The sequence below is a fragment of the Rhizobium sp. WSM409 genome (genome assembly GCF_057653825.1).
Window position 1 is genome coordinate 168763 of record NZ_JBYGKP010000002.1, and the last position, 57671, is coordinate 226433.

General features: G+C 61.0%; 50 protein-coding genes and 1 pseudogene (2 of these 51 only partly in view). 25 read left to right on the top strand and 26 right to left on the bottom strand.

Translation table 11 applies throughout. The annotated features are described in order from the left end of the window. On the bottom strand, nucleotides 1–108 hold the start of the coding sequence (melA, locus tag AC25BC_RS24360; RefSeq protein WP_128438820.1) for an alpha-glucosidase/alpha-galactosidase. The gene continues 1209 nt to the left of window position 1, outside the view; the window shows 108 of its 1317 coding nt (coding positions 1–108); it begins with the start codon at nucleotides 106–108; its stop codon lies off the left edge, out of view. A 99-nt stretch (nucleotides 109–207) separates the two neighbouring features. On the opposite strand from melA, the gene AC25BC_RS24365 reads away from it, so the two are divergent. Beyond that, entirely contained in the window at nucleotides 208–1074 is an 867-nt protein-coding gene (locus AC25BC_RS24365) for a helix-turn-helix domain-containing protein (protein ID WP_128406688.1), read from the top strand. Nucleotides 1075–1195: 121 nt separating this feature from the next. Here AC25BC_RS24365 and AC25BC_RS24370 read toward each other — a convergent pair whose 3' ends face one another. From AC25BC_RS24370 to AC25BC_RS24395, 6 genes are read right to left on the bottom strand one after another with little or no spacing between them, the layout of a single operon-like run. Next, nucleotides 1196–1867, bottom strand: coding sequence for a flavin reductase family protein (locus AC25BC_RS24370; RefSeq protein WP_113545595.1), 672 nt, complete (start codon nucleotides 1865–1867; stop codon nucleotides 1196–1198). A 1-nt stretch (nucleotide 1868) separates the two neighbouring features. Continuing rightward, nucleotides 1869–3293, bottom strand: coding sequence for a M24 family metallopeptidase (locus AC25BC_RS24375; RefSeq protein WP_113545594.1), 1425 nt, complete (start codon nucleotides 3291–3293; stop codon nucleotides 1869–1871). 45 nt (nucleotides 3294–3338) lie between these two features. Continuing rightward, nucleotides 3339–4160, bottom strand: a complete 822-nt coding sequence (locus AC25BC_RS24380; RefSeq protein WP_128438819.1) for an ABC transporter permease — start codon at nucleotides 4158–4160, stop codon at nucleotides 3339–3341. Next, on the bottom strand, nucleotides 4153–4980 hold the full coding sequence (locus AC25BC_RS24385) for an ABC transporter permease (RefSeq protein ID WP_113545592.1): 828 nt from the start codon (nucleotides 4978–4980) through the stop codon (nucleotides 4153–4155). Before AC25BC_RS24385 ends, AC25BC_RS24380 begins: the two co-directional genes overlap by 8 nt. Nucleotides 4981–4989: 9 nt before the next feature. Next, nucleotides 4990–6030 (bottom strand): ABC transporter substrate-binding protein, encoded by a 1041-nt coding sequence (locus AC25BC_RS24390; RefSeq protein ID WP_113545730.1) that lies wholly within the window; start codon nucleotides 6028–6030, stop codon nucleotides 4990–4992. Between the two features lie 5 nt (nucleotides 6031–6035). Then, nucleotides 6036–7271, bottom strand: coding sequence for an ABC transporter ATP-binding protein (locus AC25BC_RS24395; RefSeq protein WP_113545591.1), 1236 nt, complete (start codon nucleotides 7269–7271; stop codon nucleotides 6036–6038). 505 nt (nucleotides 7272–7776) lie between these two features. Here AC25BC_RS24395 and AC25BC_RS24400 point away from each other — a divergent pair. The 4 genes from AC25BC_RS24400 to AC25BC_RS24415 all read left to right on the top strand — a co-directional run bounded on the left by AC25BC_RS24400 (nucleotide 7777) and on the right by AC25BC_RS24415 (nucleotide 11722). Next, on the top strand, nucleotides 7777–8709 hold the full coding sequence (locus AC25BC_RS24400) for an ABC transporter substrate-binding protein (RefSeq protein WP_128438818.1): 933 nt from the start codon (nucleotides 7777–7779) through the stop codon (nucleotides 8707–8709). 5 nt (nucleotides 8710–8714) lie between these two features. Next, the gene (locus AC25BC_RS24405) at nucleotides 8715–9605 is read left to right on the top strand and encodes an amino acid ABC transporter permease (protein WP_128438817.1); all 891 of its coding nucleotides are present in this window, start codon (nucleotides 8715–8717) and stop codon (nucleotides 9603–9605) included. Between the two features lie 68 nt (nucleotides 9606–9673). Beyond that, nucleotides 9674–10804, top strand: coding sequence for a sugar phosphate isomerase/epimerase family protein (locus AC25BC_RS24410; protein ID WP_128438816.1), 1131 nt, complete (start codon nucleotides 9674–9676; stop codon nucleotides 10802–10804). Nucleotides 10805–10975: 171 nt separating this feature from the next. Then, entirely contained in the window at nucleotides 10976–11722 is a 747-nt protein-coding gene (locus tag AC25BC_RS24415) for a GntR family transcriptional regulator (protein ID WP_026157581.1), read from the top strand. A 155-nt stretch (nucleotides 11723–11877) separates the two neighbouring features. On the opposite strand, the gene AC25BC_RS24420 is transcribed toward AC25BC_RS24415, so the two are convergent. Continuing rightward, entirely contained in the window at nucleotides 11878–12837 is a 960-nt protein-coding gene (locus tag AC25BC_RS24420; RefSeq protein ID WP_206642375.1) for an HD-GYP domain-containing protein, read from the bottom strand. An 84-nt stretch (nucleotides 12838–12921) separates the two neighbouring features. Next, a complete protein-coding gene (locus AC25BC_RS24425; protein ID WP_128406682.1) occupies nucleotides 12922–14736 on the bottom strand; it encodes a putative bifunctional diguanylate cyclase/phosphodiesterase in 1815 nt (604 codons plus the stop codon). A 360-nt stretch (nucleotides 14737–15096) separates the two neighbouring features. On the opposite strand from AC25BC_RS24425, the gene AC25BC_RS24430 reads away from it, so the two are divergent. The 9 genes from AC25BC_RS24430 to AC25BC_RS24470 all read left to right on the top strand — a co-directional run bounded on the left by AC25BC_RS24430 (nucleotide 15097) and on the right by AC25BC_RS24470 (nucleotide 24133). Continuing rightward, the gene (locus AC25BC_RS24430) at nucleotides 15097–16632 is read left to right on the top strand and encodes a sensor histidine kinase (protein ID WP_003562423.1); all 1536 of its coding nucleotides are present in this window, start codon (nucleotides 15097–15099) and stop codon (nucleotides 16630–16632) included. Nucleotides 16633–16798: 166 nt separating this feature from the next. Beyond that, the gene (locus AC25BC_RS24435) at nucleotides 16799–17122 is read left to right on the top strand and encodes an antibiotic biosynthesis monooxygenase family protein (protein WP_003562421.1); all 324 of its coding nucleotides are present in this window, start codon (nucleotides 16799–16801) and stop codon (nucleotides 17120–17122) included. A gap of 146 nt (nucleotides 17123–17268) precedes the next feature. Further along, nucleotides 17269–18279 carry a LacI family DNA-binding transcriptional regulator gene (locus AC25BC_RS24440; RefSeq protein WP_012755682.1) on the top strand — a complete coding sequence of 337 codons (1011 nt, stop codon included), beginning with the start codon at nucleotides 17269–17271 and terminating at the stop codon, nucleotides 18277–18279. A gap of 42 nt (nucleotides 18280–18321) precedes the next feature. Continuing rightward, on the top strand, nucleotides 18322–19596 hold the full coding sequence (locus tag AC25BC_RS24445; RefSeq protein WP_032996977.1) for an ABC transporter substrate-binding protein: 1275 nt from the start codon (nucleotides 18322–18324) through the stop codon (nucleotides 19594–19596). Nucleotides 19597–19668: 72 nt separating this feature from the next. Continuing rightward, a complete protein-coding gene (locus AC25BC_RS24450; protein WP_012755684.1) occupies nucleotides 19669–20520 on the top strand; it encodes a carbohydrate ABC transporter permease in 852 nt (283 codons plus the stop codon). After that, nucleotides 20517–21374 (top strand): carbohydrate ABC transporter permease, encoded by an 858-nt coding sequence (locus tag AC25BC_RS24455; RefSeq protein ID WP_012755685.1) that lies wholly within the window; start codon nucleotides 20517–20519, stop codon nucleotides 21372–21374. The genes AC25BC_RS24450 and AC25BC_RS24455 overlap by 4 nt, the downstream gene beginning before the upstream one ends. Before the next feature lie 13 nt (nucleotides 21375–21387). Beyond that, nucleotides 21388–22446: an ABC transporter ATP-binding protein gene (locus AC25BC_RS24460; RefSeq protein WP_003562416.1), complete on the top strand. Its 1059-nt coding sequence runs from the start codon at nucleotides 21388–21390 to the stop codon at nucleotides 22444–22446. 19 nt (nucleotides 22447–22465) lie between these two features. Next, nucleotides 22466–23734 (top strand): MGH1-like glycoside hydrolase domain-containing protein, encoded by a 1269-nt coding sequence (locus AC25BC_RS24465; protein ID WP_128438814.1) that lies wholly within the window; start codon nucleotides 22466–22468, stop codon nucleotides 23732–23734. Between the two features lie 123 nt (nucleotides 23735–23857). Then, entirely contained in the window at nucleotides 23858–24133 is a 276-nt protein-coding gene (locus AC25BC_RS24470) for a ribbon-helix-helix domain-containing protein (RefSeq protein ID WP_017996155.1), read from the top strand. Nucleotides 24134–24247: 114 nt separating this feature from the next. Here the strand turns inward: AC25BC_RS24470 and AC25BC_RS24475 are convergent, their stop codons facing one another. The 7 genes from AC25BC_RS24475 to AC25BC_RS24505 form a co-directional block, all read right to left on the bottom strand. Further along, nucleotides 24248–26875: an AAA family ATPase gene (locus AC25BC_RS24475; RefSeq protein WP_128438813.1), complete on the bottom strand. Its 2628-nt coding sequence runs from the start codon at nucleotides 26873–26875 to the stop codon at nucleotides 24248–24250. Further along, on the bottom strand, nucleotides 26872–27996 hold the full coding sequence (locus AC25BC_RS24480; RefSeq protein WP_017996153.1) for a metallophosphoesterase family protein: 1125 nt from the start codon (nucleotides 27994–27996) through the stop codon (nucleotides 26872–26874). Before AC25BC_RS24480 ends, AC25BC_RS24475 begins: the two co-directional genes overlap by 4 nt. A gap of 307 nt (nucleotides 27997–28303) precedes the next feature. Further along, nucleotides 28304–29695 (bottom strand): aldehyde dehydrogenase family protein, encoded by a 1392-nt coding sequence (locus tag AC25BC_RS24485; RefSeq protein ID WP_128438812.1) that lies wholly within the window; start codon nucleotides 29693–29695, stop codon nucleotides 28304–28306. A gap of 1 nt (nucleotide 29696) precedes the next feature. After that, nucleotides 29697–31343 (bottom strand): acetolactate synthase large subunit, encoded by a 1647-nt coding sequence (locus tag AC25BC_RS24490; protein ID WP_003562409.1) that lies wholly within the window; start codon nucleotides 31341–31343, stop codon nucleotides 29697–29699. Nucleotides 31344–31438: 95 nt separating this feature from the next. Further along, on the bottom strand, nucleotides 31439–32317 hold the full coding sequence (locus AC25BC_RS24495) for a DUF6030 family protein (protein ID WP_003562408.1): 879 nt from the start codon (nucleotides 32315–32317) through the stop codon (nucleotides 31439–31441). A 426-nt stretch (nucleotides 32318–32743) separates the two neighbouring features. Then, a complete protein-coding gene (locus AC25BC_RS24500) occupies nucleotides 32744–33466 on the bottom strand; it encodes a ribonuclease activity regulator RraA (RefSeq protein WP_128438811.1) in 723 nt (240 codons plus the stop codon). A 70-nt stretch (nucleotides 33467–33536) separates the two neighbouring features. Further along, nucleotides 33537–34322: an IclR family transcriptional regulator gene (locus AC25BC_RS24505; RefSeq protein ID WP_003562406.1), complete on the bottom strand. Its 786-nt coding sequence runs from the start codon at nucleotides 34320–34322 to the stop codon at nucleotides 33537–33539. A gap of 213 nt (nucleotides 34323–34535) precedes the next feature. On the opposite strand from AC25BC_RS24505, the gene AC25BC_RS24510 reads away from it, so the two are divergent. From AC25BC_RS24510 to AC25BC_RS24530, 5 genes are read left to right on the top strand one after another with little or no spacing between them, the layout of a single operon-like run. After that, complete coding sequence (locus tag AC25BC_RS24510) at nucleotides 34536–36056, top strand: ABC transporter substrate-binding protein (protein WP_003562405.1); 1521 nt, start codon at nucleotides 34536–34538, stop codon at nucleotides 36054–36056. A 40-nt stretch (nucleotides 36057–36096) separates the two neighbouring features. Next, nucleotides 36097–37017, top strand: a complete 921-nt coding sequence (locus tag AC25BC_RS24515; RefSeq protein ID WP_003562404.1) for an ABC transporter permease — start codon at nucleotides 36097–36099, stop codon at nucleotides 37015–37017. Further along, nucleotides 37014–37931 (top strand): ABC transporter permease, encoded by a 918-nt coding sequence (locus AC25BC_RS24520; protein WP_128438810.1) that lies wholly within the window; start codon nucleotides 37014–37016, stop codon nucleotides 37929–37931. The genes AC25BC_RS24515 and AC25BC_RS24520 overlap by 4 nt, the downstream gene beginning before the upstream one ends. Then, nucleotides 37931–38902 (top strand): ABC transporter ATP-binding protein, encoded by a 972-nt coding sequence (locus tag AC25BC_RS24525; protein ID WP_003562402.1) that lies wholly within the window; start codon nucleotides 37931–37933, stop codon nucleotides 38900–38902. Before AC25BC_RS24520 ends, AC25BC_RS24525 begins: the two co-directional genes overlap by 1 nt. Continuing rightward, nucleotides 38899–39924 (top strand): ABC transporter ATP-binding protein, encoded by a 1026-nt coding sequence (locus AC25BC_RS24530; RefSeq protein ID WP_128438809.1) that lies wholly within the window; start codon nucleotides 38899–38901, stop codon nucleotides 39922–39924. The genes AC25BC_RS24525 and AC25BC_RS24530 overlap by 4 nt, the downstream gene beginning before the upstream one ends. 63 nt (nucleotides 39925–39987) lie before the next feature. Here the strand turns inward: AC25BC_RS24530 and AC25BC_RS24535 are convergent, their stop codons facing one another. From AC25BC_RS24535 to AC25BC_RS24565, 7 genes are all read right to left on the bottom strand, one after another. Continuing rightward, nucleotides 39988–42105 (bottom strand): carboxy terminal-processing peptidase, encoded by a 2118-nt coding sequence (locus AC25BC_RS24535; RefSeq protein WP_128438808.1) that lies wholly within the window; start codon nucleotides 42103–42105, stop codon nucleotides 39988–39990. A 148-nt stretch (nucleotides 42106–42253) separates the two neighbouring features. Next, nucleotides 42254–42733, bottom strand: coding sequence for an MEKHLA domain-containing protein (locus tag AC25BC_RS24540; protein ID WP_128438862.1), 480 nt, complete (start codon nucleotides 42731–42733; stop codon nucleotides 42254–42256). 118 nt (nucleotides 42734–42851) lie between these two features. Further along, nucleotides 42852–44042, bottom strand: coding sequence for a M20 aminoacylase family protein (locus AC25BC_RS24545; protein ID WP_128438807.1), 1191 nt, complete (start codon nucleotides 44040–44042; stop codon nucleotides 42852–42854). A 71-nt stretch (nucleotides 44043–44113) separates the two neighbouring features. Further along, a complete protein-coding gene (locus AC25BC_RS24550; RefSeq protein ID WP_017996144.1) occupies nucleotides 44114–44893 on the bottom strand; it encodes an amino acid ABC transporter ATP-binding protein in 780 nt (259 codons plus the stop codon). After that, a complete protein-coding gene (locus AC25BC_RS24555) occupies nucleotides 44890–45819 on the bottom strand; it encodes an amino acid ABC transporter permease (protein WP_017996143.1) in 930 nt (309 codons plus the stop codon). The genes AC25BC_RS24550 and AC25BC_RS24555 overlap by 4 nt, the downstream gene beginning before the upstream one ends. Further along, entirely contained in the window at nucleotides 45816–46706 is an 891-nt protein-coding gene (locus AC25BC_RS24560) for an ABC transporter substrate-binding protein (protein ID WP_017996142.1), read from the bottom strand. The genes AC25BC_RS24555 and AC25BC_RS24560 overlap by 4 nt, the downstream gene beginning before the upstream one ends. Before the next feature lie 74 nt (nucleotides 46707–46780). Further along, nucleotides 46781–47743, bottom strand: a complete 963-nt coding sequence (locus AC25BC_RS24565; protein WP_128438806.1) for a substrate-binding domain-containing protein — start codon at nucleotides 47741–47743, stop codon at nucleotides 46781–46783. A gap of 99 nt (nucleotides 47744–47842) precedes the next feature. Between AC25BC_RS24565 and AC25BC_RS24570 the strand changes: the two genes are divergently transcribed. Next, complete coding sequence (locus tag AC25BC_RS24570) at nucleotides 47843–49168, top strand: aminotransferase-like domain-containing protein (RefSeq protein WP_128438805.1); 1326 nt, start codon at nucleotides 47843–47845, stop codon at nucleotides 49166–49168. A gap of 54 nt (nucleotides 49169–49222) precedes the next feature. On the opposite strand, the gene AC25BC_RS24575 is transcribed toward AC25BC_RS24570, so the two are convergent. Then, entirely contained in the window at nucleotides 49223–49945 is a 723-nt protein-coding gene (locus AC25BC_RS24575; RefSeq protein WP_003562390.1) for a response regulator transcription factor, read from the bottom strand. Between the two features lie 13 nt (nucleotides 49946–49958). Beyond that, complete coding sequence (locus AC25BC_RS24580) at nucleotides 49959–51197, bottom strand: GAF domain-containing sensor histidine kinase (protein WP_003562389.1); 1239 nt, start codon at nucleotides 51195–51197, stop codon at nucleotides 49959–49961. Between the two features lie 280 nt (nucleotides 51198–51477). Between AC25BC_RS24580 and AC25BC_RS24585 the strand changes: the two genes are divergently transcribed. The 5 genes from AC25BC_RS24585 (at nucleotide 51478) to AC25BC_RS24605 (ending at nucleotide 56835) form a co-directional block, all read left to right on the top strand. Then, complete coding sequence (locus AC25BC_RS24585; RefSeq protein WP_003562388.1) at nucleotides 51478–52494, top strand: ABC transporter substrate-binding protein; 1017 nt, start codon at nucleotides 51478–51480, stop codon at nucleotides 52492–52494. A gap of 72 nt (nucleotides 52495–52566) precedes the next feature. After that, the gene (locus AC25BC_RS24590) at nucleotides 52567–54015 is read left to right on the top strand and encodes a sugar ABC transporter ATP-binding protein (RefSeq protein WP_128438804.1); all 1449 of its coding nucleotides are present in this window, start codon (nucleotides 52567–52569) and stop codon (nucleotides 54013–54015) included. Then, nucleotides 54012–54959: an ABC transporter permease gene (locus AC25BC_RS24595; protein WP_003550647.1), complete on the top strand. Its 948-nt coding sequence runs from the start codon at nucleotides 54012–54014 to the stop codon at nucleotides 54957–54959. The genes AC25BC_RS24590 and AC25BC_RS24595 overlap by 4 nt, the downstream gene beginning before the upstream one ends. Continuing rightward, on the top strand, nucleotides 54956–55906 hold the full coding sequence (locus tag AC25BC_RS24600; RefSeq protein ID WP_003562385.1) for an ABC transporter permease: 951 nt from the start codon (nucleotides 54956–54958) through the stop codon (nucleotides 55904–55906). The genes AC25BC_RS24595 and AC25BC_RS24600 overlap by 4 nt, the downstream gene beginning before the upstream one ends. 14 nt (nucleotides 55907–55920) lie before the next feature. Beyond that, on the top strand, nucleotides 55921–56835 hold the full coding sequence (locus AC25BC_RS24605) for an SMP-30/gluconolactonase/LRE family protein (protein WP_003562384.1): 915 nt from the start codon (nucleotides 55921–55923) through the stop codon (nucleotides 56833–56835). An 81-nt stretch (nucleotides 56836–56916) separates the two neighbouring features. Here the strand turns inward: AC25BC_RS24605 and AC25BC_RS24610 are convergent. Next, a pseudogene (locus tag AC25BC_RS24610) lies at nucleotides 56917–57671 on the bottom strand (GMC family oxidoreductase) (its annotated part continues 254 nt past the right edge of the window); the annotation flags it as partial.

The window sequence follows — 57671 nt, forward strand, 5'->3', positions numbered from 1 at the left end:
GAAGAGGCCGATGACGTAGTCGCCGCCTCTCTGCGAGGACAGGACGTCTCCCAGAATGTTCTGTGCAAAAACGGTGCTACCAGCGCCTACCAGGCAAATCTTCGGCATTGCAATCTCCCCAAGGGTTGTGATTGCTTATTGCTCCTTCTAGATCGAAATTTCTTCCTGACATAGGCCTATTAATTCCGGGATTCGAGTCTCAGACACATGAAACATACCCAAAGCCGCGGCGAATGGATTGGATCCCGAGGGCAGTTCCTGATCGAGCGTCACATCGCTGATGCGATGGCCGCACCGCACTGGCACGACCACGTTGAATTAAACCTGCTGATGGCGGGCCGGATGACCTACCTTTTTAATGGAAGGCAGGAACAGGTTGAGGCCGGCCGCCTGGTTTTATTCTGGGGCGCAATTCCGCATCAGACGATCGCTGTTGCCGAAAACGCACCGCTGGTGTGTCTCTATCTTCCCCTTATCGATTTCCTGGGTCTGCCGGTGGACAGAAAGGCCAGGCAGTCGATCATGCAGGGGAGGTTTCTGGCGCAGGCAAATCAGGAAACGATGGATGCGTTGACACTCCCGCGATGGGAAAAGGAATGGCAATTCGGCAGTGCGGCAAGACGGAAATTGATCGTCGAGGAAGTACGACTGCGAATACGGCGTCTGATCCTGGACAATGCCGAAATCGACAATTCGCCAACCAATGTCTCTCCGACATCGTTGGCCGGCCAGGCAGTGCGACACGTCGAGCTACTGATCGACCTCATCAATATCCGATATGCAGATCCGATTAGCGTACCCGATCTCGCCAAGCTTGCGGAAATGCATCCAAGCACCGCCAACAGCGCTTTCCGAAAGGTTTTGGGAATATCAGTCAACGAATACCTGACCCGACACCGGATTGCCCGGGCGATGCAGCTGCTGACGGACACGGAGGATCCCGTCCTCCAGATCGGCTTTGACTGCGGGTTTGGTTCCAGCAGTCGCTTTTACGAGATTTTCAAGGAGCGAACGGGTACGACACCCCGTCATTTCCGGGAAGCGGTGAACTCCAGGACCACTCCGGCGCCTTGATGCGATATGAACTGTCGACCTCCAAATTGCTCGCGGGATCGACAAGAACGAGTTGATGCTGGATATTCCGGCGTTAGGATCGGAGGCGGTCCGTGAAGAAAATCTCGGATTGGTGGCAAGCTCAAGCGGTGGCCGCATTCGAAAGCTGTTGGCGCAAAGCCCACTCCTCCTTCGTCAGAGTCTTGATGTCGAACTGGTCGCGCGTCCTGGCATAGGTGTGGCCGCCCATTCTGCCGACGGCATCCATTCGCTGCTGGTCGATGTGCAGGTTCGCCGGATTGACCGCATCGCTTCTGACATGGACACCGAGCACTTCGCCGAGGATGATTTCGCGGGCGGGGCCGACCTGCAGGGTCGTGTGGCGGCGGCATTCGAGTGCTGCGGGCGCTGCCAGGATGCGAGGGCTTCTGACCATCTGTCCCGGTACCGTTACCAGTCCGGCTTCGGAGAGTTCGTCGACCTCGGGCCCGAACTTGATGGCGCAGACCTCCATCTGGTCGACAAGGGCGTCATCGCAGATATGGACCGTAAACTCGCCGGTTTCGCGGATGTTGCGGGCCGTATCCTTGAAGCGCATGTCGGAATAGTTTTCGACGCCGATGGCGACAATCGCGGGATCATGGGTCAGAACGTTGAAGAAGCTGAACGGGCCGGCATTCGGCTTGCCATCCTTGCTCACCGTCGTCACCAGCGCGATCGGGCGGGGAATGACCGTGCCGATGAGGATCTTGTAACGCTCGCGCTCGGTCAGTTTGGCGAAATCGAAATGCGTGTGTTGTTTATGATGGGTCATCTCAGGCCTCGGCAGCGACGCGGTGGGTTTCAAGCGGGGTATGGCGGCTGAGGTTCTCAAAGCCGTCCTTGGTCACGACATACATGTCGCCGATATTGCAGCCGGCCGACAGCGGTTCCAGCCACTGCGTGTGCAGCACGAAGACCATGCCCTCCTCCATCCTGTCGTAGTTATGTGAGGAGATGTTGAAGCTGTTCTGGCCGCCTGCCATGCCGACCGAATGGCCGAGGTTCGGATTGTGCGGTCCGTGCGTTGCCGGATAGACGTGCATGAGTTTGCGGCCCTGCGCCTCCCAGTCTATGTCCTTCACATACTGATTGGGGATCAGGCGGGCCCCGCCGTCTTCCATCGGCGACCAGTTATAGGGCATGGTGCGCGCCTCGGGTGAGGTCAGCATGCCGCGCTCGATCATCGGTTCGAAGGCAGCATTGTTGACGTCGCGCATCAATGCGCCGGGCTTGATGAGCTTTTCGGCCCGCTTGACGCCCTCGGTGCAGGCGGCAAGCACCTCCTCCTGACGGCTGGTGATGTCACCAATCGCGATCATGCGGGCGGTCTGGGCGGTATAGCCGCGATAGGTGACGTTGGAGATGTAGAGGTTGATGAGGTCGCCTGAGCGGACGATGTGGCCATAGGGCTTGCCGCAATGGGTGCCGAATTCGTTGATGCCGATCTGGTAGCCGTCGCCGGTTTCGCCGCCGAGTGCCATCTGCGCATAGGTGAAGGCGGCGAGGATTTCATGGTCGGTCACGCCTGATTTTGCCACATGATAGGCAGCCTGCGTGCCGATGCTGATCAGCTGGGCGGCGGCGCGGAAGATCTCGATCTCGCGCGTCGAGCGGACCTTCTGCATGCGGTCGAGGATGGCGTTGTCGGCGACGAACTTGCTCTTCGGCATCAATTCCTCGAGTGCAGACCAGAAGGTCAGCGACGTGCGGTCGCCGATCCTGCCGATCTGGGCCTTGGTGAGACCGAGACTGGAGAGAACCTCGGCGCATTTTTCGGCAGTCTTGATGACGGAATCGCCGGGGCGGTCGGCATATTCGCGGCCGATCGGACCGATCTGCCAGATTTCGTCGACAAGAACGGGCTCGCCGCCCGGCGGGAGCAGGACGGACTGCGTGAAGAAGGAGAGAAGCACCATCGCCTTGTCGGCGTCGGTCGGGATGATCAGCACGCCTTCGCGCATCCAGTCGCAGATGTAACGCAGATAGGCGTTCGAAGCGTGGAACCAGCCGACGCTGCCGGCATGGACGATCAGCGCGTCATGACCGGCTTCGATCGCCTGACGGCGAATTCGGCGAAGGCGGTCCTCGAACTCTTCGACAGCAAGCGGCAGCGGCGCGGAGAAATCGAAATCCGGCTGGAAATCGGCCAGCAGCGATCCCATCCGATAGCCGCCTGCGTTTGTTGCGCGCATGTTCATCAGTGTGTTCCTTCCAAGTTCAGGCATAGGTCAATGGCGGATCGTTCAGGCCGGCCGCGGCGGCGCGAGAACGCGCCGGGCAACCAGCAGTCCGACCAGCGTCACGGCGATCAGAATTCCGGAGATTGCCGCGACGCGCACATCGAGGGACTCCTCGATCAAAGCGAACATGCGCAGCGGCAAGACGGTCGTTCGGGCATCGGCGAGGAAAAGCGATACCGACACATTGTCGAGCGACTGGATGAAGACGAGGAATGCCCCGGCCAGAATGCCGGGCATCAGCAGCGGCAGGGTGACGCGCCGCAGTGTCCTGAACCAGCTCGCGCCCATCGTCGTCGATGCCTCGGCAAGCGAGGGATTGAGACCCTGGGCGACGACTGAGGCGGCGCGGTACATCAGCGGCCCGAAGACCACGACATGGCCTGCTACGGTCAGCCAGAGCGACGGCTTGAAGCCGATGAAATTGGCGACGATTAAGGCGGCGAGGCCGTAGACCAGGCTCGGCAGGACGAGCGGGGCGAGCAGCAGCGGCTCGATGGTGCCGGCGGTGCTGCGCTTCATGCGCGTCATGCCGATGGTGGCCGGAACCGCAAAGATCAGCGATCCGAGGACGGCAAGGCCGGCAATCTTCAGCGAGTTCCAGGCGGCGATATGTTCGGTTGCCGAGCGAACGGGATCGAGCAGCGCCGCGTACCACCTGAGCGAAAAGCCCTGCGGCGGATATTTCAACGTCTGCCCCGAGGTAAACGACATCGTCAGCGCGATCACGATCGGTGCGACGAGATAGATGACGCAGAGCCCGCCAAATCCGTAGACGAATGCCTTGTAGAGCATGACGGGAATGGGATTTTCGCGACGATCAGCCATGACCGACCAACCTCCTGTGACGGGACATCGTGGTAAGGGCGACCAGCAGGCAGCCGGTGGACAGCAGCAGGACGACGGCGATGGCCGAGGCCAGCGGCCAGTCGAACAGCGTACCGACTTCGCGGTAGATCAACTGCGGAACATAGACGTTGCGCGCGCCGCCGATGACGGCCTGAGTAACGAAGGAGCTGCTGGTGCTGGCAAAGACGAGGATCCAGCCCGCCAGCAGGCCCGGCAGCATCAGCGGCAGAAGCACGGTCACAAGGATGCGCCAGGGACCGGCGCCGGAAACCTGGGCGGCTTCCGTCAGCTGGACGGGCGTGCGTGACAGGATGGCGATCAGCGGCAGGATGATCAGCGGGAGGTCGATCTGGCACATGGCCATGACCAGGCCGAGTTCGGTAAACAGCAGGCTGGTCGGCATTCCCGTCAGGCCGAGCGCAGCGAGCGCTTCGCTGATCGGCCCCTGGCGTCCGAGGATGACGATCCAGGCGAAGGTGCGCACAACGTTGCTGGTCAGCATCGGAATAAGCGTCAGGAAGATCAGCACCTGCCGCAGGTTTCGGCCGCCGTGCCAGTAGAGGAGTGCGATCGGCACGCCGAGCAAGGTCGTGCCGATGACGGTTTCGAGCCCGAGCCTTGCGGTATTGACGAGGACACGGAAATTGAACGCGTCGCCGAAGAAGCGGGCATAATGGTCGAGAGTCGCTCCGCCGGGACCGGCGAAGCTGAAACCGACGAGGACGGCGAGCGGCGTTGCGAAGAACGCCACGGAAAGCAACAGCATCGGTAGGACGTATGGGAAGCCGCTCGCCTTCATCACATCACCTCAACCGGCAACGAGGGCGTCGAACTGGCGAATCCAGTCGTCGCGGTTCTTGTTGATCGCGACCCAGTCCGGATAGACCATGGTCTTGATCTGGTCGCGGGTGACATAGGCTTCGATGCCCGGCGTCAGCGCCACGTCCTTGTTGGTCGGGAACATCTCGGTCGGCGGCTCCTTGAGCAGGTCCTGGGCGGCCTTGGAGATCGCGGCATCCATATAGGCATAGGCCGCGTCGAGATTGGCCGAGCCCTTGGTCAGGTGGATGTTGACGGGGGCCGCCGGCGAGCCGGTTTCGGGATGGACGAATTCGGCGTTGAGGCCGAGGCTCTTCAGACGGGCGACGTTGCCGGTCGAGCACATGAAGACGGCGATTTCACCCTGCTGGAACAGCGTCATCTGGTGGTTGGTGCTGTCGACCACGCCCTTCAGGTGCTCCGGATGATCCTTGAACAGCTTGAAGACGGCGTCCATGTCGTTCGGGCCGGAGCCGAAGATCTTGGCGATCTCGGTATAGGCCATGACGGCGGTGTTCGAGGCAAAGCCGGTCCAGGAAACCTTGCCGCTATAGGCCGGGTTTTCGAAGAGATCGCGATAGCCCTTCGGCTTCGGAACGAGATCGGGATTGTAGGCGATGCCGTTGACTTCGATGGTCACGGTCGGGCCGTATTCGCCCTGGAAGGACGGATCGAGCATGCCCCAGTTCTTGAGCTTGCTCGGATCGATCTTCTGGATGAGATCCTTCTCGATGGCGACGGCCATCTGGCCAGGCGACATCAGCAGCGTGTCATAGGGCGGGTTGCCGGGGCTCGCCATGATCTTGGCAAGCTGGTCCTGCGCCATCGCCGGCGCAATCGTCAGGTCGTAGCCTGCATCCTTGACCATCGGCGTCAGCACTGTGCGGTAGGCATCCTCCCAACTGCCTGGGAAAGTGGCGGCAACGGCTCCTCCGCCGGCAGCGCGGGCGGAAAGCGGAAGCATGGCCGATGCGGCGACACCGGCCGCCAGGAAACCGAACCCACGACGGGTAATCTGAAAGTCCTTCATCACGTTCACCTCTGTTGAATTGTTTCTTCACTCATGATTTCCGGTTCGGCCGGAAAGGCGTGACACCGTGCGGTGTCGATCTCGGCAAATAGCTGCGTTCCCGGTTCGGGAATGAATGTGGTGGGGCCTCTGACCTCGGAGGCGCGCAGGCCCGTACCGTCTTCGAGGGCAAGGTCATGGACGAGGGAAGGGCCGAGGGGCACGGAAACCGTCATGCGAACCGGCAGGGTGCTCTCGCTCGGCTGCGTCGACAGGCGAACCTCTTCCGGCCGGAAGGTGATCGTGACCTTCGAGCCGAGGGTGAAGTTCAGCCGGCGCGGCAGGAGCAGGGTCCGGTCATTCGCAAGGCCGATCAGCGTGCTCTCGGCATCGAGCCGCAGCACCGTTCCGTTGAGCAGGTTTGCCTGGCCGATGAAGGTGTTGACGAAGAGCGTCTTCGGGCGGTCATAGACGGTCATCGGCGTGTCGATCTGCTCGACATTGCCCTTGTTCATCAGCACCAGGCGGTTTGCGAGGCTCTGGGCTTCCTCCTGGTCGTGCGTGACGATCAGTGTCGTGATGCCGAGCGTCTTCTGCAGGTGCAGCAGCTCCACCTGCAGATCGAAACGCAAGGCCCGGTCGAGCGCGCCGAAGGGTTCGTCGAGCAGCAGAAGGGACGGGCGCCCGGCGATGGCACGCGCAACGGCGACGCGCTGCTGCTGCCCGCCGGAGAGTTCGCGCGGCAGGCGGTTGCCATAATCCTTGAGCCTGACGAGAGACAGCATCTCCTCGACGCGCGCCTTGCGCTGAGCGCGAGGAAGCTTCTGGCAGGCCAGCGGATAGGCGATGTTTTCTGCGACCGTCAAATGCGGAAACAAAGCATAGTTCTGAAAGACCATGCCGACGCCGCGTGAGCGGGCCGAGACATCGGCCAAATCTCTCTCTCCGAGCACAATCTTGCCCGCCTTCGGCTGGATCAGCCCGGCAATGGCGCGCAGCACGGTCGACTTGCCGCAGCCGCTCGGCCCGAGCAGGGCAACGATCTCGCCGGCCTCGATATCGAAGGCCACGTCGCTGATGGCATTCTGGCCACCATAGCTGTGTGTGAGGCCCTGAACGCTGAGCCGTTTGCGTTCAGCCATATTCGGTATGCCTGGCATAGGGCCTCCCTGGTTCTGGGTCGAGGTCACGGATTGCTGCGCTGTCTCCGGGACAAGACGGAGATGCGGTCCGGCGAGAAATTTTGCGTCGAGCTTGTTCATGAGAAGCGAATTGCAAGCGGCGTGCCAGTTTTGTCTTTCGCCGCTGACGGCGATACCAAGTCTATGAAAGTAAATAGATATTTGTGACTTACAAACTTTCGAAAGTTTGTAATAATAATTATTCCATTTAAAATTCGCATTTACTTTTTGTATAAATTTTCGCCAGCGTCGTATATTAAATGGGCATCAGATAGAAACAGCCACGGCCCCTGAACGGGCGATCAAGCGCCGAAAAGCGCGGGGTTTGGCATCTGAAGAGGTGTTTTTGGGTCTTGTGAGCGAATGCGGCGGTCAAAAGTGATGCGGCAGGGCCGGCAAGCGTAAAAATTGTGCATCATATGTTCGAAACTTCATGCGAAATATATTGCGAAACTCTATCAGAAAATGTCGTCATCAACAAAAATCCTATTGATATCAGATAATTATTGACGCGCCACTGCAGGTGGCACGGCGATTGCATGGATGATCCCGAGAATTCACCGGTACAAAAATGAAAGGGGATCACATGATGCGCATTCATAAAATCTTGAAGGCCGGGGTTGCCGGAGCGATGGTCTCTTTGATCGCGGCCTCTGCTTATGCCGCCGGAGGTGCCGCTGAGAAGATGACGCCTGATGCCGATGTCGCCAAGCTCCCCGGCGTCGTCCTGACGCAGAAACTGGCCGACGGGCTGCCGCCCTCCATCAAGTCATCGGGCGTGCTGAAGGTCGCGACCGACCTGACGCCGCCGATCAGCTTTCATGGCGAAGACGGCAAGCTGATCGGCATCGATGCCGATATTGCTGCCGCACTCGGCGTCATCCTGGGCCTCGATGTTGAGATGACCGATGTCGGCGCAGGTGCCGTAATCGTGCCCTCCATATTGGCGAAGCGCTTCGACCTCTCGATCTCGGGCATCAACGACGATCCGGAGCTGGAAAAGCAGGTCGACGTCATCGACTATATGTATGACGCTACGACGATCATGACGATCAAGGACAATCCTCTCGCCATCAAGGGCATGGAGGATCTGTGCGGCAAGAAGGTCGCCGTTCCCGTCGGTACCTTCCAGGCGAAAATGGTCGAGGCGGCATCCGCCATATGCGCGACCCCGGTCAACATCATGTCGATCCCGAAAATGCCGGATGTGCTGCAGGCCGTCCGCACGGGGAGAGCTGACGCAACGGTCAACGGCTACGCCACCAGCGTCTACACGACCGAGCACCAGACCGGAAACGGCAAGGGCCTGCAGGCGCTGCCGGATATCCGCCTTGCCGTCGGTTATCTCGGCATGCTGACGGCCAAGGACAATCCGCAGCTGCGCGACAGCGTCGTTGCCGCCTTGCAGCAGATGGTGGATTCCGGCGCCTACGAGACCATCATGAAGAAGTGGAGCCTCGGACCGCTGGCCGTGAAGACCGTCAAGGTCAACGACGCTGCCAACATGCCTGCGGATTGACGCTGATGGCCCTGTTTCAAGCGTCACCCATATCGCTCTCCCTTGCGCCATCGGTCGGAAGACCGATGCGTTGGGGGCAGATCGCAACCGGTGCCATCGCGATTTCAGCGCTGGCCTTCTTTGCGCTCGTCGTCGGGCAGAGCCAGAGCATCCAGTGGTCCGAGATCCCCCGCTATCTGGTGGATCCTTCGATCCTGCGCGGCGTGCTGCTGACGCTTGAACTGACGGCTGGCGCCATGGTGTTCGGCATCGTGCTCGGATGCCTGCTGGCGCTGATGGCGACGAGCCAGAGCCCGGTTCTCAAGGTGATCGCCGCCGGCTTCGTCTGGTGGTTTCGCGGCGTGCCGCTGATTGTCCAGATCTTCTTCTGGTTCAATATCGCCCTCTTCATCCCGCAGGTCGGGATGGGAAGCTTCACCATTTCGATCAACGATCTGGTGACACCGGCCCTGGCCGGCTTCCTCGCACTCGGACTGCACGAAGCCGCGAACATGTCGGAGATCATCCGCGGTGGCCTGGTCGCGGTCGATCGCGGCCAGCGCGAAGCGGCCACGGCGCTCGGGCTGAAAAAGACACAGACTTTTCTCACCGTCATCATGCCCCAGGCCACGCGTATCATCGTGCCGCCGACCGGGAACCAGGCCATCGGCATGCTGAAGGCCAGTGCCATCGTCTCGGTCATCGGCATGCAGGATCTGCTGACGCAGGCCCAGGCGATCTACGCCCGGAACTTCCTGGTCATCGAACTGCTGTTCGTCGCCTCGATCTGGTACCTCGCCATCACGAGCGTGGCATCCATAGGCCAGCACTATCTCGAAAAGCGTCTCGTTCCGACAGGCCGGACAGCAGAGAAGCCTCGCTCCCGGAGGGGCGTGATCGCGGATCGATCGTCGTGAATTGAGATCAACAACGAAGGGGTCGCCAGTGCAGCGCGCCCCGTCAGGAAACAGCAGAGGAGCATGACATGAAATTGGGAATCGACAGCATAAAGCTGCCTGAGGCGAAGAAGCGGGGGCCGCTGGCAAGCCTTGATCACGTCAAGGAACTTGGGCTCGCAGGCATCTTCTTCAGTACGGCGCTGGACATGAGCCCCGACCTCGACAGCGGCCTGCTGCGCGACATCAGGGCGAAGGCCGACGACCTTGGCCTCTATCTCGAAAGCGGCATCGGCAAGATCAATCCCTATTGCAGCGCCGAGGAACCGGTACTCCGGGCCGCCGGCGGCGGCGATATCATTGCCGGTTTCACGCGCATGATCGAGGCAAGTGCCGCGATCGGCTGCCATGAGCTTTGGGTTGCACCGGGCAATTTCAAGGGCGAATATCGCGGCCGGCTGGCCAATGACCGCTTCCGCACCGACGTGACCTGGGAAGAGCAGTTGCTCGGAATTGAAAAGGTCCTCCGCAAGCTGGCGCCCGTCGCACGTGCTAATGGCGCGCACATGAACATCGAAACCCATGACGAGATCACGTCCTTCGAGATCCTGCGATTGATCGAGAAGGTCGGCGCCGATTGCGTCGGCGTCGTCTTCGACACGGCAAACGGACTGCAGCGGGGCGAGCATCCGGTCTTCGCCGCCAAGCGCCTGGCTCCTCATATCCGACAGACCCATATCAAGGATGCCTATGTCGGCCGCGCTCCGGGTGGTCTCGATTTCCAGACCAGACCCGTTGGCGGCGGCATTGTCGATTTCGCCGCGATCCTTCCCATTCTCAGCGACGCCAACGCCGCGCTGAACCTGTCGCTGGAGGTTGCCCAGTCTGTCGCCGACAAGCCTCGCAAGGCTAATCCACGCCAGTGCATCGAGATCGACGATCCGGTCTGGCGAGCTGGCCACCCGGACCTGACGGCGGATGAGCTTGCGGCCTACATGGCGATGGTGGATGCCTATGAAAAGCGGGTCGCCTCCGGAGCGGTTCTCGACTGGGAAGCCTACGAGAGCAGCCGCTACGGCTACCCGACCTATGAGGTGCAATCCTACGGTTTCGACGAGGCGATTGGTTTCATCAAGCAGTCGGCCCGCCACATCGAGGCTATTTGCGCCGAAAAGGGTATTACCTTGTCCCCGCCGGCAAAAGAACAAAAGGCAGCCTAGCCTTTGAAGATAGCGCGGGCGGATATTTTTGTCGGCGCCTTCAATTGGGATTTCTATCAAAATGCAGTGGTTGCGCAGAAACATTCTTATAGAAATAATTACGACGAACGGATATTCGGTGCACGAGTAACTGGACGCAAAACATTACCGAGGCTTGAAGTGGTGAAGGCAATAAGGAAGACGCGCCGTCAAAGCGTCAAGGCGCCACCCGCGTCCAGTGGGGCGGTCGATAGCGCCGACAACAACGACGACGTCTCCGAGCGCATTCGCGCCACGCTGGCGGCAGCTATCGGTGAAGGCGCCTTAAAGCCGGGCACGAAAATCCTGGAGGAGGCGATAGCGGAGCATTTTGGCGTTAGCCGCACGGTCGTACGCGGCGCGCTCGGTGTTCTCGAAAGTGATCACCTCCTGGAGCGAAAGAGAAACCGCGGCACTTTTGTTGCCGAACCCAGCATTGCCCAGGCCAAGAACCTGTTCGAAGCCCGCCGAAAACTTGAAGGACTTCTGCTGGAGCTCGTTATTGCACGGGCAACGGCCGAACAACTCGATGCCCTGCAAAAACTGACCGACGAAGAAGAGCACATCCATCATCATGGTGATGAGAAATCCAAGACGGTTCTGTCTGGCAAATTTCATATCGTACTCGCCGAAACCGCCGGAAATCCTGTCTTGACGGAAATGCTGTCGAAGATCGTCGCTCGCCTGTCCCTCGTCATGTCCCTGTACGAAGAAGAGCGTAAGGACGATTGCGGCGCAGACCACCACCGAATGATCGTGGCTGCGCTGAAGGCCAAGGACCTGGCGAAGGCTCAGCAACTAATGGACCATCACCTGGCCGATATCGAGGGCCGAGTGCGGCTCACCGAAGGACACGGTGATCGGCATACGTTCCTGGCTGTCCTGGAGAACTTCTCGTAGTTTCGAACGTCGCTCTCCGAATAAGATATGGCCATCAATGTTCGCTTTGATGGGAATCAAACCGACGAGATGGAGATCTTTCTTGTGACCCCGGCCCTAGCGGAGTTGCAATTGACGTTTGGCCGGTGCGACGCGCCGTATGGCAAATGACGGCTCTATTGCAGCGTGCCGCTGATCACCATTTTTGACACGAATGCGGAAAGAAGCTGGCTATCGAAATGGCCCGGCGAATTCATCATCATGTTGATCGCCTCTGCTTGTGAGAAGGCGCGCTTATACGGCCTGATGGTGGTCAGCGCTTCGTAAACGTCACAAATCGCCGCAAGCCGGGCGACGTAAGGGATCTTCTTTCCGGCGAGGCGACCAGGATAGCCGGAGCCATCGAACTTTTCGTGGTGGTAGCGACAGATGTCGAGCACCGGCTTCGGGACATGGGCGACATGGGAAACCAACTCATATCCCCGCTGAGGGTGCCCGCGCACAAGATCCATTTCCTCGGCCGTCAGCTTACCGGGTTTCGTCAAGATGTCGTCCGGAAGCGCCATTTTTCCAAGATCGTGAACCAGTCCACCCAATCCCAATACCCGCACATCCTCTTCTCCATGACCGAGGCTGCGCCCCAGGGTGATCATCAATGCGCTAACCGCCAGCGAGTGGAGGAACGTCAGCTCATCTTTTTCCTTCAGCTTGGCGACTGCGATCAGCGCACCAGCATTGTCGAAGGCTGCCGACATGATCCGCTCCACAGCTGCGCTTGCCGCATCACTGGCGAAAGAGGCTTTGATCCTGGCATGGGCAAGCATATGACGGATCCGCGGTCTCGTATCCTCGACGCATTCCCTCGCCTGCTTGATATCCTTCGCCGAAAACACGGCACGAAGCTGGGCGTCAAACGCAGCCCGGTCGATGTCCTGTGCCCCGCCCGGATCGACATCCGCACCCTTTCCGACGTCGATAACAACAGTCATCAGGCGGCTTGCCATCAAACTCTCGACCTGACCAGTGGCCGATATCAGGAACGGCTTGAACCGGCGTGTCCTGTCTTCTCCCTCAATTTCGACGTCCTCAACATACATTCCGACCCGCAATTGGCTGACATGTATCCGTTTTCGCATCTCTGATCCGTTCAAAGTGATCTTGGTATTCAAGCGTTGTCTCAGGTATCCGGGGCCGGCCCGAGCGCGAAAACCTCGCTCAGGCTATAGGGCTCCGGCACGGGTCTTGTCTTGGTTGAGCCGTTGTCCATGCTGCTCTAAAAAGGCCGCGGCAACCGTTCGATCGACGGCTTTCGAAAATAGATAGCCCTGCCCGAGCTTGCAGCCGAGCTGGCTCAATTGAGCAGCTTGGGGTTCTGTTTCAATCCCCTCTGCGACGACCCGGATTCCCAGCTTGTGAGCTATTCCGATCAAGCCCTCAACGATGAAGGTCCCAGCATCGCCCGGCACCATGCGGTCGATGAAGGACTTGTCGATCTTGATGATGTCGACCGGCACCGTCAGCAGGTGGGTCAAAGACGCGTAACCCGTGCCAAAGTCGTCGAGGGCAACCCGCAAGCCCTTGGACCGAAGAGCCTTTATCTCGTCCGCGACGACATAGTCCCGTTGTCCGAGATAAACCGATTCCGTCACTTCGAGGATGATGTGCTTGAGGGGAACCTCCGCTTCCCCGAAAATTCGGCACAGCCTGTCTTGCAGATTACCGCCACGAAAATCTGCCGCGGACAGGTTGATGCCTACATGCTGGAGAGGAAGGCCTCGGGCGAGCCAGCTGCGGATGTCTTTCGCAACCCTCAGCAACATCCGTTCGGTCAGCTCAGCAGCAATATGCGCGTCTTTCGTCGCCTCATGGAAATGCGCTGCGGCTATGATTTCGCCGGAAGGCGTGGTCATTCGACACAAGGCTTCGAAACCGACAATTTCGCGCGTATCCAGGCGCAAGATCGGCTGGTAATGCGCATCGATCCGATCGTCTTTCAGGGCGACGCCCACGTCCCGAACCGCCCTGAAGCGTCTGGTCAGGGCGGTGCCCAGGCCGGGATAGTGTTGCACGTACCGGCCGCGATTGTGTTCTTTTGCATGATAGAGCGCCACATCGGCGTTCTGGCGGGTCTGGTCAGGGTTTGTTTCCGTCTCTGCCAACGCGCCGCCAATCGTCGCGGCGGGAAAGACGACATGACCGTCGCAGGTTGAAGGAGAAGACAGTGCTGTGAGGATGTCGGTCGCGCTCGCCTTCAGATCAAGGTTTTTGTCGCCCGACACAATGACAGCAAACTCATCTCCACCGAGCCTAAAGGTGTTTTTGGTGCCTGCTGTCGTGGCGACCCGGTCTGCGACCACTTGAATCAATGCGTCGCCGGCTGCGTGCCCGAACGTGTCGTTCACGAGTTTCAAGTTGTCGATGTCAACAAGCAAGATGCCCCAGGCGCGCCGGGATCGAGGCAGCTCTTCGGCGAGAAGCTGGTTGAAACGAGCGCGATTCGACAGGCCCGTCAAAGCGTCGCTGTATGTCAGCCGCTGACGTTCCATCACCCGCTCTTCGCGATCGATGGCGATCGTGCAGAGATGGGCACAAGCCTCGACGAGGTCCCGTTCGACGACCTTCGGACCGCGGCGGTCTCGATAGTAGAAGGCGAAGGTGCCGATCACCCGGCCGCCGCTCTTGATTGGGCTGGACCAGCAAGCCCGCAACCCCAGCGGAAGCACCAGAGACTTGAAATCCTGCCAACGAGGATCGGTCTCAATATCGGTGACAACGACCGCTTCTCCGAAATAGGCAGCAGCGCCACAGGAGCCCGCAAGAGGACCGGCTTGAAGATTGTCGACAGCCGCTGAGTAGTCAGGCGGCAGGGAAGGTCCGGCAAGTGTGTGGAGACGGCTCCCGTCGAACGTCAGCACCGAAGCGATGATCCCAGGAACGGCGGCCTCGACCTTAAGGCAAAGTTGCTCAATCGTTGCTGCCAGCGGTTCCCCTTTGGCAATCATTTCCAGAATGGCATTCTGCAACTCAAGGATCATGACGTTACTTCCCGGAAGGAGACCCTGCCTACCAAACCGACTTTCAAATCAGGTTACGCCGTTGATTAGATTTTGATCGAATAAACGCCGAATGATCGGTTCGGGACCTGTCGTGCCGAGCTTCGCGTGCGAAAGCTCTCCAGCATTCTGACCTCCTTCTCGGAGTGAGATTGACCGATGTCACGATCGTTCTCTAAAGACGGTTATGAAATGCAATCCTCAGTCGCGCTCTTGAGGGCGCCGAGTCGGGAGCACGGCATAATTTTCGAGAGTCAGAAATCAGCTTATCGGATATGGTTCTAAATGCGTTGCAATGTCACCATCTGGCTGTCGCCGCACAAATGGAAATTGGCCTAAAAGATGATCGGTGGCGATAAATACGTTGGCTCCGTAGGAAAAGCATCGCTCGCGATCATCGCGCTGATGTTTCTGTCACTGACCACCCTTTTGTCGCTCTGGCTCATTTCCAGTTACGAGACAGCTGTTCGCCGGGGCGATGAGCGTGTCAGCGCGGCTTCCAAAATCGTTGCAGCGAACGCGAACTGGTTGAATTCCCTTGCCCGGGAGACCCTGCACCGGATTGATGATGCTCTGGGGCCGAGTATGTCTTTGCCCGGGCCGGATCGCGTGCGCGATCTCGACGCTGCCGTCTACGACCTTCCTCCTCAGGCGACTGCCTATGTCATCGGAGCCGTTGGAGAAACGCTCTACTCAAATGATCGCGATATCCGGCCGGTCAACGTTACGGATCGCGACTACTTCGTTCGGCTGAGAAACGGTGCTGACGAATATACATCGCCGCTGATCATCAGCCGCCTTTCCCAGCGGCAGATATTCGTCTTCAGCCGCAGGCTGGAACGAAATGGCGAGTTCGCCGGCGTCGCCGTGATTGCCTTCGACGCGAGCATCCTAAGGCCAATATGGGACGCGGTGGCGATAGGCGAGAACTCGATTGTCAGCCTCATAAGACGCGACGGGCAACTTATCGCCCGATACCCGGAACCTGCCGGACCAGTCGATATGCGAAACCACAAGCTGTTTACCGACTATATGAGGAAGGCGACATCAGGCACATATCGCTCCGTGTCGCCAGTCGATGATGACGATCGCCTGGTTGGATACCGAATCCTCGAACGCACCCCTTTCGTGGCCATTGCTTCGGCAGATATCCATGTGATCATGCAGCCCTTTTGGGAGGATGCAAAAATCGCGGCTTTGTTGGTCGCTTTCGCCCTCGTCGGCGCTTTGGCCGCTGCATTGTGGATTCAGAACCTGATCAAGGTAGACACATTGCACACCAAGCAGCTTGCGGATGCGTTGCGGTCAAATAAAACGCTCATGCGCGAGATACACCATCGAGTGAAGAACAACCTGCAGACGGTGATGGCCCTGCTGCGCTTGCAGGGTTTTGAACCGGAGGCTGTTCAAAAATTAAATGAGCGCATTTCTGCGATGTCTGCCGTTCACGAGCAGATGTACGGCTTCGACCAGTTTAGCGGAATATCTGCTCGAGAGTTCATTCCATCATTCGTTAGGACGCTCGTCGACGTCCATGGCCGCGCCGTTTCCGTCGACTTTGAAATCGACGACATCGTGATTGCAGCCGACAAGGCAACGCCGTTTGCCCTCTTGCTCAACGAGTTGATTGCCAACAGCATGAAATACGCGTTCGACGGCCGAGCATCCGGAAACATTCGCGTCATGCTGCACGTGACCGAAGGAGAGGAATCCCAACTTACCGTCGCTGACGACGGGATTGGATTCGATGGTCGATCGGACAGCGCCGGGATGGGGACGCGGCTGATTAAAGCCTTCGTCAATCAACTGCATGGCGAGGCGAGATATAGTCGCCTGGAAGGGACGCAGTTTACGGCAACACTCAAGCTTGCCGATTGAGCGAGAGAAGCCACCTCCCTGCCCAAAGCAAGCCTTGGGTTATCCCGCCGTGTCGGGAGCACTTTTCATTGGGTTGGAGCGACACATTTTCCAGATGGCCTGCCGCTCGTGCGGGATTGTTCCTCGCCGTCGGCTTGCTTCGTTCAGATGTCACTGGGAGCAAAACATGACGAATGTTCCAACCATAGCCCGTATCTGGCGTGGCCGCACCAAGCCGGAATTTGCCGATGAATACGAGGCTTACAATCGCGCTGAGGGAATTCCGCCACTGCTTAAGACGGCGCTCGGCGTCCAATTGCTACGCGAAGATCGAAAGGATGAAACATGGTTCACGACGATCTCCTACTGGGCCGACATGCAATCGATGACGGCGTTTACGAAAGGTGATCCGGAGCAGGTTCATCATCTGGCGCGAGATGCAGAACTGCTGTGCGAACTTCCGGAGCGTATCCAGATACACAAGATAGTGGTCCCTCCCAATCTGCGTTGAGAATCCTTGGCCGCTTTCCGAGTCTTGCGCCCTTCCGCTAATCCAAAGATAATCATGGATTCCGGCGCCTCTCATGGAGCCAAAACGTTTTGGCTTGACTCCCAAAACGTTTTGGAGAATCTTTTTCTCAATTCGGGAGGAAGATCTTGGCCAATCTCAAACAGCTCGCGCAATCGCTGGGACTGTCGATCACCACGGTATCGCGGGCGCTCGATGGTTATGCCGATGTGTCGGCCGCCACGCGCGAACGGGTTCGAGAGGCTGCCGACAAGGTCGGCTACCGGCCGAATGCTTCGGCGAGGCGCCTCCGCAGGCAGCGCGCCGAACTGGTTGCGGTCACGCTGCCGAGCGATCCTGGCCATATCGGTCCTCCGCATTTCCTCGATATGTTGTCCGGCTGTGCCGAACACCTTGCCGCTGCCGGCCTCAATCTGGTGATTGCGCCGGTGCCGCGCGGCGAGAGCGAACTCGACATCTGCCGCCGCTTCGTCGATGGCCGCCGCGTCGACGCCATGCTTCTCGTCCGCACCAAACGCAAGGACGAGCGCGTCGAATTTCTGCAGTCGCGCGGCATTCCCTTCGTCACCAACGGTCGCACGGAAAGCCTGCTGTCCCATCCCTATATCGACGGCGACGGTTTTGCCGGCTTTCGAGCCGCGACGCTGCGCTTCCATGCTGCCGGCCACCGCCGTATCGGCCACATCGCCGGCCCGCAGGAATATTACTTCGCACATGACCGCTGCCGTGGCTGGCGGGCGGCGATGGAGGAATGCGGCCTTGCCACCGACCTCTGCGCCGAAGGCGCGCCGTTGGAACAGGGCGGTTATCTCGCCGCACTCGAACTTCTGCGCCAACCCTCGCGTCCGACCGCACTCGTTTGCGCCACCGACGAAATGGCGATCGGAGCGCTCCGGGCGCTACGCGAGGTCGATGGCGGCAACCAGATCAGCATTGTCGGCCATGACGACCTGGCAATGGGCGCCTTCACAAGCCCGCCGCTGTCGACCATGCGCATGACCGGCGAAAACCTCGGCGCGAACTTCGCCTCGCTGCTGCTGCGCGCCATCGCCGGCGAACCTGCCGAAGAACTCCAGGAGCTTCACGCGATCGAATTCGTCGATCGCGACAGCCATCGCCGTCCCGCCAAGGCGGCATAGACAGCCGTGCATCTCAAACAAAGAACAATGAAGGAGGAGAAGATGAAACATATCATGTCATTTGGAATTCTGGCTTCCACGGTGCTGGCCTTCGCCTCGCCGGTGCTGGCCCAGACCGTTTTCGTATCCACCCAGCTTCGTCCGATCGAGGAGGCGACCGTCGTTCGCGAGGAACTCCTGAAGGACGTCGGCTCGGTTGACTACGTGGTCGAGGAGCCGCCGCAGTTTGCGGTGCGCATGGAAGCCGAGCGTCAGGCCGGCAAGCACACCGTCAGCCTCGTCGGTGCACTGCATGGCGAGCTCTCGCCGCTCGCCGACAAGGACACGCTCGAGCCGCTTGACGATCTCGCCAAGAAGTTGGCAGCGAGCGGCATGCCGCAGTCGCTGCTCGATCTCGGCAAGCTCGGCAAGTCGACCCAGCAGTACATCCCGTGGATGCAGGCGACCTATGTGATGGCCGCCAAGAAGGAAGCGCTGCAATACCTGCCTGCCGGCGCCGACGTGAACGCGCTGAACTACGATCAGCTGATCGAGTGGGGCAAGAATATGCAGGACGCAACCGGCCAGCCGCAGATCGGCTTTCCCGCCGGCCCGAAAGGCCTGATGGCGCGTTATTTCCAGGGCTATTTCTATCCCTCCTTCACAGGCGGCGTCGTGCGTACTTTCCAGAGTGCCGATGCGGCCGCCGGCTGGGAGAAGCTGAAGGTGCTGTGGGCCTATGTGACACCGAACTCGACCAGCTACGACTTCATGCAGGAGCCGCTCGCGGCCGGCGAAGTCATGGTTGCCTGGGACCACATCGCCCGGCTGAAGAATGCCATTTCCGCCGCACCGGATGATTATGTGGTCTTCCCCGCTCCCGCCGGTCCGAAGGGCCGCGGCTACATGCCAGTCGTCGCCGGTCTCGCCATTCCGAAGGGCGCGCCTGACAAGGCCGGCGCAGAAAAAATCATCGAGCACCTGTCCATGCCGGACACGCAGCTCCTGACCGCCTCCAAGGTCGGCTTCTTCCCGACCCTCAACGTCAAGCTGCCGCCGGATCTCGATGCCGGCGTCGCCCTGCTCGCCGGTGCCGTCACCGCCACCCAGGCCTCCAAGGACGCGGTCATCTCGCTGCTCCCGGTCGGCCTCGGCGACAAGGGCGGCGAGTTCAACAAGGTCTACATGGACAGTTTCCAGCGCATCGTGCTGCAGAACGAGCCCATTGCAGACGTGCTGAAGGCCCAGGGCGCGACGATGGCCAAGCTGATGACCGACACCAAGGCTGCCTGCTGGGCGCCTGACGCCAAGAGCGACGGCCCCTGCCCGGTTCAATAAACCCACTTCGCAAGCGTCCGGGCGAAATGCCCGGACGCTCTTTCACCCCTCTGCTCGTCGAGGCGGGAGCCGATGACCAATAGCCGACCCTGGATCCCCTATCTGCTGATCCTGCCATCCGTCGCCTTCCTGGCACTGCTGTTTGTCGTGCCGCTGGTGCAGACGATCTGGCTGGCGGTGTCGGATAATGGCGCGCCGTCGCTTGCAAATGCCGAGCGCATGGTCACCGACATCAACTTCACCCGCTCGGTGAAAAATACCTTCCTGCTGACGATCGCGGTCGTGCCGGTGCAGATCGCCCTTGCGCTGGCCATGGGCACCATGGTCGCCAAGGTCGGCCGCGGGCGCGAGACGATCCTGTGGATCTGGACGATCCCGCTCGGCATTTCCGATCTCGCCGCCGGTCTCGTCTGGCTGTCGATCCTGCAAAATACCGGCTATCTGAATTCGCTGCTCTTCGGCCTCGGCATCATCAGCCGGCAGGCAAGCTGGCTCTCCTACCAGACGCCGGTCGCGCTCTTCATCGCGATTGCAGTTGCCGAAATCTGGCGCGGCACGGCAATCGTCATGGTCATCATCGTTGCCGGCCTCAACCAGGTGCCGAAGGAGTTCAAGGAAGCCGCCGAAATCTTCGGCGCGGGTCCGTGGACGCGTTTCTGGCGCATCACCCTGCCGCTGATCCGCCCCGCGCTGCAATCGGCGCTGATCCTGCGCACCGTGCTCGCCTTCGAGGTCTTCGCGGTGGTCTATGCGCTCGGCGGGCGCAATTTTCCGGTCCTCGTCGGCGAGGCCTACAACTGGCAAAACCAGAACCAGAATTACAGCGTCGCTGCTGCCTACGCGGTGCTGATCATGATCATCTCGCTTGCCGCCACGCTTATCTATCTCAAAGCCCTGAAGGTCGATCCGGAGCGCCTGCCATGACCACGGATACCATCAGCACGACCACAGACACCCCTAAAGCCGCCAGCTTCGTCTCCTCACGGCGCTGGCTTTTGTGGAGCGGCATCGCCGCCCTATGCGCCTGGGTGCTGGTGCCGATCTATCTGGTGGCGCTCGGGGCGCTCGGTGGTCGCCAGGGCGTCTATGTCTGGCCGAAGACCGGTCTTCCCGCCGGCATATCGCTCGAGCCCTTTTTTCTCTTTCTGAAGACCGAAGGCGTCGTCCAGTCCTTCCTCAATTCGCTGGGGGCAGCCGCCATCACGGTGGCGCTTTCGATCCTACTCGGCGCGCCGGCAGGTTACGCGCTCGCCCGCTACGATTTCCGCGGCAAGGACAGCTACCGCCTTCTGGTGCTGCTGACCCGCGCCTTTCCGCTGGCGATCCTGGCCTTGCCGCTGACGGTCTCCTTCATCCGGCTCGGCCTCTACGATACGATCCTCGGCGTCGGCCTTATCCATACGGTTCTGGCGCTGCCTTTTGCCGCACTCGTCACCCAGGGCATTTTCCTCGGGGTACCCAAGGAGTTGGAGGAAGCCGCCTGGGTGTTCGGCTGCACCCGCATTCAGGCCTTCTTCAAGGTGGTGGCACCCTTGGCCCTGCCGGGCATCGTCGCGACCGCCGTCTTTGCCTTCGTCATCTCGTGGAACGAGGTTTTTGCCGCCTCGGTACTGACGGTGCGCAACCGCACGCTGACCGCCTACCTGCTGACCGTGCTTTCGGAAAGCCCGATGCATTACCGCTTTGCCGGGGGCCTGATGCTCATCCTTCCATCGGTTGTCTTCATCTTCGCGGTCAGGCGCTACCTCTTCGCGATCTGGGGCATTTCCTCCAAATAACGGGACCAGAGATATGGCCAACATTGTCATCGACCGCATCCGCAAGAGCTTCGGAGCCTTCCAGGCGCTGAAAGAGGTCTCGCTGACGATCAACGACGGCGAATTCGTCTCGCTGCTCGGTCCGTCCGGCTGCGGCAAGACCACGCTGCTGCGCATCATCGCCGGCCTCGAGACCGCAACATCGGGAGATATCCGCATCGGCGACAAGTCGGTGATCGGCTTGCCTCCCAAGGATCGCGGCCTTGCGATGGTCTTCCAGAACTACGCCGTCTTTCCGCACATGACGGTCTATGAGAACGTCGCCTTCGGACTGCGGATGCAGAAGGCCGACGACGCCAGGGTGAAGGCGCAGGTCGAGAAGGCCGCCGGCCTCCTGCATATCGAGCAATATCTCGACCGCTACCCGAACAAGCTTTCCGGCGGCCAGCGCCAGCGCGTCGCGGTCGCTCGCGCCCTTGCCGTCGAACCGAAGGTTCTGCTGATGGACGAGCCGCTTTCGAACCTCGACGCGCTGCTCCGCCTCGAAATGCGCACCGAACTCAAGACGGTGCTGCAATCGGCCGGCACCACGACGATCTACGTCACCCACGACCAGACCGAAGCCATGGGCCTTTCCGACCGCATTGCCGTCATGCATGGCGGCGTGGTCGAACAGGTCGGCCATCCGGTCGAGATCTACAACCACCCGGCGACACGTTTCGTCGGCGGCTTCATCGGCAACCCGCCGATGAATTTCATCAAGGTGCCGGTGACAAACAGCCAGGTGGCGGCAGGCGCCGTACAGCTTGTCGCGCCGCGGGGGTCCGGCAATGAAGTGATCCTTGGCCTGCGCGGCGAAGCCGTCGAACTCGCGCCGCTGCCGCAGGGTCTCGAAATGCGGGTGCGCGTTGCCGAACCGATGGGCTCGCACCTGCTTCTGACCGGCTCGATCCACGACCAGCCGGTGCGCGTCATCCTGCCGGCCTCGGAGACCGTAAAGAGCGGCGACACGATCGGTCTGAAGCTCGACCAGAAGCGCATCACCTGGCTTTCACCCGAAAGCGGCAAGTCCTTTCCGGCCCTCTTGGCCTAAGAATACCGGAGCATCCGACATGAACATGCATACCGACCAGGCGAAGCGCATCCTCGCCGCCAACGATCGCGGCGGCTATACCGTGCCGACCGACCGGCTCTACCCGTTCCAGTGGAACTGGGATTCGGCCTTCGTTGCCATGGGCTTTGCGCTCTACGATACCGACCGCGCCTATCGCGAGCTGGAGCGGCTGGTCGAGGGCCAGTGGGCTGATGGAATGATCCCGCATATCGTCTTCCATGCGCCAAGCGATACTTACTTCCCGGGACCGAACGTCTGGCGCACGAGACACGCTATCCCGACCTCCGGCATAACCCAGCCGCCGGTCTTTGCGATTGCGCTGCGCAAGCTGCATGAAGCCGCCGGCAAGGATGGCGAAGCGCGCACCCCGCCCCTCTACGTGGCGGCGCTGAAATGGCATCGCTGGTGGTATTCGGCGCGCGACCCTGAAGGCACGGGGCTCATAGCACTCCTGCATCCCTGGGAAAGCGGCAGCGACAATTCTCCCGCCTGGGACATCGCGCTCGCCCGAGTGCCGACCAATACCGATACGCCTGTGGTGCGCAAGGATACCGGTCATGTCGATGCCGATATGCGCCCGCGCGACGAGGATTACCGCCGCTTCATCCATCTCGTCGATACCTATGCCGCCTGCGGCTGGGATCCGGCGCGGCAATGGGAAAAGGCGGCGTTCAAGGTCGCCGAGATCCAGACGACCGCAATCCTGCTCAAGGCGGGCGAAGATCTGGAACACCTTGCCCGCCTGTTTGGGCGGACCGATGACGCGATCGAGATCGCTGCCTTCAACGACCGCAGCCGCAAGGCGATAATGGCCCAGTGGCGGCCGGAGCTTGTCCGCTTCGTCTCGCGCGACCTGATCTCCGGCGAAGATGTCGAAGCCGCCACGCAAGCCGGCTTCATCCCCCTCCTCTCGCTGGACCTCGACAAGCAGGTTGCGGACGCCCTGGTCTCCGAAATGAAGGCCTGGTCCAAGGATCTCAAGGTTGCCTTCCCCACGACCAAACCCGGCATCGCCAGTTGGGAGCCGAAGCGCTACTGGCGCGGCCCCGCCTGGGCGATCATCAATTGGCTGCTGATCGACGGCCTTAAGCGCAATCGCTACGCGGATGTCGCCGAAGAGCTGCGGCAATCCACCATCGCAGCGATCGAAACGGAAGGTTTCGCCGAATATTTCGACCCGGTCACCGGCCAGGGCTGCGGTGGCCTCGGCTTTTCCTGGACGGCTGCCGCCTATCTATGGCTTGAGCGAGGCGTCGTCCTCGCCTGAGCGTAGAGCCGCGCCCAACTAAGCCGTTTCTACGATTGGCTTAACCCCTCCAGGTCGCCTAAATGTAAAGTGTATGATTTAATCATACACTTTGTTATAAGGAGATAACCGAGGACACACACTATGCGTACAACCCAACCCCTCACCATCACCCTTCCATTGGAAATGGCGCAGATGGTGAAGGCCAAAGTCAGCTCCGGCGAATATGCGACCGAGAGCGAAGTCATCCGCGACGGCCTGCGCACCTTGGCCGCCCGCGACGCCGCCGTTGAGAAATGGCTGCGAGACGAGGTCGTGCCTACCTATGACGAGACGAAAGCCCACCCCGAGCGCGGCCTTTCTGCCGAGGACGTCGGCCGGCGGCTCGATGCCCGTATGGCCGCTCACGCCAAGAAATAGCGCAGGGCATGAACTACAACGTCATTTGCGCCCAAGGCGAGCGACGACCTCGAAAGCTTGCACCCGAACCTTCATCCAACTGCGATTGAAGTTTCAGCGGCTCAGGACCTCTCCCTAATCCGGCTGCCACGGCTGCATGGTGAGCACATTGCCGCCCAGCTTGGCGAAGGCGCGCTGGCGGCAGGAGAAGACGAGGATCTGCTGGTCGCGCGATTGGCGGTGCAGCGCATCGAACATCCGCTCGATTCGGTCGTCGTCGGAATAAACAAGCGCATCGTCGAGGATGACAGGCGCCGGCCGGCCATCGCGGGCAAGCAGCCGGGCGAATGCGAGGCGGGTCAGCACCGAGAGCTGCTCCCGCATGCCGCCGCTCAGCCGGTCGACATCTTCGTCCAGACCGTTGCGGCGCACGATCTGCGGCAGCAAGGTGTCGCCGTCGAAGGTGATCGAGATGTCGTCGAACAGCAGGCCGAGCAGCGGGGCTAGTTCGCTCATGACCGGCTTGAGATAGAGGTCACGCGCCGCCGCGCGCGTCGCCGTCAGCGCCTTGCGCAAGCGATCGAGCACGCCGACCTCCGTCTCGAAACGCTTCACCTGTTCGCGCGCCGCTGCCAGAGAATCGCGCGTTTCCGACCAGTTTTCTTCCAGCGCACTGTCCGAACGGGTGCGGATCTGACCGCCGAGATCAGCAAGCTCTTCGCGGAGCCTGGCAATTTCGCGGCCTGCGGCGTCGGCGACCGAGCGCGCCCTGGCAAGGGCGGCATCTGCGCCTGCGAGGTCCCGCCCTGTCCTGCGCAAAGGCGCGGCCCGAAGTTCGACAGCATCGACCTGCTCTCTGGCGCTGGAAAGTTTTATGGCGAGGTCCTGCTGCAATTCAGTTCGGCCGGACTCGGGGCCGATGACCGCTTCGATGGCCTCGAGTTCCTGGCCAAGCCTGGCGTGCTCGGTCTGCGCGCGCAATATGGCCTCGCCGGCTTCCGTGCGCATCATTGACGCCTCCCGCGCCCGGTTGCGCGCCAGTTCGATGCGCCGTGTCGCATCCGCGAGACCGGCACGCACCTCTTCCGGGTTGGCGTCGAGTTCGACCGCACCCTGGCTGAGTTCGGCAAAGCGTGCGGCGTCGAGGTGAAGTGCGTCAATGCCATTCGGGGCGAGATCGGCGAGCCGCTGGCGCGCCCGCACCAGTTCCTCCTGCTTGTTCCGCGCGGCAATTTCGCGCTGCCGCGCCGCCCGCAGACTGTCGATACCGAGCTTGGCAAGCAATGTTTGGCGCATGGCTTCCGCGGTCTCCAGCGCCCCATTGTGATCGGCCTGCCGGTTGGAATGGATGGTCAGGGTGCCGACGCCTGCTATGTCGAGCCTCGCCATCCCGGCAAAGCTCTTATCCTCGCCCCCAATCAAAGGCTGGCGGTCCATGCTCACCAATCCGGAGACGTCCTTCAGGTAATCGATCCGGAGCGTGGGAAGGCCGACTTCGGCGGCTGAGCGCAAGCCGACGATCTTGATGTCCAGCGCTTCAAGCCGTTCGATGGCATCGGCTGGAATGGCGAGCAATGCATGCGCCGCATCCCCATCCTCGATCTGCTGGCGCGCGGCTTCCGCCTGTTCGAGACGCAGGCGGACCTCGGCCAAGCGCTCTGCGGCGTGGCGTGAACGTAGCGCTGCCTCGATCCGCGCGAGAAGTTCGCGGTTTACCCGCTCCTCCTCTTCGGCCGCCTGAACCTCCGCCGTTGCAGCCTCGCTTTCAACAAGCGATGCCGTGCGTCGCTCGGCTGCATTTGAAAGGTCCTTTTCCGCCAAGGCGAAACGCCGCGCGAGTTCGCCGCTGCGGTTCAATGCTGCGTGGAAGCGGTCGAATGCCTGCTGCGCGTCGTCGCGGCGGCTGGCGGCCAAGGCAGCCTCGGCATCGAGCGCTTTGAGTTCCCTGTCATGCAGTTTAGCAGCTCCGAGCGCCGACTCGGCATTGGCAATCGCGGTCTTCCGGCCGGCCTCCTCATCAGAGTTTTCCAGTTCGCTGAGTCTCGCCTGCACTGAGCGGCGGCGATCGAGCGCGCCGTGCAGCATCTCCACCTCCTTGGCCAGCCGCGCCTCCTCCGCCTGCAGCCGGTCACGCTCCTCGAGCGCGGCGGCAAAGCGGCCTCCGGTCTTTGGCCGGAGCGTCGCGGTGACCAGGCGATTGAGTTCATCCTCGCAGGCTTCGAGCACCGCCGACATGCGCCGTCCGCCCGTCAGCGCCTCCACCTCTCCCTGCACCGAAGTCAGCAGGCTTTCTCGCACCCGCTTGTCGTTCTCTTCCTCGCTCTTGCTACGATTTTCGATGCCGGTGATGCCCTGGCGCACCCAGAGCAGGCCTGCCGGGCCGGCAGTTCCGCCGGAAATGAGATCGCCGATGAAAGCCTCGGCCTCGTCTGCCTGGGCGACGATCCGGCCGCTGCCGAGATCGGTGACGCTGGCGCGCCGTCCGCTATGGAACTGCTTGGTCAGGCGGTAGCGGCCGGCTTCGATCGTGATGTCGGCCTCGACGATCGGATTGCCGCCGCTATAGGGGCGCAGCATCTGCACGCTCTTTGGATTACCGCTGTGCGGCTGGAAGAACAGAGCATGCAGCGCCTCAAAACAGGTCGATTTGCCATGTTCGTTGGCGGCGCTCAGCACATTGACGCCGTCGGCGATTCCTTCGACGGATATGCCGCGGCCGGCGAAGCGTTTGACATTGTGAAGGCGAAGAGCGTTAAGTTTCATCGATCAATCGCCTCGCAATAGGAAAACAGGCGGATCAATGCCTCGCGCGCCACGCCCCTGTCATCGCCGGAGCGGGATTGGTCGAGGCTTTCGGAAAGCAGCAATTCCGCAGCATCGCGCAACGCGCCGGCTCGGTCGATGGTCTCGAGATCATCGCTCTCACAGTCGGTCCCCAGAAGGTCGGTATCGATCTCCAGATGCGCAAATTCCGGCGCGACCTGCTCCAACAGGCTGATCATTGCCGTCCGCCCGTTCAACCGGGCACGGCCGGACAGCGCGACGCGCAACAGGGTTTGTCGCCGCGCGAACGGTTCCGGCAGCGCGGCCTTCAGCGCTTCAACACCGTCTTCCGATGCCAGCAGCGGAAGCTGTAACGTCTGCCAGGAAAAGCTGGCGGTCGTCACCGCTGTCGTCGTCGGCATCGCTCCCTGCCCGGCAATGGAAACGACCATCGCCTGCCCCGGCCGGTCATGCTTGAAACGGTCGGGCTCGGGAGCGCCGCTGTAATATGTTCTGGCGTCCACCGCTACCGATCCGTGCCAATCGCCGAGAGCCATATAATCGAGGCCGGCCAGCGCCGCGCGGTTCGGCGCAATCACGTTGGTGGCCGTGGCATCCTCCGAGAATTCCTGGATTGGGCCATGGGCGAGGCCGATGCGGATAGAGCCATCAGGTGTGGCAGCACCCGTCATCCATTCGGTCAGGTCGCGGCCCGGCCTCCTGGTCGTGCAAGGCGCCGGCAGCAGGATGACACCAGGTTCAAGCGGAAGGGGCGCCGCCTCCGTCGCCAGGATGACATTGTCGGGCACCACGCCGCGCGCCGCACTCCAGAGTTGGTCCGCCAGCAGCGAATCGTGATTGCCCGGAAGCAGCACCCAGCGCAGCGAAGCATTCCGGGCCATCTCACCAAGCGCTTGCCGAAGCACGGCCGGCGTCGGCGTCTCGGTATCGAAGGTGTCGCCGGCGAGCAGGATGACATCCGTCCCATGCTCTCGTGCCGCGCTGGCAAGCCTGGCGATGACACCATGCCGCGCCTCGCGCAGGCGCCCTCTCAAATCCTCCGGAAGATTGCCAAATCGCTTGCCAATATGAAGGTCCGAACTGTGCAGGAAGGAAAACATTAATCAGCCATGTTTGCGATGCGCCGCGAGCTTTCGAGCATGGCCAAGGACCTCTCGTCCACAGTTTCATGATTCCGTTGTTCCGAGGCAGACCATGCCTCCCGGCTATGGGCGAGGCAAGTCCATCCTGGCCGAGCAAGCAGTTATCCAATGTTTGTCTAATTTTGGGCGGTGCACGACACCCATCCCGTAGCCCTACAAGAATTAGGCAGACGCGGTGACCCGCCACGCGGCGAAGGCATCGTCTATTATCCAAGGGTTTTACCTGCCGATGGAAATCGAACGGTTGATCCCATGATCGCCGCCCCTAAGTCACCTGGTTGAATACCACCATCTTGTCGTCGGCCATTTCTTCCATCGTCCAGGGAATGCCGCCGACGCCGTATCCTGACTGTCTGCGTCCGGCGAAAGGCATCCAATCGGTGCGGAACGCGGTGTGGTCGTTGACGAGAACGGCCGATGCATCCAAATGTTTTGCCGCCCTGAGAGCAATCGCTATGTCGGCGGAAAAGACGCTCGCCTGGAAGGCATAGGGCAGCGAGTTGGCAATGCCGATCGCTTCGTCGAGGTCGCGGTAGCCGTAGACGCAGGTCAGCGGTCCAAAGACCTCGAGCATGGATACTTTCGCTTCAGTAGGCGGGTCCAGCAAAACCGAAGGCAGAAGTGTCGTCTCGGACATCCGACCGCCGCCGATCTGCCTGGTTCCGGCGTCCGTCGCCTCCTTGATCCAGGCGGCGACGCGGTCTGCCTCGCGTGGCAGGATGAGCGGCCCTACCTCGGTTTGCGTAAGCGTGGGATCGCCGACATGCAGAGCTGCCACCCTGGCAGCGAGAGCCTCGGTGAAGGAAGCCAGAATATCTTCATGCACGAAGAGACGCTGGGCCGACACGCAGACTTGCCCGGCGTGATAATAGCCACCTTTGACAATGGTGCCGACGATCGCATCGACATTGGCGCTGCGGTCGACGATGACGGGTGCCGCTCCACCGTGCTCAAGCGCGCATCGGGTCCCCGGCGGCAGCTTGCCCTTGAGGTACCAGCCGACCTTGGCGGAACCGATGAAGCTCAAAAACGCGACGCGGCGATCGGTTGCAAAGGCTTCGGCAAGCGCGTTGTCCTCGGTGATGAGGGTCTGGCACCAGCGCTCATCGAGACCTGCCTCCCAGAACAGCTTGACGATCTCGATGCAGGAAATCGGCGTCGTTGCCGCCGGCTTCACGATAACCGGGCAGCCGACCGCGATCGCCGGCGCGATCTGGTGGATGATGAGATTGAGCGGATGGTTGAAGGCCGAGATCGCCGCCACGACGCCGATCGGCTCCTTGGTGGTGAAAGCCCATCTGTTGGCGCTGGCCGCAGTCAGCCCCATGGGGATTTCCTTGCCGCCGAAATTGCGCAGCTCGTCCGCCGCATTGAGGAGGCCGTCGATCCCGCGCGTCACCTCGATGATCGCATCCGTCAGCGGCTTGCCGCCTTCACGGGCGATCATCATCGCAAAACGATCGCGGTTCTCCTGCAAAAGCGCCGACGCCTTTCTGAGGATGGCCATCCGCTGATGCGCGGGCAGCCAGCCGTCGCGATCGGCGAAGGCGTTGGCGGCGATCTGAAGCTTGCGTTCGAGTGCGGCCGCGTCATCGGCCGGCAGCTCTGCAATCGGTTCGCGGTCGAACGCCTGGTAGACCTTCATGGCAAGCGGCATCTCAGGCCTCCAATATCTGGGGGAGCCGTTCACGAAGCTCCTTCACCAGCACGCGTTCGTTCTCCGAATAGTCGACAGGAACGTTCACCAGATGGACGCCGCCTCCGGCGAACGCCTCTTCGAGAACCTGTTTGAACTGGCCGATATCGTCGACCCTGGTTCCCTTGGCGCCGTAGGATTCGGCATATTTCACGAAGTCGGGATTGCCGAAAGTCATCCCGAAATCCGGGAACTCGTCCACCGCCTGCTTCCAGCGGATCATGCCATAGGCATTGTCCTCGATCACGAGGACAACGAGATTGAGTTTCAGCCGGACGGCGGTTTCGAGTTCCTGGGAATTCATCATGAAGCCGCCGTCACCGCAGATCGCCATGACGCGCCGCTCCGGGTAGAGCATCGAGGCAACCATCGCAGACGGCAGCCCGGCTCCCATCGTCGCAAGAGCGTTGTCGAGCAGCAGCGTGTTCGCCATCCGCGTCCGGTAGTTTCGCGCGAACCAAATCTTGTACATGCCGTTGTCGAGCGCCAGGATGCCGTCATGCGGCATCACCTCTCTTATATCGTGAACCAGCCGCTGTGGCGTGAAGCGATCCTCCGTCGCCCGCGCGGCGATACGCTCGAGAATGCGCTCGCGCAGATGAAGAAGCGCTTGCGCGTTTGGTAGCTTGCCCTCGAGGCGATCGGCCAGCGCCTTCAGAGAGGGGCCGATGTCGCCGATGACTTCGGATTGCGGGAAATAGACCTGCTCGACGGTCGCCGGCTGATATCCGATATGGACGACCTTCGGGCCGCTCTTGCCCATGATGAACGGCGGCTTCTCGATGGTATCATGGCCGATCGTGATGATCAGGTCGGCCTGTTCGATGGCCTCATGGACATAATCCCGCTCCGACAGCGCGGCGGTGCCCATGTAAAGCTCGGTTCCGCCGGGAACCGTTCCCTTCCCCATCTGGGTGGTAAAGAACGGAATGCGCGTACGGATCACAAACTGCGCAATATCCGATGTCGAGCGTGGACGAGAGGCGGCGGCCCCGAACATCAGAAGCGGACGTTTGGCTGCGGCAATGAGTGCAGCGGCGCGGTCGAGAGCCGCGTCGCTTGCCGTCGGCAATTCGAGCTGATGCGGCGCAATCAGCGCCACCTCCTGGCATTCCTCGGCCGCGATATCTTCCGGAAGCTCGAGATGGACCGGACCCGGCCTTTCCTCCTGGGCTATGCGGAACGCCTCCCTGACCGTCGTCGGGATCATCTGCGGCGACACGATCTGCCTTGCGAGCTTGGTCAGCGGCTTCATCGACGCGACGACGTCGACCACCTGGAAACGTGCCTGGCGGGACGAGAGGATCCCCTTCTGACCGGTGATCATCACCATCGGCATCGCACCGAGCAAGGCATATGCGGCACCCGTCGAGAGGTTGAGGGCACCCGGCCCGAGCGTCGTCAGGCAGACGCCGGGCTTTCCAGTCAGGCGGCCATAGGTCGCGGCCATGAATGCCGCCGCCTGTTCATGCCGGGTGAGCACGAGCTCAATCGACGACTTGCGGATGGATTCGACGACGTCGAGGTTCTCTTCGCCGGGAATGCCGAAAATGCGGTCGACACCTTCGTTTTCAAGCGCTGCCACTAGAAGATCGGAGCCTTTGGTCATGGATGTGTGCCCGTGCTGTTTGGTTTGAGACTTCCAGAAAGGAAGGTCCTTCGAAGATATGTTCTTTTCCGGGGCTGTCCATGCGTTCGGCGGCTTCAGCCGCAGTTCCAGCTTGACCTCTGACCGTGACGGGTGCTTGAGCCGTCATCGAGCGCTGGCTGATATGGACGTTCCCGAGCGCTCCCTGACGAGGAAGCTCGCCGGAGCACTGCGGGCATTTGGAGCCAGCGCTCAGTCGAAAAATACGACTTGGTCTTCACCTGCGAATTTGAAGTCGCCTTAAGACCAAGAACAAAATTGAAGATATTTGCGCCGCCGGCCTCGCGCGTGAAGCTGAGATAGGAGCCGAATCGTTCGGATTCAACGTTTTGGAGGTTTCGGATCGAGGCAAGAGTATCCTCGAAATCACGCCAGCACGCCTGCTTCACGATGATCTCGAAAATGTGAAGGATGGCCGGGGAGAGACGTCCCTGGGCGTCGGTCGTCGGCCCGATGATCTTGGCGCGGATCTCAAGAATATCGCCCATTTCATCTCCACGAACCTTAACGAAGGTCGAGCTGAGTGGACGCACCTCGTCGCGTTCGTAGATCCGCTGAAAATAACACTCAAAGCTGCGATTGCGCATCGATGCGGCTTTCCATTCGCTCATATCGACGCCGGCTTCTCGAAGAGCAGCGCAAAAGTTCGACCCCGAGACGCGCCACATCCGCAGAAACTGACTTGCCAACTCCAGCTTCGGGACCTCGATCAGCTGCAGCGGTATCGGCGTCGACGGGAGGGGAGAAGGAGCCGCTGGATCAGGGCGGGCGGCGATGCGAGATGATCGGGCAGCCTTATTGACAGTTCGATTTTCGAAGGGGCCGACCGGATCTTCGAGGTGATGGATTTCACGGTAAAAAACGACGGTGCCTGCAAGAAGCAAAATTAATATCAAAAGCCCTGGCCAAAGCAGGGACCAGCGGTTCCTCGGCATTGGGAAATTCCGGTGCCAAGGCGGGCTGTCTCGAGGAGGATCGACTGCTGATGGCACTTTATCCACGGCGCGACCTCACAAGCAAACAGGAGCGGCTGTGAGTTCGAGCTCAATCACTCTTGATCCTATTTGCGACCAACCGGTGTCGGTCGGCGCGTTGACCAATCAGCTCTGCTGACGACTCCCCCTGAGATGAGCAACGGATGCGAAAAACGGTACAGTCTGTCCGACTCACCTTCGACGCTGCAAGTGTGAAGTCGCGTGAGTGGAGCGTCAAGCATCAACCCCAGTGGACGGCGCTCGTCCCCTAATATTCACGTGGCGGCTTTGCAATGTCGGCAGCAACGTCGAGCGTTTCACAAGAAGCAACGCAGGGGTTAGTCTGCGAGCAGACGCAGCCTTAGACAATGCTTTGAAGCAATGGTGTCATGCGGTCATATGACGCGCTTGGCGCCAGGCCTGATAACGCTCCAGGGTCTCCTTGTTGGGCGGGTATACGCCCAAGGTCGATTTGCCTGATTCGATTTCCAGCTTGAGAAACTCTTCCTGCTCCTCCATCGCGACGGCTTCTTCGGCAATGTCGTCGACATATTCCCGCGGAATAACGATCACCGCTTCGCTGTCGCCGAAGATGATGTCATCGGGGTAAACGGCAACGCCGCCGCAGGCGATTGGCTGGTTCATGTCCGAGGCGTGGTGGGCAACCAGGTTCGCCGGCGCTGCCGGTCCCATGCAGTAGGTCGGGAGGCCCAACTGCGCGATATCGGCCGTATCGCGGACGCCGCCGTCGAGCACAAGACCGACGGCGCCACGATAGACGAGACGACGGGCGAGCACGGCGCCAATGCCGGCGACTTCCGCCAAGGAGCGGCAATCCAAGACGAGAACATGGCCGTCGGGGATCGTATCGATGGCCTTGCGCTGTTGATTGGATGGATCCGAACTGTAAGTCGAACCGTCGATATCTTCGCGCGCGGGGATGTAGCGTACGGTGACGGCTGGGCCGATCATCGGCCTGCCGGCGCTCGCCAGCGGCCGCACGCCGCGAACCGCGGTGTTCTTCAAACCACGCTTCAGCAACAGGGTGCTGAGACTTGCAGAATTCGTCCGCAAAAGCTTTGCGTAAACTGATGGGTCCAAAACCGTCATGAGATCCTCCATTGTCCGGTGGAAGCTCTAGCACAAGGAATAGAGAGTTCAATAGAGAATTTTATGTTTCTTATTTGGATAAAGGCTGTTTGCCATTAATCGCCTTTGTCAAGATGGCGGCACCCTCCACAACCTCGCGCTTGATTGCGCGCGCCCTGTCTGGGGTGGCTTCACCGATAAACGGGACGCTGATCGTTGCCACAAGTCGACCCTCGGAATCGAAGACAGGCGCGGCAAAGGCCCGGAGGCCAAGGTTGGATTCCTGGTTGTCCTCAGCGCATCCATTGCGCCGAATTTCAACGAGTGCTTCCTTTAGCGCCTCCGGATCGGTAATCGTATATGGCGTCTTTCCCTCCAGTCCGACGCTGCAATAGGCCTCGATGTCACCGTAGTCTGAATAGGCAAGCGCGAGCTTGCCGGCGGCGCCGACATGTTTAGGCGAGCGACTGCCGACCTTAATGAAGAGCGAATAATCGCCGGGACTGGAGGCTGCAAATATCGTCATCATCTCGTTGCCTTCGGGGGCGGCCAGCCTGAAGGATTCGAAAATGCGGTCAGCCGCAGCCGTCAGGATCGGCCTTGCCGCCTCGATCACCGTTGCCCTGTCGGCGCCAGGCGAGATGCGGCGCGCAAGCTCGACGAATTTTGGCCCCAGCTCGTAGGACGCTCCACCATTCACCCGCGCCACAAGCCCATGCGCGGCCAATGAATTGAGGATCCGGTAGACGGTCGAACGCGGAACTCCAAGCTGATCAACCAGCGCGGCCAGGGAAATTCCCGTCCTCGCATCGGCGACTGCCTCGAGCAGGTGGGCGGTCTTTTCGACGATGGGTGAGCCATGCTTTGGTTCAATCATGAACTTAGAATTCCATATGAGAATTATAATATTGACTTCTCCGGACCGAGCGAGCATGCTTGGCGGCGTAAGTGTCACATTTGACACTACGCGCTTGGCGGAGGAAGTAAAGCCATTTGGATAACCGCTGCGGCGGTGCTCAACCGGGTGGTTTTCACAAGACGGCACTGCGATGGACAGGATGCCGCTCGTTTGGTCTGGAGGAGGGATTTCATGAAGAAGATGAAGGCAATTGGTGCGCTGAGCATCGGACTGGCATTTCTGCTGGGTCCGGGCAGCGCAATTCGCGCCGACGCTGCCTCGGATAAGCTGACGGTCGTGGTGACCGACGAACCGAAGTCGCTCGATCCCTGTGACACCGACCTTTCGGGCAATTCTCGCATTCTGCACAACAACATCACCGAAGCGCTGGTCAATCTGAGCCCGGCCGACGGATCGGTCGTCCCGAGCCTTGCCGCCAGCTGGCGGCAAGTGGACGAGCTGACCTGGGAATTCAAGCTCCGCGACGACGTCACCTTCCACGACGGCAAGGCGTTTGATGCCAGTGCAGTCGTTGCCGCTCTCAAGCGGGCGCAGGATCCGGCACTGGCCTGCGAAGTCGGACTTGCGACGCTGAAGGGCGTCAAGTTCAATGCAGAAGCGGTGAACCCCACCACCCTCCTCATCAAAACGGATATCGTCGAGCCGATCCTGCCGAACAAGATGTCCGCCGTGGACATCGGTTCGCCGGCGACCCCGAACGACGGCAAGTCGCGCTCCCCGGCCGGAACCGGACCTTACAAGCTTGCAGCGTGGACGCCCGGGCAATCGGTCGACCTCGTGGCCTATGACGGCTATTGGGGCGACAAGCCGGCGATCAAGAACGCGACCATCATCTGGCGCGCCGAATCCGCTGTTCGCGCGGCAATGGTCGCCACCGGTGAAGCGCAGATCGCCTATGAAATAGCACCCCAGGACGGCACGACGGAACAGGATCATGCCTTCCCGAACGCCGAAACCTCGCTGCTGAGGATCGACGCAGAAATTGCGCCACTCAACGACAAACGCGTGCGCGAAGCCCTTAATCTTGCGATCGACCGGGACGGACTTGTCGGCACCATCTTCCACCAGGATGCCCAAAAGGCGATGCAGGCGGTGCCGCCGTCCGTCTTCGGCTTCAATCCCGACATCCCCGTCTGGACGTATGATCTCGAAAAAGCGAAGTCCCTGCTCGCCGCGGCGAAAGCCGATGGCGTGCCGGTTGACAAGGAAATCGTCATCTACGGCCGCATCGGCATCTATCCCAATTCGTCCGAAAGCCTGGAAGCCATTCAGGCGATGCTCGCGGATGCAGGTTTCAATGCCCGGCTCGAAATGCTTGAAACAAGCCCGTGGCTGAAGAAGCTTCTTAAGCCCTGGGACAAGGAACGTCAGCCGTCGATCCTGCAGACGCAGATCGACAACACCGAAGGCGACGCCGTATTCACGCTGCCGAACCGTTTTACCACCGACGGCAACCAGTCGACCATCGCCGATGCCAAACTCGACACATTGATTGCCGACGCGTCGAAGGCAACCGGCGACGAACGCAAGAAACTGTTCGAGGAGGCCTTCAGCTACATCGCCGTCGATGCGGTCAATATCGTGCCGCTGTTCCACATGGTCACGATTGCCCGCGTCGCCGAGAACGTCACCTACACGCCCGATGTGCAGGCCGGCAACGAGATCAAGCTTAAATCGATCAGCTACCGCTGACGGCGCAGACTGGTTGCCGAACGTCCCTTGAGGAGAGCGGATGTCCTTCACCTACTTCCTGAAACGTGCGGCCTTTGCGGCACTCGCCCTTGCAGCATTGATGACGTCCGCCTTCTTCCTCGTGCGGTTGACGGGCGATCCCGTCAATCTATACCTGCCCGTCGATGCCTCGGATGCCGCCCGCGAAGCCATGCGCGTCCGTCTCGGCCTCGATCGTTCCCTCCCGTGGCAATTCCTCGATTGGGCCGGGGATATGCTGAGCCTCGATTTCGGCACGTCGCTTTGGCACAACCGCCCGGCCATGGACGTTGTCCTGGAGGCGCTGCCGAACACGCTGGCGCTCGGTGCCATTGCCTTGACCCTGGCCTTCATCGCCGCCGTCATCATCGGATCGATTGCCGCTGTCAATGCCGGCGGTTGGATCGACCGGGCCATCAACGTGCTGTCGCAGGCAGCGGCCAGCGTGCCGGATTTCTGGCTCGGGCTGATGGGCGTTCTGCTATTTGCCGTCACCTTGCGCATTCTGCCGACATCGGGTTTCGGCGGTCCGATCTATTGGATCCTGCCGGTTGCCTGTCTTTTTGCCAGACCGTTCGGGACGCTGGTGCAGATCGTCCGCGGCTCGATGATCGAAGCACTGAACGCGACATTTGTCCGGACTGCGCGGGCCAAGGGCGCGCGCGGCGGCCGGGTTACCTTCGTGCATGCGCTGCGCAATGCCCTCCTGCCCGCGGTGACCGTGACCGGTGACCTCGCCGCCCAGTTCGCCGGCGGCGGTGGCGTCGTCGAGGTTGTTTTCGGGTTTCCCGGCATCGGCAAGCTGCTGATCGACGGCATCCTGAAGCGCGATTTCGCGATCGTCCAGGCATCGATCTTCGCGGTCGCCGTCGTTATCTTCGTCATCAATATCCTGGTCGATATGCTCTATGCATCGATCGATCCGCGTGTGAGGGTCGAATGACCAGCACCTCCGCCGACGTCCTCCCTGCCCGCGAGCGCCGAAGCCGCCGCATCTTGTGGTTCATGCGTGCGCTCGCGGGTGACCCTATGGCGGTCGCAGCGACAATTTGGCTGCTGATCGTCGTCCTTGCCATTCTTGCGGATGCATCGTCGCTGCTGGGCGAAAACCGCATTTCGCTAAAGGCGCGCAACCTGCCGCCCTTCGACTTCGGCCAGTCCTGGACGTTGTGGCTGGGCGCCGACGCTCTCGGGCGTCCGCTCCTCGTTCGCCTCATTCAGGCGGCATCGACGACGATCGGCATAGCGCTGGTGACCGTTCTGACGAGCCTGATCGGCGGAACGCTGCTCGGCGTGATCGCCGGTTACTTCGGTGGCATCATCAGCAACCTTGTCATGCGGATCTGCGACATCATTCTGGGTTTCCCGACACTGCTGGTGGCGCTCTTCGGGCTCTACCTGATCGGCCCGAGCGTCGGTAACCTCATCATCGTGCTCGCCGTTACCCGCATGCCGGCCTATATCCGCGTCGCAAGAGCCGAAACTCTCGAAGTCCGGGAGAGGCTTTTCGTTGATGCGGCGCGCGTCTTTGGCGGCGGGCCTGTCTGGATATTGCGCAATCACATTCTCCCAAGCGTCGCGCCCACGATGCTGACGCTCGCCTCGGTCAATCTCGCCATGGTCATGCTGTTCGAATCCGGGCTGAGCTATCTCGGCCTCGGCATCCAGCCACCTGCGGTGAGCTGGGGCCTGATGGTGGCGCAGGGCCAGGGATATCTGTCATCCGCCTGGTGGCTGGGTTTTTTCCCCGGCCTGGCTGTGATGCTCACGACCATGTCCTTCAATCTCCTCGCCAACTGGTTCCGGATCATCAATGACCCGTCGCAGCACTGGCGTCTTGTCAGCCGGAGGCGCTGATGGCTCTTCTCGAAGTCAAGGACTTGCAGGTCAGTTTCGATACGGCAGCCGGCCGCATCCTGGCGCTCAACGGCGTCTCCTTTTCGCTCGAGCGTGGAGAGGTTCTGGCGCTGCTCGGCGAAAGCGGCTCCGGCAAGTCGGTGACCGCATCGGCCATCATGGATCTCGTTCCCAACCCTCCTGGCGAAATCAATCAAGGATCGATCCGTTTCGACGGTGTCGAGCTGTTGCAGCTCTCGCGAAACGAGCGGCGCGATCTCTGCGGCGATCGGATCGCCCTGATCTTTCAGGATGCGCTCGCAGCGCTCAACCCGGTCTATTCCGTGGGTTGGCAGATCGCTGAAATGTTCCGCATCCACGGCCGCACTCCGGAAGGCGGTGTCGAAAAGGCCGTGATCGACCTTCTGACGGCCATCGGCATTCCCGACCCTGAAAGCCGTGCCAGGCAATATCCGCATGAATTTTCGGGCGGCATGCGCCAACGCATCATGATCGCCATGGCCGTGGCACTGGAACCGGATGTCATCATCGCAGACGAGCCGACGACGGCGCTCGACGTGACGATCCAGGCGCAGGTGGTTGATCTTCTGGAGACTATCCGCAAACGCAGCGATGCCGGCATGATCTTCATTACCCATGATCTCGGCGTCGTCGCCGAACTCGCCGATCGCGTTGCCGTCATGTATGCCGGCCGCGTCGTCGAAACCGCAAGCGTCTTCGAATTGTTCGAAGAGGCCCGCCATCCCTACAGCGTCGGATTGCTTGCCTCGCAGCCGCGCATGGACACGGATGAAGACGAATTGGTGCCGATCCCCGGCTCCGCGCCCAATCCTGTCGCCCTGCCTTCCGGCTGCGCATTCAGAACGCGCTGTCCACGCGCCGAAGGGCTCTGTGCCGAGGTCGTCCCCTCTCTTGAAACCGTAGGGCCGGGCCGCCAGGCCGCCTGCCACTTCCCGGTATCACCAGTATGATCGAACCGCTGCTCAAGGTCCAAAACCTCTCCCGGCACTTCGGTAGCTCCTCTGCACCGGTGCGTGCCGTCGACGATGTCAGCTTCGAGATTGCCAGTGGAGAGACGCTCGGCCTCGTCGGCGAAAGCGGTTGCGGCAAAACCTCGCTGGTTCGGACGCTCTTGAAGCTTGGGCCGGCAACAAGCGGCAGCGCTTTGCTTGACGGTGTGGACATTACGACAGCCAGTGGCCGGCGGCTGCATGAATTGCGCCGCAAGATGCAGGTCGTTTTCCAGGACCCCTACCAGTCGCTCAATCCCCGCATGCGGGTCGACCGGCTGATTTCCGAACCGTGGGCGTTGCACCCCGGGGTCGTGCCCAAGAGCAACTGGCGTGAAGAGACGGTCAAGCTGCTCGAATCCGTCGGGCTGCGCGCCGAGCATGCGGAGCGTTATCCCGCGGAATTCTCAGGCGGCCAGCGGCAGCGCCTTGGCATTGCCCGCGCTCTCGCGCTCAATCCGACACTTCTTGTCTGCGACGAGCCTGTCTCGGCCCTCGACGTCTCGGTGCAGGCGCAAGTGATCAACCTGCTGGCCGGATTGAGGCGCGAGCGCAATCTGGCGATGCTGTTTGTCGCGCATGATCTCGCCGTTGTGCGGCATGTCTCGGACCGTGTGATGGTCATGTATCTCGGCAAGATCATCGAAACGGGGCCAAAGCAATCGATCTTCAGCGCTGCGGCCCATCCCTACACGCAGGCACTGATGTCGGCGGTCCCGACACCGGATCCGAGGCGTCGTGCGCAGCGCAAGCGTATCGTTCTGCATGGAGATCTGCCGAGCCCCGCAAATCCGCCCAGCGGATGCCGTTTTCGAACGCGTTGCTGGAAAGCGACGTCGATCTGTGCAGAACAAGAGCCTGCCCTGACCAGGCGAACGGCGGCCCCAGGTTTTCTGACCGCCTGTCATCACGCCGATCCGGAAATCGCCAACACAGCGCCTGAATTGGACACTGCATGGGTCCCTCGCCTTGAAGGGAACTGAAGCCAGGCCCATTATGCCAAGGTGATCGCAAAGCTGCGCAACCGTTGCGCCGGTCAGCGACGATTATTTTCCGTTCGTGTTTCCCGTTTGTTTTGTGGCTGCCTTTAGCCCGCCTTGCTGCAAATCCGCCTCGTCGGCAAGAATGGCGGCGGCTTCATCGAGCAGGACGTCCTTTGCGTTCTTGCGAGCATTCTCGATGGCAATATCAGCGCTCAGGCTGCGCTCGCCTGCCTCCAGACCATCATCTCCACCCGGATCCTCGCCATCGCTCACTTGCGCTCGATCCTTGAACCGTTTCTCTCGAGCCGTCGCTTCTTTGCGACGTTCCGCTTCATTGAGGGAGATAACCCCTTTCTCGCGCTGTGCCTTGAGGTCGGCAAGGTCTTTTAACAAGCGTTGGAAATCCGGATCGCTTCCAGCCCGCGCATCATGGCGGCTTTGCAATGTCGGCAGCAACGTCGAGACAGTGTCGGAGGGCGTGTAATTCGCGGGCTTGACCTGCGCCCACGGCAGCGCATTGTCATAACTGGTCTCGCCGAAGCTCGTGGGATCGGAAAGTCCCGGTAAGCTGATATCAGGCGTCACGCCGCGCAGCTGCGTCGTACCGCCGTTGACCCGGAAAAACTGGGCAATCGTCACTTTCAGCTCCCCGAACTCAGGCTTGCTGTTGCGGACGATCTGGTCAAGGTCGACGACGGTCTGAACGGTGCCCTTCCCGAAACTGGGTTCGCCGACGATCACGCCTCGACCATAATCCTGGATGGCCGCGGCAAAAATCTCTGAAGCCGACGCCGAGCCGCGATTGATCAGGACACCCATCGGGCCTGCCCAGACAGGCGCTGCAAGCTCAGCGCTTTTGACCTCGATCTTGCCGTCGCTGCCGCGTTGCTGAACGACCGGTCCATTGCCGATGAAGAGGCCGGTCAAATCAATCGCCTCGTCCAATGAACCGCCGCCATTGTTGCGCAGGTCAATGAGAACGCTGTCGACCTTTTCTTCCTTCAGTTCGTCGAGAAGCTTGGCGACATCGCGGCTTGCGCTTTTGTAATCCTGGTCACCTTTGCGCTTGGCTTCAAAATCCTCATAGAATACCGGCAGCGTGATGATCCCGATTTTACGCGTGGCGTCGCCCGCCTTCACGGACAGCACAGTCTTCCTGGCAGCCTGCTTGTCGAGACTGATTTTATCGCGCACCAGGCTGATGACGCGATGCGTGCCATCTGCTCCTGCATCTGCCGGCAGGATATCCAGCCGCACGACGGAGTCTTTTTTTCCGCGTATCATCTGCACGACTTCATCAAGGCGCGTGCCCACCACTTCTTTGATCGCCCCATCCTTACCTTGACCAACGCCCGTAATGCGGTCTCCGACCGCGAGCTTGCCGGAAAGCTGCGCCGGCCCGCCAGGCACGAGCTCACGGATCGTCGTGTAGTCGTCGCGTTCCTGCAGCACGGCACCGATACCAAACAGCGAAAGCTTCATCGAGACATTGAAGTCGGCTGAAGCGGCCGCGCCGAAATAGTCCGTGTGCGGATCGATCGACGTTGAATAGGCATCCATGAACGACTGGAAAACGTCGTCGCTTTTAAACTTGTAAGCGCGCTCGAGTATGTTCTCATAACGTTTGTCGAGCGTTTCGCGAATCGCCGCGTCGTTTTTGCCGCCGAGTTTCAACCGCAACCAATCGCTCTTGACGCGCTTGCGCCAAAGCTCATTGCTCTCGGCTTTCGACTGCGACCACGGCGCTTTATCGCGCAGCACCGAATAATTTTCCTGCGTACTGAAATCGAAGTCCTGCTTCAGCAGGCTGCGCGCATAGTTCATGCGGTCGACAACGCGCTGTTCATAGGCGTTGAAAATCGCAAACGGGATCTTCAAGTCCTTCCGTTCTATCGCATCGTCGATCTCGCTGCGATCGGACATGAACTTGTCGATGTCCGCTTGCAGGAAGAGCATGCGGTCCGGATCAAGTGACTTGATGAACTGATCCATGATCCTGGCCGACAAGGCGTCGTCGAGTGGAACGGGCTTGTAGCTATACCGCGAAAGAAATTGTGCGCTCAACTCAGCGGCCTGCGCTTGTCGCTTTAGCGGCGCCAAAACAGGCGGTGATGCGACTTCAGCATATGCGGACTGTGCAATTGCAAGAAATGCACCAAGGAAAACGTAGGCTATGCGCATTCAGCGTTGATCCAATTCTTGATGCCGAGTGTCGATGTGCGATCTATGTGACGCAATCATGGTTTTTTGGCAACCAAATGGCAAACGACATGGTTTGCAAGGTGGCGGAAACATATCCGCGCGTGGTCGGCGTCTCCGTAGCCGACGCTCAATCCGCCTGCACGTCTTTCCAGGAATCGAATGTCGCAGCTTGACCGCGACGGCATCCGATGCGGTCGACGAGATCCCAGACGATGGCGTTCTCGATATAGAAACGCCGCCCTGACTTGGCAATGCGAAGTCCGCGGTAGTCGGCGATAAAGCCGTTGGCCGCCACGGTATCCAACAGCCTGTCACGTTCCGCGCGATCGGGTGCCTCCGCCGAAAGGCGCGATGGCAAAGTGATGAACTCGTCCCATGAATATTCAAAACAGGCCTGGGCGGCGCGGTTTGCGTAGATAAAGCGCGGATCGGCGTCGGTATTGTGAGCAAGGACCACCGCCGGCGAGTGGTCATACAGCCATTCGGCACCCTGGCCTTCCGGCGTCAGGCGGCGTCCCACGCTTCGTTCGAAGCTTTCCGCCATCAATGCGTAAAATTCGAGATCGTAAGACAGGTCGAGTCCGGCGTCGTTGTAGTTGGCAATCATGCTGCGCATCCTGGATTGCGGCGAGAGATGTTGAACTGATGTTCTCGCTACAAAATCCTTTTGCGCTACAGAAAGCGCAAGCTCCAAATGCGACGCGGTCAAGCTGGCGACCGGGACTTCAGGCGTCATCCTGGAGGTAGCGTTCCGCGAGCCTTGCCCACATGGCTGCGCCAACCGTGAGGCTGGCATCGGCGAAATCATATTTGGGACTATGCAGGATGGCGGAATTCATGCCGTTGCCGAGACGCAGGAAGCTGCCCGGCTTGTGCTCGAGAAAGTGCGAGAAATCCTCGCTGCCGGGAATGAGCGGGCAGGTCGCGACCTTGTCTTCGCCGACCAGTTCCGCCGCGACGATCCGGGCAAAATCTGTCTCATCGGGCGAATTGACGACGACAGGATTGCCGCGATCGTAGTTGATCTCGATCGAAGCACCATGACCGTCCGATACCGAACGGGCGAGCTTGGTGATGCGTTCCTGCAGGAGGTCGCGAATGCCAGGCTCGAAGGAGCGCACGCTCAATGCGAGCTTGGCATACTCAGGAATGACATTGACGGCATCGCCGGCATGGATCGTGCCGACAGTGATGACCGCCGTCTGGGTCGGGTCGAGGTTGCGCGAGATGATCGTCTGCAGCGAGACGACGAGGTTGCACGCCACGACCACGGGATCGATGGTCAGGTGCGGCCGCGAGGCATGGCCGCCTTTGCCCTTGATGGTAATCTCGACGGTGTCCGACGCCGCCATCATTGGGCCGGATCGCAGCAGGATGGTGCCTTCCGGAGCGCCGGGATGGTTGTGGAGGCCGAAGATGGCGTCGAACGGGAACCGTTCGAACAGGCCGTCGGCGATCATTGCCTGAGCGCCGCTATTCTTGCTCGCCTCTTCAGCAGGTTGGAAGATCAACGTCACCGTGCCGCTGAAGCGGCGGGTACGGGCCAGATATTCGGCGGCGCCGAGCAGCACGGTCGTGTGGCCGTCATGGCCGCAGGCGTGCATCTTGCCGGGGGTGCCGCTGGCATAGGCAAGTCCGGTTGCCTCGACGATCGGCAGCGCATCCATATCGGCGCGGATGGCGATGCCCTTGCAGCCCTTGCCGGCGCTGAGGCGGGCGACAACGCCGTGACCGCCGACACTGCGGGTCACGTCATAACCCCAGCCTTCCAGCTTTTCCGCGACAAAACGCGCTGTTTCCGCTTCCTCGAAGGAGAGTTCCGGATGGGCATGCAGGTGCTGGCGGGTCGCCTTCAGCTCCGCCTCCATGGCTTCGAAATCGGAAAGGCGGGCATAGGCATTGTCGAGCGTGGGCATGAAAACATCCAGTATTGGTCGAAAAGGACGATTGCTCCGGCCCGAGGGTCGAAGCAGCGAGCTGACACCGGTCAGAGAAAACGGGCGAGAAAAGCCTGGGTCCGGGGATGTTGTGGATTGCCGATGACATCCTCGGGCTTGCCCATTTCGACGACATTGCCGCCGTCCATGAACACCACCCGATCGGCCGCCTCACGGGCGAAACCGATCTCGTGGGTCACGACGATCATCGTCAGGCCCTGTTTGGCGAGATCGCGCATGGTGGCCAGCACTTCGCCGACGAGTTCTGGGTCGAGCGCCGAAGTAGGCTCATCGAACAGCATCAGCTTCGGCTTGATCGCCAGGGCGCGGGCGATGGCGACGCGCTGCTGCTGGCCGCCGGAGAGCTGGCGGGGATAGCTACCCGCCTTTTCCGATAGGCCGACCCGCTCCAAAAGCCGCATGGCGTTCTCGGTCGCGGCCTTACGACTTTCTCCGTGCACGCCGATCGGCGCCTCGACGATGTTCTGCAGCACCGTCATATGCGGATAGAGATTGAATTGCTGGAACACCATGCCAATCTTGCGCCGCTGGCTGGCGATCCCGTTGCTCGACAGCTTTTCCAGCCGGTCCTTGCGGAGACGGTAGCCGATCTGCTCGCCATCGACTTCGATAAACCCCTTATTGATCGCTTCGAGATGGTTGATGCAGCGCAGGAAGGTCGATTTTCCCGACCCGGACGGGCCGAGCACGACGACGACTTCACCCGGCATGACGTCGAGGTCGATCCCCTTCAGCACTTCGAGCTGGTCGAAGGACTTGTGGACGTTGCGGGCTCTGACGAGGGGCTTTGCAATTTCGGCACCGGTCAATGGCTTGCCTCCTCGGTAAGGGTCTCGGATTTGGCGGCAGCGGTGTTGTTGCGCCGTTCGCTGCGGCCGTAATAGGCCTCGATATAGCTCTGGCCGAGATTGAGGATGGAGGTGATAAGCAAGTACCAGAGGACCGCGACCAGCAGCATCGGGACGATCTCGAAGGTGCGATTATAGATCGACTGGACGGAATAGAGCAGATCGGCCATGGCGATGACGCTGACGAGCGAGGTTGCCTTGATCATGCTGATCAGCTGGTTGCCCGTCGGCGGCACGATCGAGCGCATCGCCTGAGGAATGATAATCCGCCACAGCGCCCTCGCCTTGGTCATGCCGAAGGCTTCCGCCGTCTCGAACTGGCCACGATCGACCGAGAGCAGGCCGCCACGAATGATCTCCGCCATGTAGGCCGCTTCGTTCAAGGCCAGGCCGACGATCGCCGCCGTCATCGGCGTAATCACCGAATTGGTCTCCCAGCTGGCGAGCGTCGGGCCGAACGGAATGGTGATCGAAAGTTCGGGAAAGAGGGTCGAGAGGTTGTACCAGAAGATCAGTTGCACCAGGAGCGGCGTGCCGCGAAAGAACCAGATGAACAGCGATGCCAGCGACCGAGCGAGCCGGTCATTCGACAGCCGGGCGATCGCCAGTCCGAGGCCGAGCACGATGCCGATGGCCATCGCGACCACCGTCAGGCCCAGGCTGACGTAAAGGCCGTTGATAACAGTCGGATCGAAGAAATAAGCCGCGACGACAGGCCAGCCGAAATTCTCGTTGTGGGCGACGATCCACAGGAAGTTTGCGGCAATCAGGAGCACTGCCACCCACAAGAGGAGCCGGCCCGTTGGAAAGGGCTTGTGGGCATGGGCAACATCCCGGAAGTCCGCACCGCCAGACGGCGATGCGGCAGTCGTGCGGTCATTGCTCATTTCGGCAGGGCTCCACCAAGATTGAGACCGGGCTGCTTGATCATGTTGTTCTCAAGACCCCACTTTTTCATGATGGCGGCATAGGCGCCGTTATCCATCAACGCCTTGATCGAGTCGAGCAGAACGGGGCCGAGCGGCGAGCCCTTCGGCACCACGGCGCCCTGATAGAGGTCGTCGAAGCCATTCTTCTGGCCGACGCCGCTCAATTCCAACTGGCCGTTTGCCTGAGACACGAAATAGGTCAAGGGTGCCTGCGAGGAGAAGAAGGCGTCGGCGCGTTTGGAGCGGACCGCCAGGATAGAGCTCGGCTGGTCGGTATAGGACTGCACTTCGACCGCAGGCTTGCCGTCCGTCTTGCACTTTTCGACCTGGGCCTGGATCACCTTTTCGGCGGAGCCGCCGGCCATGACAGCAATGCGATTGCCGCAGGCGCTGTCGAGCGAACCGATGGCCTTCGGATTGCCCTTCTGGACGGAGAAGACCACGTATTCCTGAACCCAGTCGACGAAATCATTGGCCTCTTCACGGGTTTTGAAGTCACCGATCGGGCCGAAGGCGAACTGGTATCGGCCGGAATTGATGCCGGCGAGCAATGCGGTCAGTCCACTGACGGTTTCGTGCTCGATCTCGACGCCGAGCATCTGGCCGATCGCATCGGTCAGGTCGGCGCTGGCGCCGGTCAATTTCGTGCCGGTGACGATTTCATAGGGCGGAAAAGAACCGTTGTTGACGGAGATCATCTTGCCGTCCGTGCGGATCTTCTCCGGCAGGCGGGCGCGAAGCGCGTCGTTGACGGTCTGTTTTGGTACGGCCGTTTCCTCAGCGAAGACCGAAGTCGTCATCATCAGACCCAGCAGGGCGGCGGAAGCGATCAGTTTCGAGTGCATGTCATTCCCCTTTTTTGGTTTGCGAAAATCGTGATTCAACGATGAGGCCTGCGAAGAGTTTCCCCAGGCCTTGTTCATCGCGCCTTGGCGTGCCACGGAAACAACTCGGCGGGCGTCAAAAGGCGCGGCATGACTTTCTGTTCGTAAAGTTCTTCGGCAAAATCGGCGATCATTGCCTCGTTCTCGGCAAGCCCGCTGATGTTCCAGTTCGGCGGCAGGTCGGCCGCGCAGCGGCGCAGTTCGTCGATCATCCAGGGCGTGGTGTCGGCGTATTTCTCACGCTTTTCCAGCCACAGACGCTGGGACTCGTCGATCAGCTCGCTGAGTTCATCCATGATCCAGGGATTCTCCCTGACGATATCAGCCTTGAAGCCGATCAGATGCATGCCCGGGATATAGCCAACCTCGTGGAAGTAGGTGACCTCAGCGGCGCGGAAATCATCCAGCACCTGGCGGAGCGGCGATTCCTGATCGAAGAAACCCTTCGGCATGAAAGGCGTGAACACGGCATCGAGCCCGCCATCCAGCAGCAGATCGACCATCGGACGCTCGCCGGGAGCAGCCTCGATACGGCCGGGCCGTCCAAAACCATCGAGCCGGTCGGCGATCGGATGAGCTTCCGTCAGGCGCCCGGCATACCACATGGCATCCTCGACGCCGACGCCTTCCCGGCGCAAAGCGGCACGGGTCCAGGTGTTTCCGGAATCGCGCCAGCCGGTCACGCCGATGTTCTTGCCGGCCAGATCGGAGAGCTTGCGGATCGGACTATCCTTGGTGGTGATGATGCAGCGATGGCGGAAGCCGCGCATGATGAAGTTCGGCATGCCCAGAACCCGATCATCGCCATCATGACGCATCTGCGAATAGCGGCTGAAGGACATTTCCGCGGCGTCATGCGCCGCATCATCGGCGAGGCTGGAGACCAGCGTGCCGACGCGATCCACTTTGATATCGAGGCGGGAAGAACTGACATCTCCGAGGACGAGCGGTGTCATGTAATCCCAGTCCCGGAGGGCGATGCGAAGCGTCACAGGCATGCAAAAACTCACAAAATTGCTCGACGAGCGGCAAATTAAATGTTCAAAATGCATAGTACAAATGTTATTACGTTATTGAACATTTAAAGTGAGAGAAAAATGGGCGATACGGTCGAAGCCTCCTGGTTTGCCGAAAAAATAGCCGACCGCAGTATCAGGGGGATCGCTCTCGAAACGAGCGCGCTGATCCGTGCCGGTGTCCTGCCCATTGGGACGCGCCTGCCGGCGATCCGCGATATCGCTTACGAATTGCATGTCAGCCCGGCGACGATCTCCGAAGCCTGGAGCGAATTGCGGCGGCAGAAGATCATCAGCGGCCGGGGGCGCAACGGCACCTGGGTCAGCGGTGACCGCTTTGTCGCCAAGCCGGAACGCCTCGCCAGCTCGGGAAATTATGCGGCAGGTGTGCTCGACCTCACCTTAGCCGGGCCGGATGCAGCACTTCTTCCGCGGCTCGCCGAAGCGATGGCCTATGGCGCGTCCGTCGATGACCTCAACAGCTATGAGCGCAGCCGGATCGTCCCTGAGTTGAAGGACGCCGTTTCAGAGCGATGGCCCTATGAGGCGGAAGCCTTTCTGGCGACCAATGGCGGTTACAACGCCGTCTATACGATATTGCATGCACTGGTTTCCTCGGGTTCGTCGGTCGCGATCGAACATCCGACCGGGATGCGGCTGCTCGATATTCTGGAAGATCTCGGCGTAAAAATCATCCCTGTCGCCTGCGACGGCGAAGGCCCGCTGCCGGATTCGCTGCGCGAAGCATTGCAGCAACGTCCGGCGGCTTTCCTGTTCCAGCCGCGGTTGCATTCGGTGACCGGCGTTACGGTCAGTTCATCCCGCCTCGATCAGCTCGGCGATGTGCTGGAAGACAGCGATACGCTTATCATCGAGGATGACGGCGTCGGCGACGTGTCGGCGGCACCTCCGCAGTCGCTCGGCGACCGATTTGCGGAGCGGACGATCCATATCCTCTCACTCTCGAAAAGCCTCGGCCCGGATCTGCGTCTCGCAGTTCTGTCGAGTTCCGCGCCGATCGTCGACCAGATCCAGTCTTACCGTTCCTTCAGCGCCGGCTGGACCAGCCGTATCCTGCAAGGTGCCGCCGCCTGGCTATTGCGCGATCCGGCAACCTGGCAGCTTATCGCCGAGGCGCGCGAGATCTATCGGCAGAGGCGCGACGCTCTTGCCGATGCGCTCAGCGAACGGGGAATACCGATACCACCAAGCCAGGGCCTGTGCCTCTGGGTGCCCGTCGTCTCCGAACCATTCGCGATGGTGACGCTTGCCGCACGCAATATCGCCGTCAACCCGGGCAGCAAATTCTCCGTCCTGCCAAGCAGTCATATTCGCGTGGCGACCAGCACGCTCAGCGATCGCTGCGAGGAAGCCGCCGATGCGATCGCGCTGGCTCATGCGCCGTGAACGGCTGGGCCGCACCAGGTCTCTGATCCCCGTTCATTCCGCGCAAGTCCGGAACTACTTTCCCTCAAGCCATTCCTGCAGTTCTGCCTCAGCCCGCTCCAGAGCGCTGTAGTTCAGGAGTTTGCGCAGGAAAGCGACGGTGACGGCGCGGGCGCGCAAATTGAAGCGGCCGTCCTCGTGGTCGTCGCCGGCGCTCTGGTAGACGTCGAGCTTGTCGTAGAGCTGCTGCAGGCGGTTCTGCACGCTGCGCAGGGAAAGGCCCCGACGTTTGGCGATGGCCCGGTCTGTGAGGCCGAGCGCGATATCGACAAGGATCTCGTATTCGGAATCGGTAAAGCCGTTCGTCTGGCCGAGGCTCTTTTGCTGCAGGCCCCGCACCTCGCGGTCGATGACGCACTGGCTCTCGATGAAGATCGAGCGCAGCGCAAGCTTCAGCCGCTCGTCGGAGGCGGATTTCAGCACATAGCCATAGGCGGCGCCATCCGGCACGATGCGCGAGACGCCCCGTACGTAGGCCTCGTCCGAGTAATTCGACCAGAACAGGATGCGGGTCTCCGGCCGCTCCTTCCAGATGGTGCGCGCCGCCTCGATGCCGTTGCGGTTCGCCATCTGCAGGTCCATGACGATATGCGCCGACTTGTGGTCGCGGGCGAGCTTCTCGCCGACGGTTCCATTCTCCGCCTCGATCACCGTATCGCATTCCGGCAGAGCCGCGTTGACCGCCTCGTGCAGATAGGACCGGTGCAGCGGGTCGTCCTCGACGATCAGAACCTTCATTGCGCCCTTCTCCTCAGTTTGGCCCGATTGCCGGGTGGTTCGGTACGAGCGGTAGCACGACGCGCACCACAGTGCCGCGATTGTTGTGGCCGGGGCCGGTCGTGAACCGCGCCGAAATCAGCCGCGCACGGGTCTTCATATTGTCGATGCCGCCGCCGATCCGTCCTCGCGCCTTGGTGAGCCCGGTCCCGTCGTCGGAGATTTCGATCGACAGCCGCTCCTCGTCGGCCTCAAGCCGCACCATAACGGCCAGCGGCGCGGCATGGCGCACCGCATTGTTGATCGCTTCCTGGGCAATCCGAAACAGGGCGACGCTGACGGTCGGTTCCAGTCGCTCCAGTGCGCCGTGCGTCTCGTCGACAAGGCCCCATTCGATCCCCGATCCGCTGTCGCGGGTCGATCGGTCCAGATGATGTTCGATCGCTTGGGCGAGGCCGAAGAGCTGGAGCACGGAGGGTTTTGCCTGCTCGATGATCTGCCGCAGATCCTGCATGCAATGCTGCAGGGAACGGGAGATCGGCTCCAGCGTCTCGGGCGCCACCTCGCCGTGGCGCGACAGTCGATCGATCCGGCGGGCGAGCCGCGTCAGGTCGGCGAGCGTCTGGTCGTGCAGGTCCATGCCGATGCGCTGGCGTTCCTGCTCCAGGGCTTCGGTCAATTTCAGTGCACCTTGCCGCAAGCCCTCCTCGCGGGCGCGGGCCTCTGCCTCGACAATGGCCGAGCGTTGCGCCTGCTCGGCCGCCTGCAGCGCGAAGAAATAGGGCGTCAGCAGGTCGGCGATGATGCGGGCGCGTTCGATATCCTCCATCGTATAGACGCCCGCCCGGTGCGACGAGCAGGAAAGCGCCGCGATGATCGTGCCCTGCACCTTCATCGGCACATGCAAGCGGCTTCTCAGCGACTGTTCGACGATCGGCCGCTTGAACGCGCCCTCGAAGTGGAAACGAGGGTCGGTCATGGCGTCGTCCGCCAGCAGAAAATCCACCTCGCCCCAGAGCAGCGCGCGGATGGGGCTGTTGACAACAGGCGCACCGGCAAGCCCGCCCCAGGCGGTCTCGATGCCCGTCTCATAGGCCGTGTGGTAGTTGCCGCCCTCAAGCAGCACGCAGACATCGAGGTGGTCGTGCGGGATGATATGGGCGACCTCGGCCGCGACGGAACGGATAGCCGAGCGGAAGTCGAGCTGGCCCGCGAGCAGCCGGGAAATGCCGAGATAATGGTCGAACATGGCTGCGGGTACGAGATGCAGCATCGTCAGTTCCTCCCCGAGGCGGCAGCAGGCTCCTCAACCCGCCGCGACCCTTCGCAGTAAGCGCCCGCGGAAGCGCCGCCGTCTTGCGTAAACCCGCAGCTTGTTGCGCAAATCCCGCAAACGGATTGCCGCCTTGCCCCTGTACAGGCCGGTCGATCTCCCGCATCCTGCCCTTACTGAGAGGAGGAAGCTCAGTGCAAGAACAATTTTCACTCGGACCCAATTGGGCCGGCAGGAGTGAAGCGATCCGCCGACCAGCGCGATCATCAGGGAGGAAGACATGACAATCCGTAAGATGCTTCTGGCATCGGCCGCTATTGCTTGCGCCGCGATGCCCGTTTCCGCCTTTGCCGAGACATCGGCCAAGAAAATCGCCCTTTCCAACAACTATGCCGGCAATTCGTGGCGCCAGGCCATGCTGACGAGTTGGGGCAAGGTGACGGGCGAAGCCGTGAAGGCCGGCACCGTTGCCGCAGCCGACCCTTTCACCACCGCCGAGAACCAGGCGACGGAACAGGCCGCGCAGATCCAGAACATGATCCTGCAGGGTTATGACGCCATCGTGCTGAACGCCGCCTCGCCGACGGCGCTGAACGGTGCGGTCAAGGAAGCCTGCGACGCCGGGATCACCGTCGTGTCCTTCGATGGTATCGTCACCGAACCCTGCGCCTGGCGTATCGCCGTCAACTTCAAGGAAATGGGCCGCAGTGAGGTCGAGTACTTATCGAAGAAACTTCCGGACGGCGGCAACCTGCTCGAGATCCGCGGCCTTGCCGGTGTCTTCGTCGACGACGAAATCTCGGCGGGCATCCACGACGGTGTCAAGCAGTTCCCGCAGTTCAAGATTGTTGGCTCCGTTCACGGCGACTGGGCACAAGACGTGGCGCAGAAGGCTGTTGCCGGCATCCTGCCGAGCCTGCCCGACATCGCCGGCGTCGTAACGCAGGGCGGTGACGGCTATGGCGCCGCACAGGCGATTGCCGCAACCGACCGGAAGATGCCAATCATTATCATGGGCAACCGCGAGGACGAACTGAAGTGGTGGAAGGAGCAGAAGGACGCGAAGAGTTACGAGACCATGTCCGTATCCATCGCGCCAGGCGTCTCCACACTCGCTTTCTGGGTGGCCCAGCAGATCCTCGACGGTAAGGAAGTCAAGAAGGACCTCGTCGTGCCCTTCCTGCGCATCGACCAGGACAATCTCGAAACCAACCTCGCCAATACCCAGGCCGGCGGCGTCGCCAACGTGGAATACACGCAGGCAGACGCAATCAAGGTCATCGAGTCCGCAAAGTAATTCTCCCGGCGACTGCCGCGCATCCGCAGAAGGTCGCGCGGCATTTTTTTTCAAGCAGGCATGGCGGGCAGCATGGATGACGTTTTGAAGGCGGTGATCGCCGTCGATGGCGCCAAGGTGAGTTTCGGCGCAGTCAGGGCACTCGATGGCGTGACCCTTCGCGTCATGCCGGGCGAATGCGTCGGGCTTGTCGGACACAATGGCGCCGGCAAGTCCACCATCGTCAGCGTCATCAACGGCGGTCTCACACCGCACGAAGGAGGTGTGGCAAGCGACGGCGAACGGCTGGAGCGTTATGGCATCAACGCTGCGCGTGCCCGCGGTGTGCGCTGCGTCTTCCAGGAGCTTTCGCTCTGCCCCAACCTTTCGATCGTCGAGAACACGCGCATCATGCATCGCCATCTCGGAGGCTTCGGCTGGCGAAGGCGCGCCGCACAAATCATCGAAACGAGCCTCGACGCCGTCTTTCCCGGCCATGGCATCGACAGCAGCCGGGCCGTGGGGGATCTTTCGATCGCCGAGCGGCAGATGGTCGAGATATCAATGGCCTTTTCCGACGCCGGCATTGCGCCGCGTCTGGTGATCCTCGACGAACCGACCTCGTCGCTCGATGCAAGCCTTGCCCGGCAGATGCTCGACCATGTCCGCCGCTTCATCGCCACGGGCGGGTCCGTCATCTTCATCTCTCATATCCTGCACGAGATCCTCGAAACCTCCGACCGCATCGTCGTCATGAAGGACGGCCGCGTCGTCGCCGAGCGCCCGGCGCAGGGCTTCGACCATCACGGCCTCGTCGAAGCAATGGGCACTGTTGCGAAGGAGGAAACCAAGCGCTCGGCCCGCGAACAATCCATCGCTCCGCTCATTCTGTCCCATCAGGCGAAGGGTCTTCCCTTTGCGGCCCGCAAGGGCGAGATCATCGGACTGGCGGGTCTGGCCGGCCATGGGCAGACCGAGCTCCTGCTTGCCCTGCATGCCGCCCAGTCGAGCAACTGGCTGCCCCAGCGCGATCCGCTCGTCACCTTCGTTGCCGGCGACCGCCGCCTAAACGGCGTCTTCGAACTCTGGAGCATCCTGCGCAACTTCTCCATCGCCTCGCTCGGTGACCTCTCCCGGCGCGGCCTCATCCTCGCGGGCGAAGAAGAGGCGAAGGGCGCCGACTGGAAGCGGCGGATCGAGATCCGCACGCGCCATATGGACAACCGCATCCTGTCGCTTTCGGGCGGCAACCAGCAGAAGGTGCTCTTTGCCCGCGCGCTGGCGACGCGCGCACCAGTTGTGCTGATGGACGACCCGATGCGCGGCGTCGATGTCGGCACCAAGCAGGAGGTCTACGCGATCATCCGCGAGGAAGCGGCGCATGGCCGCACCTTCATCTGGTACTCGACCGAAATGGACGAGGTCCGCCTTTGCGACCGCGTCTACGTCTTCCGCGAAGGCCGCATCACGGCCGAACTCGCCGGTGACGCCGTCAACGAGACGAATATCATCGCCGCCTCCTTCGAAGGGGTCGCCGCATGACGTTCCGGCTGTCGTCCGACGCCCTGCGTCTAGCCATTCCCGCCCTATCGCTGACGCTGCTGCTCGCCGCCGTCTTCTGGCTGCAGCCGCGCGCCATGAGCTATGTCGGGCTCAACCTGCTGTTCAACCTGGCTGTGCCGATCGCGCTTGCGACGATCGCCCAGATGATCGTGATGGCGGTCAACGATCTCGATCTCTCGATGGGCGCCTTCGTCAGCTTCGTCGCCTGCGTCACCGCGACCTTTCTGCGGGATGCCCCGGTGATCGGCGTGCTGATCCTGGCCGGCGCGATCGCAACCTATGCGGGCCTCGGCGTCGTCATCTATCTACGCAACCTGCCGTCCATTGTCGTGACCCTTGGCATGAGCTTCGTCTGGGGTGGCCTTGCCGTCCTGCTGCTGCCGGCACCGGGCGGGCAGGCGCCGGACTGGGTGCGCTGGCTGATGACCGTCAAGCCGCCGCTGGCGCCGATGGCGATCGTCGCCAGCATCGTCATCGCCTTGGTCGCCCACCTTCTCGTCATGCGGTCGTCGCTCGGCGTGCTGATGCGCGGCATTGGCGGTAACCAGCGTTCGGTCGAGCGCGCCGGCTGGTCGATTGTCGGGGCGCGCGCTGCCGCCTATGGTCTTGCCGGCCTCTTTGCGGTGCTCGCCGGCATCGCCCTCGTCGGCCTGACCACCTCGGCTGATGCCAATATCGCGTTGCGCTACACGCTGCTTTCGATCGCCGGCGTGATCCTCGGCGGCGGCGAGTTCATCGGCGGCCGCGTTTCCCCGATCGGCGCCGTCATCGGCGCGCTGACACTGACTCTTGCCGGCTCGTTCCTGTCCTTCCTGCGCATTTCGCCGGACTGGCAGATCGGGGCTCAGGGCGCGATCCTGATCATCGTGCTGGCACTTCGGCTGATGCTGAACCGCCTGGAGAAGCGGGAGAAACGCCGATGACCCCGCTCCTGCGCCTGTTCCGCAAACCCTGGATCTGGTCGTGGCTTGCCGCCTTTGTCGTCTGGTTCCTGACGATCATGGTGACGTTCGGCGCCAGCACGCTTGGCCTGTCGCAGGCAGCACTCACCTTCGCGGCTTTCTCGGTCATCGTCGGCATCGGCCAGATGTTCGTCATCACGCTCGGCCCCGGCAACATCGATCTCTCGGTTCCCGCCACCATGACGCTTGCCGGCACGGTTGCGCTGAAGCTGATGAATGTCGAAAACGGCATGATCCTGCCCGGGCTTCTCGTCGCCATCGTCATCGGCCTTGTCGTCGGCCTCGGCAATTATGCGCTCATCAAGGCGCTGCGCATTCCGCCGATCATCGCCACGCTTTCCATGAGCTTCATCGTCCAGTCCGCAGCGATCTGGACGAACCGCGGATTGCGCATCAAGCCGCCGAGCGTGCTGGCGGAGTTCACCACGTCGAACACGCTCGGCGTGCCGAATGTGGCGATCGTCGCATTCCTGATCTCGCTGCTGGCCTGGTTCCTGCTCGAGAAGACGATCTACGGACGCTGGATCTCGGCGATCGGGCAGAGCATGCCGGCAGCGCGCATGGCCGGCATACCGGTCGATGGCACGCGTTTCGTCACCTACCTTTTCTGTGCGGTTCTCGCATCGGTCGCAGGCTATCTGCTCGCCTGTTTCTCCGGCGGCGCGGCGCTCAACATGGGCACGGAATATCTGCTGATGTCGATCGCCGTCGTCGTGATCGGCGGCACGGCGGTTGCCGGCGGCGATTCCAACGTACCGGGCATCTGGGGCGCATCGCTCTTCATGTTCCTGGTCGTCTCCATGCTCAATACTTATGGGTTCGGCGCGGGCATCCGCCTGATCATGACCGGCCTTATCATCATCAGCGTCATCATGCTCGCCGGCGGTCGCCGGGCCGGCATGCGATAAACGGGAAAACCGCCATGGCCGAGGCCAGCATTTACGAAATCCACGACCCGCGCTTCCGGCAGATGATCGTGACCAGTGCCGGTCTGGACGAACTCTATTCCGGCTGCCGCTGGGCGGAGGGTCCCGTCTGGTTCAACGATGCGAACCAGCTGCTGTGGAGCGACATTCCCAACCAGCGCATGCTGCGTTGGACGCCCGAGAGCGGCGTCTCCGTCTATCGCCAACCCTCCAACTTCACCAACGGCCATACGCGCGACAGGCTGGGACGGTTGATCTCCTGCGAACATGGCGCGCGCCGTGTCACCCGCACCGAGATCGACGGCTCGATCACCGTCCTTGCCGACCGTTTCGAGGGCGCCCGGCTCAATTCGCCGAACGATGTGGTGGTGAAATCAGACGGCTCGATCTGGTTCACCGACCCAACCTACGGTATCATGTCGGACTATGAAGGTTATCGCGCCAAGCCGGAGCAAGCTACCCGCAACGTCTACCGGCTCGATCCGACGACCGGGGCGCTTTCCGCAGTCGTCACGGATTTCATTCAGCCGAACGGCCTCGCCTTCTCGCCCGACGAGACAATCCTCTATGTGGCGGATTCGGCCGCCAGCCATGACGAAAGCCTGCCGCGCCACATCCGCGCTTTCGACGTGATCGACGGCATCAGGCTGGCAAACGGCCGCGTCTTCTGCCTGATCGACAACGGCATTCCTGACGGCATCCGCACGGACGTGAACGGGAACCTTTGGTCGAGTGCGGCCGATGGCGTGCACTGCTTCGACCCGGCGGGTACACTGATCGGCAAGATCCGGGTACCGCAGACCGTCGCCAACCTCACCTTCGGCGGGCCTCAACGCAACCGTTTGTTTATTGCGGCGACGCGGTCGGTTTATTCGGTTTATGTGGCGGTGAGTGGGGCTCAGGTGCCGTGAGGTCGCAATACAAACCGTTGCTACAAAAAGCTCGGCGGCCCGCCCCGTATGCTGGCCGCCGAGTGCACATAAATCTCTTCATCATATGGGCTGATTGAACCCTCCGCTCGTAAGGCCATGCATTTCCCGGATCAGATCGGCCGCCCGCTCTCCGATGACAACACAAGGCGCCATCGTGTTGCCGGTGGTGATGCGAGGCATGATCGAGGAGTCTGCGATGCGAAGGCCATCAATACCGTACACTTTGAGCTCGTTATCGACCACCGACATGCTGTCGCGTCCCATCTTGGCTGTGCAGGATTGATGCCAGTAGGTGACGGCCGATCTGCGGATGAAGTCAATCATTCCCGATCGATCGCGCGCGCCTGGCGCTGTCTCTCCCGTCACCAGCGGCGTAAACGCTTCGCTGTTTCCCAGTTCCCGGCATAGCTCCACCGCGACCAGGGCAGCAGCCATGTCTTCTGGTTCACTCAAAGAGTTGGGTTCGATTAGGATGGGGTCATTTGTATCCGGGCCGGAGAGCCGTAGTCGACCACGGCTTTGCGGTTGGGCGAGACCGCTAAACATTGTCCAGCCATGTTCGGGCGTTTGGAGACCCGTCTCGATCGGCGAAGGCACGGCGAACTCCAACTGGCACTGAAGAATGTCCGGCTGGGCAAGACGCGAGTCGCTTTTCCAATATAGTTTTGCTTCGCAGCCGCTACCACCGATGGTTTCAGGCTTTCGATATGCCCAGGTGCAGCCGAATGCGAGGTGATCCTGATGATTGCGACCAACACCAGGTAAGTGCTGAACGACAGGAATGCCATGAGCTTGTAACTCATCTTCCGGGCCTA

Bases quoted from the DNA above. Each gene is read 5' to 3' on its own strand.
- AC25BC_RS24595 (WP_003550647.1), top strand. From the start codon at position 54,012: ATGACGTTCCGGCTGTCGTCCGACGCCCTGCGTCTAGCCATTCCCGCC.
- AC25BC_RS24560 (WP_017996142.1), bottom strand. From the start codon at position 46,706: ATGCACTCGAAACTGATCGCTTCCGCCGCCCTGCTGGGTCTGATGATG.
- AC25BC_RS24565 (WP_128438806.1), bottom strand. From the start codon at position 47,743: ATGCCTGTGACGCTTCGCATCGCCCTCCGGGACTGGGATTACATGACA.
- AC25BC_RS24585 (WP_003562388.1), top strand. From the start codon at position 51,478: ATGACAATCCGTAAGATGCTTCTGGCATCGGCCGCTATTGCTTGCGCC.
- AC25BC_RS24555 (WP_017996143.1), bottom strand. From the start codon at position 45,819: ATGAGCAATGACCGCACGACTGCCGCATCGCCGTCTGGCGGTGCGGAC.
- AC25BC_RS24490 (WP_003562409.1), bottom strand. From the start codon at position 31,343: ATGACCAAAGGCTCCGATCTTCTAGTGGCAGCGCTTGAAAACGAAGGT.
- AC25BC_RS24590 (WP_128438804.1), top strand. From the start codon at position 52,567: ATGGATGACGTTTTGAAGGCGGTGATCGCCGTCGATGGCGCCAAGGTG.
- AC25BC_RS24510 (WP_003562405.1), top strand. From the start codon at position 34,536: ATGAAGAAGATGAAGGCAATTGGTGCGCTGAGCATCGGACTGGCATTT.
- AC25BC_RS24405 (WP_128438817.1), top strand. From the start codon at position 8,715: ATGGCCCTGTTTCAAGCGTCACCCATATCGCTCTCCCTTGCGCCATCG.
- AC25BC_RS24450 (WP_012755684.1), top strand. From the start codon at position 19,669: ATGACCAATAGCCGACCCTGGATCCCCTATCTGCTGATCCTGCCATCC.
- AC25BC_RS24605 (WP_003562384.1), top strand. From the start codon at position 55,921: ATGGCCGAGGCCAGCATTTACGAAATCCACGACCCGCGCTTCCGGCAG.
- AC25BC_RS24385 (WP_113545592.1), bottom strand. From the start codon at position 4,980: ATGAAGGCGAGCGGCTTCCCATACGTCCTACCGATGCTGTTGCTTTCC.
- AC25BC_RS24395 (WP_113545591.1), bottom strand. From the start codon at position 7,271: ATGAACAAGCTCGACGCAAAATTTCTCGCCGGACCGCATCTCCGTCTT.
- AC25BC_RS24530 (WP_128438809.1), top strand. From the start codon at position 38,899: ATGATCGAACCGCTGCTCAAGGTCCAAAACCTCTCCCGGCACTTCGGT.
- AC25BC_RS24400 (WP_128438818.1), top strand. From the start codon at position 7,777: ATGATGCGCATTCATAAAATCTTGAAGGCCGGGGTTGCCGGAGCGATG.
- AC25BC_RS24480 (WP_017996153.1), bottom strand. From the start codon at position 27,996: ATGTTTTCCTTCCTGCACAGTTCGGACCTTCATATTGGCAAGCGATTT.
- AC25BC_RS24495 (WP_003562408.1), bottom strand. From the start codon at position 32,317: ATGCCGAGGAACCGCTGGTCCCTGCTTTGGCCAGGGCTTTTGATATTA.
- AC25BC_RS24370 (WP_113545595.1), bottom strand. From the start codon at position 1,867: ATGACCCATCATAAACAACACACGCATTTCGATTTCGCCAAACTGACC.
- AC25BC_RS24600 (WP_003562385.1), top strand. From the start codon at position 54,956: ATGACCCCGCTCCTGCGCCTGTTCCGCAAACCCTGGATCTGGTCGTGG.
- AC25BC_RS24435 (WP_003562421.1), top strand. From the start codon at position 16,799: ATGACGAATGTTCCAACCATAGCCCGTATCTGGCGTGGCCGCACCAAG.
- AC25BC_RS24535 (WP_128438808.1), bottom strand. From the start codon at position 42,105: ATGCGCATAGCCTACGTTTTCCTTGGTGCATTTCTTGCAATTGCACAG.
- AC25BC_RS24430 (WP_003562423.1), top strand. From the start codon at position 15,097: ATGATCGGTGGCGATAAATACGTTGGCTCCGTAGGAAAAGCATCGCTC.
- AC25BC_RS24545 (WP_128438807.1), bottom strand. From the start codon at position 44,042: ATGCCCACGCTCGACAATGCCTATGCCCGCCTTTCCGATTTCGAAGCC.
- AC25BC_RS24460 (WP_003562416.1), top strand. From the start codon at position 21,388: ATGGCCAACATTGTCATCGACCGCATCCGCAAGAGCTTCGGAGCCTTC.
- AC25BC_RS24465 (WP_128438814.1), top strand. From the start codon at position 22,466: ATGAACATGCATACCGACCAGGCGAAGCGCATCCTCGCCGCCAACGAT.
- AC25BC_RS24455 (WP_012755685.1), top strand. From the start codon at position 20,517: ATGACCACGGATACCATCAGCACGACCACAGACACCCCTAAAGCCGCC.
- AC25BC_RS24515 (WP_003562404.1), top strand. From the start codon at position 36,097: ATGTCCTTCACCTACTTCCTGAAACGTGCGGCCTTTGCGGCACTCGCC.
- AC25BC_RS24445 (WP_032996977.1), top strand. From the start codon at position 18,322: ATGAAACATATCATGTCATTTGGAATTCTGGCTTCCACGGTGCTGGCC.
- AC25BC_RS24390 (WP_113545730.1), bottom strand. From the start codon at position 6,030: ATGAAGGACTTTCAGATTACCCGTCGTGGGTTCGGTTTCCTGGCGGCC.
- AC25BC_RS24505 (WP_003562406.1), bottom strand. From the start codon at position 34,322: ATGATTGAACCAAAGCATGGCTCACCCATCGTCGAAAAGACCGCCCAC.
- AC25BC_RS24375 (WP_113545594.1), bottom strand. From the start codon at position 3,293: ATGAACATGCGCGCAACAAACGCAGGCGGCTATCGGATGGGATCGCTG.
- AC25BC_RS24365 (WP_128406688.1), top strand. From the start codon at position 208: ATGAAACATACCCAAAGCCGCGGCGAATGGATTGGATCCCGAGGGCAG.
- AC25BC_RS24570 (WP_128438805.1), top strand. From the start codon at position 47,843: ATGGGCGATACGGTCGAAGCCTCCTGGTTTGCCGAAAAAATAGCCGAC.
- AC25BC_RS24470 (WP_017996155.1), top strand. From the start codon at position 23,858: ATGCGTACAACCCAACCCCTCACCATCACCCTTCCATTGGAAATGGCG.
- AC25BC_RS24425 (WP_128406682.1), bottom strand. From the start codon at position 14,736: ATGATCCTTGAGTTGCAGAATGCCATTCTGGAAATGATTGCCAAAGGG.
- AC25BC_RS24410 (WP_128438816.1), top strand. From the start codon at position 9,674: ATGAAATTGGGAATCGACAGCATAAAGCTGCCTGAGGCGAAGAAGCGG.
- AC25BC_RS24380 (WP_128438819.1), bottom strand. From the start codon at position 4,160: ATGGCTGATCGTCGCGAAAATCCCATTCCCGTCATGCTCTACAAGGCA.
- AC25BC_RS24500 (WP_128438811.1), bottom strand. From the start codon at position 33,466: ATGACGGTTTTGGACCCATCAGTTTACGCAAAGCTTTTGCGGACGAAT.
- AC25BC_RS24475 (WP_128438813.1), bottom strand. From the start codon at position 26,875: ATGAAACTTAACGCTCTTCGCCTTCACAATGTCAAACGCTTCGCCGGC.
- AC25BC_RS24520 (WP_128438810.1), top strand. From the start codon at position 37,014: ATGACCAGCACCTCCGCCGACGTCCTCCCTGCCCGCGAGCGCCGAAGC.
- AC25BC_RS24525 (WP_003562402.1), top strand. From the start codon at position 37,931: ATGGCTCTTCTCGAAGTCAAGGACTTGCAGGTCAGTTTCGATACGGCA.
- AC25BC_RS24420 (WP_206642375.1), bottom strand. From the start codon at position 12,837: ATGCGAAAACGGATACATGTCAGCCAATTGCGGGTCGGAATGTATGTT.
- AC25BC_RS24540 (WP_128438862.1), bottom strand. From the start codon at position 42,733: ATGATTGCCAACTACAACGACGCCGGACTCGACCTGTCTTACGATCTC.
- AC25BC_RS24575 (WP_003562390.1), bottom strand. From the start codon at position 49,945: ATGAAGGTTCTGATCGTCGAGGACGACCCGCTGCACCGGTCCTATCTG.
- AC25BC_RS24485 (WP_128438812.1), bottom strand. From the start codon at position 29,695: ATGCCGCTTGCCATGAAGGTCTACCAGGCGTTCGACCGCGAACCGATT.
- AC25BC_RS24580 (WP_003562389.1), bottom strand. From the start codon at position 51,197: ATGCTGCATCTCGTACCCGCAGCCATGTTCGACCATTATCTCGGCATT.